Source organism: Paenarthrobacter sp. YIM B13468 (assembly GCF_042788025.1).
GTDB classification, from domain to species: domain Bacteria; phylum Actinomycetota; class Actinomycetes; order Actinomycetales; family Micrococcaceae; genus Arthrobacter; species Arthrobacter aromaticivorans.
In genome coordinates this window covers 115344-172066 of sequence record NZ_JBHZPI010000007.1, presented here as the reverse complement: position 1 = coordinate 172066, position 56723 = coordinate 115344, and the positions used below count along the sequence as shown (strand labels likewise).

The 56723-nt window shown below is 62.6% G+C and carries 52 protein-coding genes and 1 riboswitch (2 of these 53 cut by a window edge); of the genes, 11 read left to right on the top strand and 41 right to left on the bottom strand.

Features of this window, described 5'->3' with window-relative positions; translation table 11 throughout:
* The 6 genes from dusB to ACFX4T_RS09110 form a co-directional block, all read right to left on the bottom strand.
* A protein-coding gene (gene dusB, locus ACFX4T_RS09135; protein WP_377651537.1) for a tRNA dihydrouridine synthase DusB crosses the window boundary here: on the bottom strand, positions 1 to 887 show its 5' portion. 295 nt of this gene lie to the left of the window's left edge; 887 of the gene's 1182 nt are visible here — the first part of the coding sequence; its start codon is at positions 885 to 887; its stop codon lies off the left edge, out of view.
* 66 nt (positions 888 to 953) lie between these two features.
* Positions 954 to 2450 (bottom strand): YibE/F family protein, encoded by a 1497-nt coding sequence (locus ACFX4T_RS09130; RefSeq protein ID WP_377651536.1) that lies wholly within the window; start codon positions 2448 to 2450, stop codon positions 954 to 956.
* A 55-nt stretch (positions 2451 to 2505) separates the two neighbouring features.
* The gene (locus ACFX4T_RS09125) at positions 2506 to 3879 is read right to left on the bottom strand and encodes an FAD-binding oxidoreductase (RefSeq protein WP_377651535.1); all 1374 of its coding nucleotides are present in this window, start codon (positions 3877 to 3879) and stop codon (positions 2506 to 2508) included.
* Between the two features lie 215 nt (positions 3880 to 4094).
* Positions 4095 to 5057 (bottom strand): GNAT family N-acetyltransferase, encoded by a 963-nt coding sequence (locus ACFX4T_RS09120; RefSeq protein ID WP_216925354.1) that lies wholly within the window; start codon positions 5055 to 5057, stop codon positions 4095 to 4097.
* Positions 5058 to 5059: 2 nt separating this feature from the next.
* On the bottom strand, positions 5060 to 6445 hold the full coding sequence (locus ACFX4T_RS09115; protein WP_216925355.1) for a glycine--tRNA ligase: 1386 nt from the start codon (positions 6443 to 6445) through the stop codon (positions 5060 to 5062).
* A gap of 149 nt (positions 6446 to 6594) precedes the next feature.
* Entirely contained in the window at positions 6595 to 7599 is a 1005-nt protein-coding gene (locus tag ACFX4T_RS09110; protein ID WP_377651533.1) for a DMT family transporter, read from the bottom strand.
* A 23-nt stretch (positions 7600 to 7622) separates the two neighbouring features.
* On the opposite strand from ACFX4T_RS09110, the gene ACFX4T_RS09105 reads away from it, so the two are divergent.
* A complete protein-coding gene (locus tag ACFX4T_RS09105; protein WP_216925357.1) occupies positions 7623 to 7850 on the top strand; it encodes an RNA-binding S4 domain-containing protein in 228 nt (75 codons plus the stop codon).
* 67 nt (positions 7851 to 7917) lie between these two features.
* On the opposite strand, the gene ACFX4T_RS09100 is transcribed toward ACFX4T_RS09105, so the two are convergent.
* On the bottom strand, positions 7918 to 8568 hold the full coding sequence (locus ACFX4T_RS09100) for an alpha/beta hydrolase (protein WP_377651532.1): 651 nt from the start codon (positions 8566 to 8568) through the stop codon (positions 7918 to 7920).
* A gap of 68 nt (positions 8569 to 8636) precedes the next feature.
* Between ACFX4T_RS09100 and ACFX4T_RS09095 the strand changes: the two genes are divergently transcribed.
* From ACFX4T_RS09095 to ACFX4T_RS09085, 3 genes are read left to right on the top strand one after another with little or no spacing between them, the layout of a single operon-like run.
* A complete protein-coding gene (locus ACFX4T_RS09095; protein ID WP_377651531.1) occupies positions 8637 to 9482 on the top strand; it encodes an SGNH/GDSL hydrolase family protein in 846 nt (281 codons plus the stop codon).
* Positions 9483 to 9526: 44 nt separating this feature from the next.
* Positions 9527 to 10684 (top strand): winged helix DNA-binding domain-containing protein, encoded by a 1158-nt coding sequence (locus ACFX4T_RS09090; protein ID WP_377651530.1) that lies wholly within the window; start codon positions 9527 to 9529, stop codon positions 10682 to 10684.
* A gap of 43 nt (positions 10685 to 10727) precedes the next feature.
* Complete coding sequence (locus ACFX4T_RS09085) at positions 10728 to 11159, top strand: hypothetical protein (RefSeq protein ID WP_216925361.1); 432 nt, start codon at positions 10728 to 10730, stop codon at positions 11157 to 11159.
* Positions 11160 to 11165: 6 nt separating this feature from the next.
* Here ACFX4T_RS09085 and ACFX4T_RS09080 read toward each other — a convergent pair whose 3' ends face one another.
* Together ACFX4T_RS09080 and ACFX4T_RS09075 are read right to left on the bottom strand one after the other, a co-directional pair.
* Positions 11166 to 12287 (bottom strand): homoserine O-acetyltransferase, encoded by a 1122-nt coding sequence (locus tag ACFX4T_RS09080; protein WP_377651529.1) that lies wholly within the window; start codon positions 12285 to 12287, stop codon positions 11166 to 11168.
* Positions 12288 to 12301: 14 nt separating this feature from the next.
* Positions 12302 to 12416, bottom strand: a riboswitch (SAM riboswitch).
* A gap of 197 nt (positions 12417 to 12613) precedes the next feature.
* A complete protein-coding gene (locus ACFX4T_RS09075; RefSeq protein ID WP_216925363.1) occupies positions 12614 to 13930 on the bottom strand; it encodes a bifunctional o-acetylhomoserine/o-acetylserine sulfhydrylase in 1317 nt (438 codons plus the stop codon).
* A gap of 226 nt (positions 13931 to 14156) precedes the next feature.
* On the opposite strand from ACFX4T_RS09075, the gene ACFX4T_RS09070 reads away from it, so the two are divergent.
* The gene (locus tag ACFX4T_RS09070) at positions 14157 to 14795 is read left to right on the top strand and encodes a VOC family protein (protein WP_216925364.1); all 639 of its coding nucleotides are present in this window, start codon (positions 14157 to 14159) and stop codon (positions 14793 to 14795) included.
* Between the two features lie 101 nt (positions 14796 to 14896).
* Here ACFX4T_RS09070 and ACFX4T_RS09065 read toward each other — a convergent pair whose 3' ends face one another.
* Positions 14897 to 15664, bottom strand: coding sequence for a CPBP family intramembrane glutamic endopeptidase (locus ACFX4T_RS09065; protein WP_216925365.1), 768 nt, complete (start codon positions 15662 to 15664; stop codon positions 14897 to 14899).
* A gap of 113 nt (positions 15665 to 15777) precedes the next feature.
* Here ACFX4T_RS09065 and ACFX4T_RS09060 point away from each other — a divergent pair, with 113 nt between their 5' ends.
* Complete coding sequence (locus ACFX4T_RS09060; protein ID WP_216925366.1) at positions 15778 to 16434, top strand: histidine phosphatase family protein; 657 nt, start codon at positions 15778 to 15780, stop codon at positions 16432 to 16434.
* 26 nt (positions 16435 to 16460) lie between these two features.
* Here ACFX4T_RS09060 and ACFX4T_RS09055 read toward each other — a convergent pair whose 3' ends face one another.
* The 14 genes from ACFX4T_RS09055 to tdh form a co-directional block, all read right to left on the bottom strand.
* On the bottom strand, positions 16461 to 17252 hold the full coding sequence (locus ACFX4T_RS09055; RefSeq protein ID WP_216925367.1) for a DeoR/GlpR family DNA-binding transcription regulator: 792 nt from the start codon (positions 17250 to 17252) through the stop codon (positions 16461 to 16463).
* A 23-nt stretch (positions 17253 to 17275) separates the two neighbouring features.
* Entirely contained in the window at positions 17276 to 18130 is an 855-nt protein-coding gene (locus tag ACFX4T_RS09050) for a class II fructose-bisphosphate aldolase (protein ID WP_223948493.1), read from the bottom strand.
* Positions 18112 to 19083, bottom strand: a complete 972-nt coding sequence (locus ACFX4T_RS09045) for a 1-phosphofructokinase family hexose kinase (RefSeq protein WP_377651527.1) — start codon at positions 19081 to 19083, stop codon at positions 18112 to 18114. The genes ACFX4T_RS09050 and ACFX4T_RS09045 overlap by 19 nt, the downstream gene beginning before the upstream one ends.
* Positions 19080 to 20015, bottom strand: a complete 936-nt coding sequence (locus tag ACFX4T_RS09040) for an ROK family protein (protein WP_377651526.1) — start codon at positions 20013 to 20015, stop codon at positions 19080 to 19082. The genes ACFX4T_RS09045 and ACFX4T_RS09040 overlap by 4 nt, the downstream gene beginning before the upstream one ends.
* A gap of 9 nt (positions 20016 to 20024) precedes the next feature.
* Positions 20025 to 20942, bottom strand: a complete 918-nt coding sequence (locus ACFX4T_RS09035) for an SIS domain-containing protein (RefSeq protein ID WP_377651525.1) — start codon at positions 20940 to 20942, stop codon at positions 20025 to 20027.
* A 122-nt stretch (positions 20943 to 21064) separates the two neighbouring features.
* Positions 21065 to 22384, bottom strand: coding sequence for a TrkH family potassium uptake protein (locus ACFX4T_RS09030; protein ID WP_377651561.1), 1320 nt, complete (start codon positions 22382 to 22384; stop codon positions 21065 to 21067).
* 264 nt (positions 22385 to 22648) lie between these two features.
* A complete protein-coding gene (locus ACFX4T_RS09025; protein ID WP_223948488.1) occupies positions 22649 to 23020 on the bottom strand; it encodes a hypothetical protein in 372 nt (123 codons plus the stop codon).
* An 18-nt stretch (positions 23021 to 23038) separates the two neighbouring features.
* A complete protein-coding gene (locus ACFX4T_RS09020; protein WP_216925373.1) occupies positions 23039 to 25015 on the bottom strand; it encodes an amino acid transporter in 1977 nt (658 codons plus the stop codon).
* 155 nt (positions 25016 to 25170) lie between these two features.
* Positions 25171 to 25854, bottom strand: coding sequence for a response regulator (locus tag ACFX4T_RS09015; protein ID WP_223948487.1), 684 nt, complete (start codon positions 25852 to 25854; stop codon positions 25171 to 25173).
* A complete protein-coding gene (locus ACFX4T_RS09010; RefSeq protein WP_377651523.1) occupies positions 25851 to 27353 on the bottom strand; it encodes a DUF4118 domain-containing protein in 1503 nt (500 codons plus the stop codon). The genes ACFX4T_RS09015 and ACFX4T_RS09010 overlap by 4 nt, the downstream gene beginning before the upstream one ends.
* 34 nt (positions 27354 to 27387) lie before the next feature.
* Entirely contained in the window at positions 27388 to 28626 is a 1239-nt protein-coding gene (gene hutI, locus ACFX4T_RS09005; RefSeq protein ID WP_377651522.1) for an imidazolonepropionase, read from the bottom strand.
* A gap of 11 nt (positions 28627 to 28637) precedes the next feature.
* Positions 28638 to 29735 (bottom strand): NAD(P)/FAD-dependent oxidoreductase, encoded by a 1098-nt coding sequence (locus tag ACFX4T_RS09000; protein ID WP_377651520.1) that lies wholly within the window; start codon positions 29733 to 29735, stop codon positions 28638 to 28640.
* Between the two features lie 183 nt (positions 29736 to 29918).
* Positions 29919 to 31112 carry a glycine C-acetyltransferase gene (locus tag ACFX4T_RS08995; protein WP_377651519.1) on the bottom strand — a complete coding sequence of 398 codons (1194 nt, stop codon included), beginning with the start codon at positions 31110 to 31112 and terminating at the stop codon, positions 29919 to 29921.
* Positions 31113 to 31160: 48 nt separating this feature from the next.
* Positions 31161 to 32207: an L-threonine 3-dehydrogenase gene (gene tdh, locus ACFX4T_RS08990; RefSeq protein ID WP_216925379.1), complete on the bottom strand. Its 1047-nt coding sequence runs from the start codon at positions 32205 to 32207 to the stop codon at positions 31161 to 31163.
* Between the two features lie 107 nt (positions 32208 to 32314).
* Between tdh and ACFX4T_RS08985 the strand changes: the two genes are divergently transcribed.
* Positions 32315 to 33241, top strand: coding sequence for a LysR family transcriptional regulator (locus tag ACFX4T_RS08985; protein ID WP_223948482.1), 927 nt, complete (start codon positions 32315 to 32317; stop codon positions 33239 to 33241).
* Here the strand turns inward: ACFX4T_RS08985 and ACFX4T_RS08980 are convergent.
* The 5 genes from ACFX4T_RS08980 to ACFX4T_RS08960 all read right to left on the bottom strand — a co-directional run bounded on the left by ACFX4T_RS08980 (position 33238) and on the right by ACFX4T_RS08960 (position 39270).
* The gene (locus ACFX4T_RS08980) at positions 33238 to 34422 is read right to left on the bottom strand and encodes a Gfo/Idh/MocA family protein (protein WP_377651518.1); all 1185 of its coding nucleotides are present in this window, start codon (positions 34420 to 34422) and stop codon (positions 33238 to 33240) included. The genes ACFX4T_RS08985 and ACFX4T_RS08980 overlap by 4 nt on opposite strands.
* Before the next feature lie 28 nt (positions 34423 to 34450).
* A complete protein-coding gene (locus ACFX4T_RS08975) occupies positions 34451 to 35503 on the bottom strand; it encodes a LacI family DNA-binding transcriptional regulator (RefSeq protein WP_377651517.1) in 1053 nt (350 codons plus the stop codon).
* A 55-nt stretch (positions 35504 to 35558) separates the two neighbouring features.
* Entirely contained in the window at positions 35559 to 37220 is a 1662-nt protein-coding gene (locus ACFX4T_RS08970) for a sugar ABC transporter substrate-binding protein (protein ID WP_377651516.1), read from the bottom strand.
* 69 nt (positions 37221 to 37289) lie between these two features.
* The gene (locus ACFX4T_RS08965; protein ID WP_377651515.1) at positions 37290 to 38213 is read right to left on the bottom strand and encodes a carbohydrate ABC transporter permease; all 924 of its coding nucleotides are present in this window, start codon (positions 38211 to 38213) and stop codon (positions 37290 to 37292) included.
* Positions 38214 to 38244: 31 nt separating this feature from the next.
* Positions 38245 to 39270, bottom strand: a complete 1026-nt coding sequence (locus tag ACFX4T_RS08960) for a sugar ABC transporter permease (RefSeq protein WP_223948477.1) — start codon at positions 39268 to 39270, stop codon at positions 38245 to 38247.
* 214 nt (positions 39271 to 39484) lie between these two features.
* Between ACFX4T_RS08960 and ACFX4T_RS08955 the strand changes: the two genes are divergently transcribed.
* Positions 39485 to 40498 (top strand): formylglycine-generating enzyme family protein, encoded by a 1014-nt coding sequence (locus ACFX4T_RS08955; RefSeq protein ID WP_377651514.1) that lies wholly within the window; start codon positions 39485 to 39487, stop codon positions 40496 to 40498.
* Between the two features lie 27 nt (positions 40499 to 40525).
* Here ACFX4T_RS08955 and arr read toward each other — a convergent pair whose 3' ends face one another.
* The 6 genes from arr to ACFX4T_RS08925 all read right to left on the bottom strand — a co-directional run bounded on the left by arr (position 40526) and on the right by ACFX4T_RS08925 (position 46701).
* A complete protein-coding gene (arr, locus tag ACFX4T_RS08950) occupies positions 40526 to 40936 on the bottom strand; it encodes an NAD(+)--rifampin ADP-ribosyltransferase (RefSeq protein WP_377651513.1) in 411 nt (136 codons plus the stop codon).
* Positions 40937 to 41001: 65 nt separating this feature from the next.
* Entirely contained in the window at positions 41002 to 41559 is a 558-nt protein-coding gene (locus ACFX4T_RS08945; protein ID WP_377651512.1) for a hypothetical protein, read from the bottom strand.
* 95 nt (positions 41560 to 41654) lie between these two features.
* On the bottom strand, positions 41655 to 43163 hold the full coding sequence (gene gatB / locus ACFX4T_RS08940; protein WP_223948473.1) for an Asp-tRNA(Asn)/Glu-tRNA(Gln) amidotransferase subunit GatB: 1509 nt from the start codon (positions 43161 to 43163) through the stop codon (positions 41655 to 41657).
* Positions 43163 to 44731, bottom strand: coding sequence for an Asp-tRNA(Asn)/Glu-tRNA(Gln) amidotransferase subunit GatA (gene gatA, locus ACFX4T_RS08935; RefSeq protein WP_377651510.1), 1569 nt, complete (start codon positions 44729 to 44731; stop codon positions 43163 to 43165). Before gatA ends, gatB begins: the two co-directional genes overlap by 1 nt.
* A 5-nt stretch (positions 44732 to 44736) precedes the next feature.
* The gene (gene gatC / locus ACFX4T_RS08930; protein WP_017199363.1) at positions 44737 to 45033 is read right to left on the bottom strand and encodes an Asp-tRNA(Asn)/Glu-tRNA(Gln) amidotransferase subunit GatC; all 297 of its coding nucleotides are present in this window, start codon (positions 45031 to 45033) and stop codon (positions 44737 to 44739) included.
* 156 nt (positions 45034 to 45189) lie between these two features.
* On the bottom strand, positions 45190 to 46701 hold the full coding sequence (locus ACFX4T_RS08925) for a CitMHS family transporter (protein WP_377651509.1): 1512 nt from the start codon (positions 46699 to 46701) through the stop codon (positions 45190 to 45192).
* Between the two features lie 198 nt (positions 46702 to 46899).
* Here ACFX4T_RS08925 and ACFX4T_RS08920 point away from each other — a divergent pair, with 198 nt between their 5' ends.
* The gene (locus tag ACFX4T_RS08920; RefSeq protein WP_377651560.1) at positions 46900 to 48657 is read left to right on the top strand and encodes an ATP-binding protein; all 1758 of its coding nucleotides are present in this window, start codon (positions 46900 to 46902) and stop codon (positions 48655 to 48657) included.
* Positions 48650 to 49309 (top strand): response regulator, encoded by a 660-nt coding sequence (locus ACFX4T_RS08915; RefSeq protein WP_377651508.1) that lies wholly within the window; start codon positions 48650 to 48652, stop codon positions 49307 to 49309. Before ACFX4T_RS08920 ends, ACFX4T_RS08915 begins: the two co-directional genes overlap by 8 nt.
* A 26-nt stretch (positions 49310 to 49335) precedes the next feature.
* Here ACFX4T_RS08915 and ACFX4T_RS08910 read toward each other — a convergent pair whose 3' ends face one another.
* The gene (locus ACFX4T_RS08910) at positions 49336 to 49716 is read right to left on the bottom strand and encodes a RidA family protein (protein ID WP_223948469.1); all 381 of its coding nucleotides are present in this window, start codon (positions 49714 to 49716) and stop codon (positions 49336 to 49338) included.
* 68 nt (positions 49717 to 49784) lie between these two features.
* Positions 49785 to 50297, bottom strand: a complete 513-nt coding sequence (locus ACFX4T_RS08905) for a GNAT family N-acetyltransferase (RefSeq protein ID WP_216925394.1) — start codon at positions 50295 to 50297, stop codon at positions 49785 to 49787.
* 288 nt (positions 50298 to 50585) lie between these two features.
* On the opposite strand from ACFX4T_RS08905, the gene ACFX4T_RS08900 reads away from it, so the two are divergent.
* A complete protein-coding gene (locus tag ACFX4T_RS08900; RefSeq protein ID WP_377651507.1) occupies positions 50586 to 51953 on the top strand; it encodes an LLM class flavin-dependent oxidoreductase in 1368 nt (455 codons plus the stop codon).
* Between the two features lie 22 nt (positions 51954 to 51975).
* Here the strand turns inward: ACFX4T_RS08900 and ACFX4T_RS08895 are convergent, their stop codons facing one another.
* The 4 genes from ACFX4T_RS08895 to ACFX4T_RS08880 form a co-directional block, all read right to left on the bottom strand.
* Positions 51976 to 53184, bottom strand: coding sequence for an AAA family ATPase (locus tag ACFX4T_RS08895; RefSeq protein ID WP_377651506.1), 1209 nt, complete (start codon positions 53182 to 53184; stop codon positions 51976 to 51978).
* Positions 53185 to 53200: 16 nt separating this feature from the next.
* Positions 53201 to 54025 carry an inositol monophosphatase family protein gene (locus ACFX4T_RS08890; protein ID WP_377651505.1) on the bottom strand — a complete coding sequence of 275 codons (825 nt, stop codon included), beginning with the start codon at positions 54023 to 54025 and terminating at the stop codon, positions 53201 to 53203.
* Positions 54022 to 56355 carry an NAD-dependent DNA ligase LigA gene (gene ligA / locus ACFX4T_RS08885; protein WP_377651504.1) on the bottom strand — a complete coding sequence of 778 codons (2334 nt, stop codon included), beginning with the start codon at positions 56353 to 56355 and terminating at the stop codon, positions 54022 to 54024. The genes ACFX4T_RS08890 and ligA overlap by 4 nt, the downstream gene beginning before the upstream one ends.
* Positions 56356 to 56423: 68 nt before the next feature.
* Positions 56424 to 56723, bottom strand: the end of a protein-coding gene (locus ACFX4T_RS08880) for an FtsK/SpoIIIE domain-containing protein (RefSeq protein ID WP_377651503.1). Its footprint extends 4161 nt past the window's final position; only the last 300 of its 4461 coding nucleotides appear in the window; its start codon lies off the right edge, out of view — the gene reads right to left on this strand; its stop codon occupies positions 56424 to 56426.

Below are 56723 nucleotides of genomic sequence, written 5' to 3'. Positions count from 1 at the left end.
TACTCATCGTTGCCGAAGGTCTCCACCATGAGCTCCGCGTGACGGTAGACGCCTTCGGCGACCTCCCGCAGGCCCGGACGGTGCCGCTGCTCGCTGCCTTCGAACGCAGCCTGCAGATCACCGAACAGCCACGGACGGCCCTGGCAACCACGGCCTACCACAACGCCGTCCACACCGGTTTCCCGGACCATACGGACAGCATCCTCTGCTGACCAGATGTCACCGTTTCCCAGCACCGGAATGTCAGGCAGCGCCTCACGAAGGCGGGCGATGGCGGACCAGTCAGCGTGGCCGGAATAGAACTGGGCTGCGGTGCGGCCGTGAAGGGCGACGGCGGCCACTCCCGCATCGCGGGCGATCCGTCCGGCGTCGAGGTACGTCAGGTGGTCCTCGTCAATGCCCTTGCGCATCTTGATGGTGAGCGGGATGCCACCCTTGGAGGCTTCCTTCACTGCGGTCTGCACGATCGACGTGAAGAGATCGATTTTCCATGGCAGCGCGGAACCGCCACCGCGGCGGGTGACCTTTGGCACCGGGCAGCCGAAGTTGAGGTCGATGTGGTCAGCCCGGTCTTCCTCGACGAGCATGCGGACTGCCGCGCCGACCGTTACGGGGTCAACACCGTAGAGCTGCACGGACCGCACTTTCTCATCCTCGTCGTGCGAGATGATACGCAACGATTCCGGAGTCCGTTCCACCAGCGCACGCGAGGTAACCATCTCGGCCACGTACAGGCCACCACCGTATTCACGGCAGAGCCTGCGGAAGGCTGAGTTGGTGATGCCCGCCATGGGGGCAAGGATCACGGGAGTGTCCACGGTGATGCCACCGAGCTGCAAAGGCGGAAGCTCAAGCTTTGGGGCAGGGGGCGTTGCTACTACAGTCACCCATCCATTGTTGCAAATCAGGGCAAATCGGCCCCTCCTGCCGCCACGGACCGTGCTCCTCCGGCGTTACGAGGCGGGATTTTCCCCATCGCCGCGGCGCTCCGCCTCACGCTGGGCACGGCGGCTCCCCGGGCGGGCAGGCTTGCCGACGGCGCGCGGAGACCGACCGCCGTCGAGCGTTTCTACCCGGCCGGAACCCACGACGGCGGCCGCGGCTGCGAGCGTACCGGTATCGTCCACGTCGTCCGGATTCACGGACAGAGCGGGCGCCGGGACTGCACCCTTCACGCCTGTGGCCTTGACCACCAGGACGGCTATCAGCGTGGTAACCGGGATGGCGAGCACCAGGCCGATGGAGCCCACCAGTGTCCGGATGACTTCTTCGGACAACTCCGCACTGGTCAAGGCCTCGGCAAGCGGGCGGTCGTAAAGCATCACGATGATGAGGATCGGAAGGGCGGCACCAGCGTACGCGAAGGCAATGGTGTAAACGGTGGAGGCGATGTGGTCCCGGCCAATCCGCATCGCCGAGGAGAACAGCTTCCGTGCACTGGTGTTCGGGGCCAGTTCGTAAAGTTCCCACACAGCAGAGGATTGCGTGATGGTGACATCGTTGAGGACGCCGAGGCCTGAGATGATCAGGCCGCACAGGATGATGCCGGAGATTGAAATCTTGTCCGACATGTTTATCAGCGTGGCAGCGTCATGGTCACCGACGCCTGCAAGGTTGGCAGCATCCGTGGCCCACGCCGCCAACAACGCTGTAATGCCTAACCCGAAGATGGTTCCGAGCAGTGCCGTGGACGTCCTCGCCGAGAAACCGTGGGCGAAGTACAGGACCCCGATCATGATCACCGTGGAACCCACCAAAGCCAGCATGAGTGGAGGCTTCCCTTCCACCAGTCCCGGCAGGATGAAGCTGACCAGCACGGCATAAGCGCCAACCAGTCCAAGGAGGGCCCGGAAGCCACGCCAGCGCGCCACAGCGATCACTACTACCGCGTAGAGCACAGCCAGCAGGGCAATCGGCAGGCTGCGCACGAAATCCACAAAAACGTACGACGGCGAGCCGTTGCCCTGCGATGCGCCCTGGACACCGGAGAGGTTCAGATAGCGGATCGAGTCCCCCACATCCACGCCGTGGGACTTGGCGACGTCGGGATTGATCACTACCTTGACGGCTTCCCCGCCCTTGTCCGGCTGGGTGTAGGCAAAGGTGCAGTCGGATCCGCCGGACTGGCCTGCACCGGTTTGACCCGTGTCAGTCTGGCCAGTATCTGTTTGTCCTTGCGTGGATTGTCCGGTTTGTGTGCAGCTTTCCTGCACCACGCTCTGGATCTTTCCGGTATCGAACGTCACGCCAGGGGCAGCCTGGTAGGGACTCGCAAAGGAGATTCCGTCCCGGCTGCCCGAGGGCCACATGACCATCATGGCGATGACAGTGAGCACTCCAAGTGGAACCAGCACCGCAGCCAGGAGCCAGTTGGCGCGCTTCCGGGATGCAATCGCCTGCGGAGTTGGCTCGGAACTTTCAGAATGACCGTGGGAGTGTCCGTGACCCATCAGCTGCAAAACCTCATGGTTTCAAGCCTAGCCGGATCACCCGCAAAGCCTTCCCTCAGGCGGGCTTGATGTTCTGGTTCACGTGGAAAAGGTTGCCGGGATCGTACTTGCTCTTGACCTGCACCAGACGATCCCAGTTGGGGCCGTAATTGTCCGTGACCCTGTTCTGGTCCTCGGTGTCCATGAAGTTGATATACCCACCCAGCGCCGAGTGCGGTGCAAGAGCCGCCGCATACGCACGCGTCCAGGCAATGTTGGCTTCGTTGTCGGTCGGTTCCATCCATTGCGCGGCAATGACCGGCGCGAACTTCATGTCCCTGTGCGCAAAAGCTGTGGCGTTGGCGCCAACGCGTGAGACGGCGCCGTCGATGGGGTAAATGTGGACAGACGTATTGACGCTGGTGACCGTCGCGCCATGCTCAGCGTGAGCTTGGATGGCGCCATCACTGAGCTCGGGCAGGAAGTTCGCCTTCCAGTAGCCCTGCATTCCTTTCTGGTTGAGCGCGTCGAAGGCAACGTTCAGGGCTGGGTAGGGCATGGGAGCTACCAGCGAGCCGGCAACCGGTGCAGCATCCAGGAAGGGCTGCCACCGTGCTTCGCCTTCTCCCATATCCCCCGTCCACATCCCCACCACCACACAGACAGGCTTGCCATGCCACTCCTCGGGAAGGAACGGAACGGGCGGACCTTGGTGGAATCCCAGGAAGGCGCCAAATTCTTCCGGCGCATTCGCGATGTATTCGCGGTAGAACCGCGCAACGGTGTCCGTATGCTCGGCGCTGTAGAGAATGACTCCGGCATGGACCATATCAACGGGGTGGAGCTTGAACTCGAACGAGGTCACCACGCCAAAGTTGCCGCCACCGCCCCGGAGAGCCCAGAACAGGTCCTCGTTTTGGTCTTCGCTGGCCACCAGGAACTTTCCATCCGCCGTGACCACATCGGCCGAAATGAGGTTGTCGCAGGAGAGCCCGTACTTACGGGCCAAATATCCTATGCCACCGCCCAGGGTCAGTCCGGCCACTCCCGTGGAACCGACGATCCCGCCAGTGGTCGCCAGTCCGAAGGCGTGGGTTGCGTGGTTGAAGTCAGCCCATGTCGTTCCGCCTTCGGCCCTCGCAGTCGAGCTCTCCGGATCCACGCGGACCCCCGTCCGGTTCACGAAGTCAAGGACCAGGGCGTCGTCCCACGTTCCAAAGCCTGGCGCACTGTGTCCGCCACCCCGGATGGCCAGGGGCATGGAATTCTCCCGGGCAAAGTTCACCCCCGCGATCACATCCGCCACCTGGGCAACCCGGACGATGCCCGCGGGCCGCTTGTCCACCATGGCGTTGAAGACTGCACGTGCCGAATCGTATTCAGGGTCTTCGGGAGTGATGAGCTGCCCACGCAGCTGGTCCCGCAGCCCGTCCAAGGACGTTCCATTCATTGTTGTTACCGCCGCTTCAGAGCAGAGACCGGAGCTGTTCCACAAACGCCGCTTCCCTCCGAGTGTGCCGGCGCGTGGCTTACGTCGCCTTCCTACTCCTGCGCCGTGGCCGCGTCAAGACCCTTTCACCATGAATGCGAGCTGGGCTTAAAGCGAGGATCCCGCCCTGCCCATCGGCGATGGGCAAAGCGGGATCCGGACCTGCAGATACGTGGTCAGTCGCTCACGATCAGCGTGTCAGCGCCACGAACGTGGGCCTTGCCCGACTCCAGCAAGGGCGCCAGGACGCTGCGCAGTGCCGTCATGGATTCGTCCACTTCCAACAGCACGGGGTGCTGGTACGCAATAAGGGCCAGAAGATCCCGGACGGCAGACTCTGCGTCGTCGGCGGACAGCTTCGGATCGTGACCCAGGAAGACATCCGAGGGCTCCTCGGAGTTGCCCTGGGCGTAGCTGATGGCGAAGGCCTGGATCTTGCCTTTTCGGCTGGCCGGCACTCCCTCACCAAAGGCACTTGCCTTCGGTGCACGAAGCACAATGGCCCCGTGCGCCCCCGTGAGATCGTGAAGGAAGAGCCGCTGCACAGTAGCAACGCTGAGCTCACCCGGGCTGTCCCAGTGATGGACGGCTGAGTAGTAGCTGCCCACTACTTCGCTGAGTTCCACGGATCCGGTGGCCAGGTCCTCCACCCGTTCAGAGGCAGCTTCTTCAGAACCATCGCCGAACCGCGGCAGCTTCAGCGGCTCAGGCTCCACCACAACCAACTGTGAACGCTGGATGGGTCCAAGACCTGCAGCCTCGGCGAAAGCGGCCCCGGGCGTGCCCGGCTCAACTTTGGTGCGGAGCTTGGAAACGCCCGACGGCGAGTTCCCGGCTTCGCGGCGCAGCATGGTCAGCAGGGTGGCTCCGACGCCGTTCCTGCGATGGTCCTTGGCAACCTCGATATAGGCCCACAGACGTTCAGGGTGCAGCGAAGCCTCGTGGACCACGCCGGCGGCAACGGGGATGCGAACGCCGTCAACGACATCCTCGGCAACGATGCAGCGACGCCAAGGCTGGTTGCTCGACGGCGCCAAAGCAGCACGGAACTGTTCTGCAGGCAGGGTCTCCGGCCCGCCCCAGATTTCCAGGAGGGCGAGGTCGTCGCCTTCCTTCCACTCGCGGTATTCCAAAGCCACGGTTAGGCGCCGATCAGACGTGCTGCCAGATAAGCCTCAACCTTGTCCAGGGACACGCGTTCCTGGCTCATGGTGTCGCGCTCACGGATGGTCACGGCCTGGTCTTCGAGGGTATCGAAGTCCACCGTGATGCAGAACGGAGTTCCGATCTCATCCTGGCGACGGTAACGGCGGCCGATGGCGCCGGCGTCGTCGAAGTCGATGTTCCAGTTCTTGCGCAATTGGGTGCCCAGCGCCTTTGCCTTCGGAGACAGGTCCTCGTTGCGGCTCAGGGGCAGGACGGCTGCCTTGACCGGCGCAAGCCGCGGATCCAGCTTCAGGACCGTACGGACGTCGACGCCGCCCTTGGCGTTGGGAGCCTCGTCTTCGGTGTAGGCGTCAATCAGGAAGGCCATGAAGGAACGTGTCAGGCCCGCCGCGGGCTCGATCACGTAGGGGGTGTAGCGCTCGTTGGTGGCCTGGTTGAAGTAGCTCAGGTCCGTACCGGAGGCCTTGGCATGCGTGGAGAGGTCGAAGTCCGTACGGTTGGCGATGCCCTCGAGTTCGCCCCACTCGGAGCCTTGGAAGCCGAAGCGGTACTCGATGTCCGTGGTGCCCTTGGAGTAGTGGCTCAGCTTCTCAAGCGGGTGCTCGAAGAAGCGGAGGTTTTCTTCACGGATGCCCAGGCTGGTGTACCAGGACATGCGCTCCTTCATCCAGTACTGGTGCCATTCCTCATCCGTGCCGGGCTCGACGAAGAATTCCATTTCCATTTGTTCGAACTCGCGGGTACGGAAGATGAAGTTGCCCGGCGTGATCTCGTTGCGGAAGGACTTTCCGATCTGGCCAATGCCGAACGGCGGCTTCTTCCGGGAGGTGGTCAGGACGTTGTTGAAGTTCACGAAGATGCCCTGTGCCGTTTCCGGGCGCAGGTAGTGCATGCCTTCATCGTTGGCCACCGGGCCAAGGAAGGTCTTCAGGAGGCCGGAGAACTCCTGCGGCTCCGTCCACTGGCCGCGGGTGCCGCAGTTGGCGCAGGCAATGTCCTTCAATCCGTTCTCGGCGGGACGGCCCTTCTTTTCCTCGTACTCTTCCTCGAGGTGGTCAGCACGGTAGCGCTTGTGGCAGGAAAGGCATTCCACCAGGGGGTCAGAGAACACCTCTACGTGGCCGGATGCTTCCCAGACCTGGCGGGGAAGGATGACTGAGGAGTCCAAGCCTACGACGTCTTCGCGGCCGCGGACCATGCTCTGCCACCACTGGCGCTTGATGTTCTCCTTCAGTTCCGCACCAAGGGGTCCGTAATCCCACGCCGAACGCGAGCCACCATAGATTTCACCGGCCTGGAAGACAAAGCCCCTCCGCTTGGAGAGGGAAATGACCTGGTCAAGAACGGATTTTGCTGCCATGGGTACTCCATTTGTTCTACAGGGCCGCTGGGTGCGGTCCGCGGTGGTTTGGCCCCGGGTTCCGGACGAGGTTGTCCGGGCGGGGTGCTTGGGATGTGATGCTGTTGGATACTTGGTTCTACTGCGTCAACTAATGCGTTCTACTTACCCTACCGGCCTTTGGCACCTGGCCTTCGTGCGAAGGATCCCTTTGGCCAGGGAAGGCTGGCCACGACGATCGCCGCGAGGGTCAAGAGCGTGCCCAGCACCGTGGGCAAGGCGACCACCGTCCCGGCAGTGGGGATCACGACGTCGAGCACCAGGGAGCCCACCAGCTGCCCGGCAATCATGCCAAGACCGGTAATCAGCACACCAAGGCTCCGCACCAGGAGGGCTGCCAGGCCGATGGCGATGCATCCCAACGGTCCGGCGACGTAATACCACCACTCGGAGGGAAGGGGATTCCCGGCCCCGGCTACCGCAAGCTTGACCAGCAAGGCCGCCCAGAGGACGGCGGAACCGGCCAGGAAATTGACGAGCGTGGCCGCGATGGGGGTGCCGTAATGGACGGTGGCGGTCCCGTTCATGGCCTGTTGGAAGCTCATGAGGAAACCCGCCACCAGAGGCAGGATGACCGGCAGCACCAAAGCTCCGACGTCGTCCGTTCCCCCAAAGCGCGGGGACACGGCCCAGGCGACCGCGGCCACGGTGAGCACGCTTCCCACGACCCGCACGGCGGTGATGGAGCGTTTGCCGCCGGGAGCGATGCCCATCCGATCCACCAGCAGGCCGCTGAGGGTCTGTCCGGTGACGGTGGCGACGGTGAACAGCGCGACGCCCAGCAGGCCGACCGTGAAGGACTGCGCAATGACGAAAAGGGCGCCAACAGCCCCGGCCATGACGTAGAAGGGCGGGAAGCTGCGATTGCGGACCGCCGGAAGGATGCTCTGCAGACCCGACCTGCCTTTGGGCGTAAGGACCGATATCGCCGCGATCACCAACAGGCCTGTGGTGAAGCTCACCACAGAAGCGGTAATGCCGTCCTCCAGCTTGATGGCGAGCGCCCCGTTGATGCGTCCTTGGAGCGGCAAGACCAGGCCTGTGACCAAGGCAAGCGGGAGCCCGAGGGCAAGCGGAATGGTGGGACGGTGGGAAGGATTCGGCACCGTCACCACACTACTTCAGGCATCATTGCTCTATGAGCAACCCGGAAATCGAAGAGATCCCCATCCGCGACGACATGATCCGCCTCGGCCAGCTGCTGAAGCTCGCCAACCTCGTGGAGGACGGCGTTGAAGCAACGGAGCTCATCAAGAACGGCTTGGTCAAGGTCAACGACGAAATCGAAGACCGCCGCGGCCGCCAGCTGCACGCCGGAGACACCGTTACCGTCAACGGCCAGACTGTCCGGATCACCACCGCCTGAAGCAACGCGGGGTCACTTAGGGCCCATGGTGAGGCCATCTATGGGCCGTAAGTGACCCCGCGTTGCTTTAAGACGCGAGGACTTTGTGCGTCAGGAATTCTCCTACATGGCCGATTTCCTGCTGATTAATGCCATGCCACATGCCCGTGTAGAGCACCTTGGTGAGGTCCACGTGCTTGCGCACCCATCCCATGGTGTATTCGATCTTGTCCGGAGTGATGACGGGGTCCTGCTGGTCGCGGCCCCAGAACATCGGCAAGGTGCCGTCCAGTTCGGCATCGCGGAAGGCGGGGTCGTCGCCGGCGTCCACCACAAAACCCGAAAGCCCGACGACGGCAGCGAAGTCCGTGGGACGGTACCGGAGCATGGTGGTCGCCATGGCCATGCCCATGGAGAAGCCGAGGAGCGTCACTGAAGAATGATTGGCTTTGACCGTATCCAACCATTCAAGGGCATACTCCGCGGCAAGCTTTACTGCTTCCAAGGAATAGTCGATTGACGCGGTGAGCGGGAACCAGGTGAAGCCGGGGCCCATGGGCATCGGCGCGCGCAGGGAAGCCACCACAAAGCCCTCGGGAAGCAGGCCGGCGAGGCTGAAGAGATCGTCCTCATTGGAGCCGTAGCCATGCAGCAGCACCAGAAGCGGTTTGCCCTCCCGTTCAGCTTCGTCATGGGACCACAGGACAACGGGCGTGGGGAATGCAACGGCTTCAGTCATGGGTCTATTCTTGCAGTTACTGATGGGTAACAACCTACGGTGGCGTAGGTTCGCAGGTTCAAGGCAGGATGGAAAGCGTGAGTGACGTCAATTCATTGGTGAAGCCGGGCGAACCGGTTCAACCACACCCTTGGAGCCGTTACGTGGCACTGGGGGATTCGTTTACGGAAGGCATCGGTGATCCCGAGCCGCAGAACCCCGGCGGCTTCCGCGGATGGGCTGACCGTGTAGCGGAAGAACTGGGCCGCGGTCATGAGGATTTCGCTTACGCCAATCTTGCTATCCGTGGGCGGCTGCTGCAGCAGATCGTGGATGAACAAATTGCTCCTTGCCTGGAACTCCAGCCGGACCTTGTCTCGATTTCGGCTGGCGGCAACGACCTCATCCGGCCCGGTGGCGACCCGGACCTGTTGGCGGAGAAGCTGGATGCCGCAGTCCAGGAACTGGGCTCCGGTGGTGCCACTGTGGTGTTGTTCAACGGACCGGACACTGCGTCCTCGGTGTTGGGCCGCATCCGCGGCAAGGTGGCCATTTACAACGAAAACCTTAGGACTGTGGCGGCACGGCACGACGCAATCATCGCGGATATGTGGTCCCTGAGGCAGTTGGCCGATCCCCGGATGTGGGACGAAGACCGCCTGCACTTCTCACCGCTGGGACACCACACCATCGCGATGATGGTGCTGGAAGCCCTGAACGTCCAGCACACCCTCGAACCCCTGGTGCCGAAGCCCTTGCCGGTCCGCACCTGGCGTGAGGCCCGTTCCTCGGATCTGGTGTGGGCCCGTGAGTACTTTGTTCCCTGGGTTATCCGCAGGTTGCGGCATCGATCCTCCGGCGACGGTATTACCCCCAAACGCCCGACGCCGGGACCGGTCTTTGGTCCCAACGGCACCATGCTGCCGCGTGGCTAGGGTGAGGGTCGCTTGCAGTGTTGACGCGCGGAAAGAGCTCCGCGATGCACGCTGACATTTCGCTGGCGCCGGACGATATTGTGCGCCTTCGGCTCCGGCGGCAGCAGTTGCGGAATCCCTACGGCGAAACCATTGATGACGTGCTGCGAAACCTCCTTGCGGTGCAGTCGCAGGAATTTCCCTATGCCAGGTGGAGCGTTGCCCAGCGTGCGCCCGGGGTCACCGCCGATGAGGTTGAGCAGGCGGTGGCTGAGGGCGGGATCCTCCGGACGCATATCCTGCGGCCGACGTGGCATTTTGTGCACCGCGACGATCTCGGCTGGTTGATGGGGTTGTCTGCGGAGCGCCTTCATCAAGGCAACAAGGGCATGTACAGGCAGACGGGAGTTGATGAGCACGCCGCCGCCCGCAGCGGGCACATCCTTGCCGAGGCGGTGGCCGGTGGAGCCCACAAAACGCGCGAAGAATTAGCCGGGGTACTGGAACAGGCAGGCTTTCCTGGCAAAGGGCTTGGCTTCGTTTACCACCTCATGCACGCGGAGATCAGCAAAATCCTGGTGAGCGGCGCCCCGGTCCGTTCTGCAGGGGGTGCACTGAAACAGACGTACGCCTTGTTCGACGAACGTGTGCCCGATAATGGCAGTGCATCGTTGACGGGCGACGACCGGGAATGGGCTTTGGGCCAGCTGGCCCTGCGGTACTTCACCAGCCGGGGTCCTGCCACCATCAAGGACTGTGCCGCGTGGTCGGGACTGACCATGAAAGATGTACGGCTTGGCTTACAGATAGCTGAAGAGTCCATGCCTGGCGCCTTGGCGACTGTGGCAATTGACGGCCTGGATTTCTACTTGCCAGCCGAAGACGTGGAAGCACTTGCAGTGACTCCCCCGCCAACTGATGATGGGCCGCTCCTCCCCCGCGCCGATCTCATCCAGTGCTACGACGAGTACGTGATGGGCTATTCCCAATCGAGGCATTACCTCGGTGGAAGGGCGCCCTATTTGCCGGAGGGTGATGCTCCCATTCACGTGGTGTTGCTGGATGGCAGGTTGGCCGGATGGTGGCGCCACGGCTTCTCCGGCGGGATCTGCGAACTCGACATCAGGATGAACAGGCCGGTCACAACAGCCGAACAACAAGCCCTGGATGCAGAAGTGGAACGCTACGGGAGGTTCCTGGGCATGGAGACAAAGCTCGTGTGAAAGTGCGGGACTAAGCTGGGTTAAGACCTAGGAGGCTTGCACCGTGAACAATCTGATCTTCTGGATCATCGTCTGCTCGTGGCTGATTCCCATGGGGATCCGCCTTTACAACCGGTCCCGGGCCCGCCGGCTTCAGGACCGTAATTTCCCGGGCCCAAACTATCCGGGCCCCGGCTATCCTCCGCAGAATCTTCCCGGACCGGGTTACCCGCAGCAGAATTATCCGGCACCGCCATATCCCACCCAGAACTACCCGGGCTATCCCGGGGAACCCACCACCATCCGCCCTGCCGATGCCCCACCGCCGCCAGGACCGGCGTCGAACGCTTCTTCACCTACGTTTCCGAGCCACAGCGGCTCTGAGCAGCAAGGATTCCGCGCGCGAAAGCTCGCCGAACTGGACCTCAAGTTCAGCAACGGCGAGATCGCGATGGAGGACTACATGAAGCAGCGCGGCGACATCATGAACGGATGAGCCGGCTTAGGCGAAGAAAGCCTCGCGTAGTTGGGCTGACAGCTGCCCGATTTCGGTGAGGAAGCCATCGTGTCCGATGGGGGCTTCGATCACGTGGACGGGCACATTGCCTGGCAGATTTTTTGCCAGTTCCAATGACTGGGCCGGAAAATAAAGGCGGTCGGAGTCGACGGCTGCCACAAAGAATTCAGCAGTGGCGCTGGCCAGGGCTTCCTGCAACGTGCCCCGGCCCCGGCTGATGTCGTGGGACATGAGTGCCTCGGTGATGGCGATGTAACTGTTCGCATCGAACCGGCGCACCAGCTTGGTGCCTTGGTGGTCGAGGTAGCTTTCCACCTGGTAGCGGCCACGCTCCCCGAGGACCGGAGCGGCCAGGGGCGTCTCTTGGTGCTGGGCTTCCCGGCCGAAACGGAAATCAAGCTCCAGCGCTGACCGGTACGTGATGTGCGCTATGCGTCGGGCCAGGGCAAGGCCCGCCTCCGGTGTTGGTCCGCCGTAGTAATCGCCGTTGTTGAAGTTCGGGTCCTGGCGGATGGCGAGCGTCTGCGACTGGGCGAAAGCGATTTGCTCGGCCGTGCTGTAGGCGCCGACAGAAATAACCGCGCACCGCTGTACACGCTCAGGGAAGGTCACCGCCCATTCAAGTGCCCGCGCCCCACCCATGGAACCACCAAGGACGGCGTGCCATGCCTTGATCCCCAACGCATCCGCGAGACGGGCTTCAGCCACCGTGCTGTCGCGCAAAGTTATCAGCGGGAACCGGGATCCCCAAGGCCGCCCGTCCGGCGCCTCGGACGACGGGCCCGTACTGCCGTAACAGCCGCCCACAATGTTGATGGAGATGACGAAGAACCGGTTGGTGTCGATCGTCGCACCGGGGCCAACGAGTTGCTCCCACCAGCCTTCCTCATCGGTGGCACCGCGGGCCACGTGTGTGCTTCCCGTCAATGCGTGCTGAACCAGGACGGCGTTGGACGCATCCTCGTTCAACTGACCCCAGGTTTCGTAGGCAAGCACAACGTCCGGGAGAAAACCGCCGGCTTCAAGTTCCAGCGAACCTACACCGGCGTACTTGACCGTCCCGTCTTCTTTGCCTGGTTTGGGGGGTGCTGTAGCAGTAATGGTCATTCCTTTGACACCTAACCTCGCGCTTGCCTGCCGCCTTGCGTGCGACAGGCCAGGTCTTCACCCGGGGCACCCCACCGCGGAGGAGGGTTGCCGGCCAGCAAGCCGGGGCTGTCACTGGCACTCATGACCTAATACGTAGAGTCTAGGAAAAATACCGCTGTTTTGGCGAAGAATGTGACAGCTGTGTGACGGTTTGGGGCCGCTTCGTTCAGGAACACGCACTGCGGAGGGCCGCCCGGCGAATTTTCGTCGACGGGCGGCCAGGCCGCGCACCGGCTGTCTTAACGGCTCAAACGCGAGGTTCAGCTGCCGTAATCGGACGCCCCCTAAGCGCCTTTGGCAGCCCGGAAACCGGCCTCAAGATCAGCAATAATGTCGTCCACGTGCTCTATTCCCACGGACAGGCGGACAAGGCCTGGATTCACGCCCGCAACCAACTGCTGTTCGGCCGTGAGCTGGCTGTGGGTAGTCGACGCCGGGTGGATAACCAGCGAGCGGACGTCACCAATGTTGGCAACATGGGAGTGCAACTCCAGGCCATCGACGAATCGCTTGCCGGCCTCGACGCCACCCTTGATGTTGAATGCCACCACTGCACCGGTACCCCTGGGCCCGTACTTGCGGCCACGGTCGTACCAAGGGCTGGACGGCAGACCCGCGAAGGCGACTGACTCGACGTCGTCGTGGGCTTCCAACCACTCAGCTACTTTGGTGGCGTTCGAGACGTGGCGCTCGACCCGCAGGCTCAGGGTTTCCAGCCCCTGGGCGATGAGGAAGGCGTTGAACGGGGAAACCGCCGAACCCAGATCGCGCAGCAATTGCACGCGCGCCTTGAGAATGTAGGAGAGGTTGGCTCCGAGCGCGCCGTCCTTGCCGAGGTCGCGGGCGTAAACGAGTCCGTTGTAGCTGGGGTCGGGAGTATTGAATCCAGGGAAGCGCTCCGGGTCCTTGCCGAAGTCAAAGTTTCCGGAGTCCACGATCACGCCGGCGATCGCTGCGCCGTGGCCGCCCAGATACTTGGTAGCCGAGTGCACCACGATGTCCGCACCCCACTCGATGGGACGGATGAGGTAGGGGGTGGCGAGCGTGTTATCCACGATGAGCGGCACACCAGCCTCATGCGCGGTGCGCGAAATGCCCTCGATGTCCAGCACGTCTTGGCGCGGATTGGACACCACCTCGCCGAAGAACAGCTTGGTGTTGGGCTGCACGGCGTCCCGCCACTGGTCCAGGTTGTCCGGATCCTCCACGAACGTCACGGAGATGCCGAACTTCTTCAGCGTGTGCGCCAGCAGGTTGTAGGTGCCGCCATAAAGGCTGGGACTGGCGACGACGTGGTCTCCGGCCTCGGCAATGTTCAGGATGGCGAAGGTTTCCGCGGCCTGTCCTGAGCTAAGGAGCAACGCGCCCAGCCCGCCTTCGAGGCTGGCGATCCGTTGCTCCACGGCATCCTGTGTTGGGTTGCCGATACGAGTGTAGATCGGGGCGAGCTCGGCCAGTGCAAAGCGGTTGGCTGCGCTCTCTGCGCTCGGGAAAACGAAGGACGTGGTCTGGTAGATCGGAAGCGACCGCGCTCCCGTGGCAGAGTCAGGCTCCTGGCCTGCGTGGATCTGGCGGGTTTCGAAAGACCATCCTTGGGACATTGAATTCTCCTCTTAGTGGCGCGCGGATTTGCCGTTGATCGCTGTAGGCGTGGGCTGGGGCCAGTCTAGGAAGCGCCCGGGGACTTGGACAGTTTTGTGACGAAGACAGTATTTTTCAGTCTTTACGCGACCCGGCGTGACGCGTTCCGGTAGCGCGGAATAACGTCCCATGTTAGTTAGGCTCGCCTTAGCTGAGACCCCGATCACAAAGTGCCAAGATGAAGCCATGCGCATGGATCACGTCTCTTACGCTTGTGAACGAGATGGCCTTTTGGCCACTACCGAACGAATTTCCGCAGCTCTGGGAGTGGACGCAGTCCGGGGCGGAGTGCACCCGCGCTTCGGCACCCGGAACATGATCATTCCCTTGGCGGATAACAAATACCTGGAAGTCGTAGAGGTCCTGGACCACCCTGCTTCTGACAAGGCACCCTTTGGCCAGGCAGTCCGCGCACGCTCGGCGGCTGGCGGCGGTTGGATGGGCTGGTGCGTCGCCGTTGACGACCTCGCCCCCTTCGAGGAACGCCTCGGCCGCTCCGCTGTTCCGGGCAACCGCAAGTTCCCGGATGGCCGCGAACTCGTGTGGCAGCAGATCGGCATTCTCGGCTTGATCGCCGATCCCCAGGTGCCGTACCTGCTCAAGTGGGAGGGCGATCCCTCACTGCACCCGTCCAAGGTCTACGAGAGTGACGTCAAGATGTCTAGCCTCACGATTGCGGGCTCGGCGGAACGCGTTACCGAATGGCTGGGCGAACCCGTGGAGAAGCCACTCGAGGACGTCGCTGTCCAGTGGATGGCCCCGCACGGTACGCCTGGCATCATGTCCGTCACTTTCGAAACCGCATCCGGCGCCGTCACCATCTGACGCACGCCTTCAAGCTTCGGCCGCCATCAGCGGGTGCCAACGACGTCACCCACCGATGGCGGCCGAATTTCTCTTTAAGGGTCCACTAGCTTCAAGGATCCCTACCCCAGGCCTATCGCCTTGCCGAAGAGGCTAAAGCCAACGAACGCGACGATGTCCAGCAGCGCATGTGCAATGACTAAAGGCATCACCCGCTTCGTCTTTGTATAGATCCAGGCGAAGACCAAGCCCATGGCGAAGTTGCCGATGAACGGCCCGAAGCCTTGATACAAGTGGTAGCTGCCACGAAGGGCCGCGCTCACGACAATGGCCAGCGGCGTACTCCAGCCGAATTTTCCGAAGCGGTCCATGAGGTATCCCACGACGATCACTTCCTCAACGATCGCGTGGCGAATCGCGGAGAGAATCAACACAGGTACTGTCCACCAGTAAGCCTCCAGGCCGCTGGGCACAATGGCGGTGGTGATTCCGAGGGCGCGACCGGCCGCGTACAGGCCAAGTGAAGGAATGCCAATGGCGGCTGCGAGTCCCAGTCCGTGCAAGAGGTCCTTGCCGGGGCGTGCGAAGTTGAACCCCAACCGGGCAAAGCCACTCGCACTTTCCCGGCCACCTTGGGCATGCGATGACAGGAAATAGAACACCAGGACCACCGGCACCAAAGCGAAGATAATGTCCAGCAGTTGGTACGTGAGGTCGAAGTACTCGCGGGTGCTTTGGGACCTGTTAAGCGTCGACGTTGCCTCGGACAGCGGCGCGCGCGTCATCTTGTCCAGTAGCTGCACCACGGAGTACACAGCGGACTGGCCCAAAGACAGGCCCAGTACGATGAGTACTTCGGCGCGCAGGCGGCGGCGGGAAGCAAGGAGCATGTACCTATCTTGCCTGTAGTTCCTGCCACTTTGCCGTGAACTGCGCACGTTCCCGTTCCACCCTTAGGCAGCCCCCTATGCTTGGTGGGATGAGTGCCCCAGGGAGAATCTTCATGATCCGGCACGGCCAGTCAGCCGCGAATGCCGACACGTCAATCTACAACCGTGTGCCGGACTACCGCATTCCGCTGACCGAACCCGGAATTGAACAGGCCCGGATAGCGGGCGAAGCCCTTCGGCGGAAGCTCGACGGCGAGCAGGTCTGCGTTTATGTCTCCCCCTATTTGCGGGCGTACCAGACTCTTGAAGCGTTGGACCTGGGACCGCTGATCGAGCGCGTGATCGAAGAACCCAGGCTCCGTGAGCAGGACTGGGCCAACTTTCAGATTGCCGGGGAGATCGAGGACCAGAAGGAACTGCGCAACCTTTACGGCCACTTCTTCTACAGGTTCCGCGAGGGCGAGTCAGGCTCGGATGTCTACGACCGCGTGTCCTCGTTCATGGAGACCCTTTACCGCCATTGGGAAAAGCCGACGTATGCCCCAAACACCCTGTTGGTCACTCATGGACTGACCATGAGGCTGTTCTGCATGCGCTGGTTCCACTGGACTGTTGAGTATTTCGAATCGCTGAACAACCCTGACAACGCCGAACTCCGAACGCTGATAAGGACCGACGACGGCCAGTACAGTCTGGACAAACCGTTCAGCCAGTGGGTGCCAAGGGATGTTGACGATTCAGTGCTTCACGCGCCGAGAATGCGTTTCTAGCACTTGTCACGTAGTTGCAGGATCGCTTAGGTGGCAGGTGCGACGATGACTTCCGTGCCCTTGGCTTCAAATGCGGCCTTGTCCTCGGCGCTGATCCCGGCGTCCGTGATGAGGTGCCGGAAGTCGTACCCGGACATGGCCGCAAAGGAGCGGCGGCCCACCTTGGAAGAGTCCGCCACCACGTAGGACTCGGTGGCCCGGCGCGCCATGACGGTGTTCACCATGGCTTCGCCTTCATCGGTGATGGTGGGGCCGAGGTCCGGGTCAACGCCGTTGACCCCGATGAACGCAATATCCAGGGCAACCTTCTGCATGATGACGTCGGTGTAGGGCCCCACGAGCTCATAGGAGCGCGGATTCAGGATGCCCCCGGTAACCATGATCTTGATGTTCGGACGAACGGCGAGCTGCGAGGCAATGTTGATCGCGTTGGTCACCACCGTGAGGGTGGGCCTGTTGGACGGCGCGTTGAGGTCCTCGCGGGTGGACAACAGCTGCGCCAGCGCCGTGTTGGTGGTTCCCCCGCTCAAGCCGATCACCGCGCCGGGGCGGATCAGGGCCGATGCCGCCTGGGCGATCTCCTGCTTGGCCACGGCGTGGTCATCACGGTTATAGCGGCCCGGGAGATCATAGGCTACGGATCCGGTGGTGGCGCCACCGCGGGTACGGCTGAGCAGTCGTTGTTTCGCAAGGCTGTCCAAGTCCCGGCGTGCCGTGGCCGGTGACACGCCAAGCCGCGTCACGATGTCCTCGACTTCCACATGGCCGGATTCGGCCAGGAGGTCAAGGATGGCGGTCAGCCGATCGGTGCGGGTCATGACGAGCCTTTCGCGGGGTCTGGCTATTTCGCTTTGGCGAACAGCGTGAGCAAACGTGCGGATTCCTGCACCAGTGCGTCCCGGCCGGCCTTGATGTACTTCCGGGAATCCACCACTGCAGGGTTGGCATCGAGGTACTCACGGACGGCGCGGGTGAAGAACCCGTTCAAATGTGTGGATACGTTGATCTTAGTCATACCTGCGCCGATCGCAGCTACGAGCATCTCGTCTGTGACGCCGGAAGAGCCGTGCAGGACCAGCGGTTTTCCGACCGCAGACTTCAGCCGCGTGATCAGGTGCAGGTCCAGTGCGGCGCTGCGTTCGGTCATGGCATGGGAGGAACCAACGGCCACCGCGAGCGCATCTACACCCGTTGCTTCAACAAACGCCTGCGCCTCCGCAGGGTCGGTCCGGACACCGGGTGCATGGGCGCCGTCCTTGCCTCCAACTTTGCCGAGTTCAGCCTCCACGTAAACGCCTCGCTCATGGGCGTAGCGGGCTACCCGTTGCGTGGCTTCCACGTTCAAGTCATAGGGCAAGTGCGCGCCGTCGAACATCACGGAGCCAAAGCCCAGGTCCACGGCCGCGATGGCGAGGTCCTCGGATTCAGCATGGTCCAGGTGAACCGCAACGGGCACTGATGCGTCGCGGGCGATCGCCAAAGCCGCCACCGCGATCGGTTCGAGTCCACCGTGGTACTTGGCGCAGTTCTCCGAAATCTGCAGGATCAGTGGAACTCCCGCCGTCTCGGCACCCGCCACCAGCCCCTCCGCTGTTTCCACATGGATGACGTTGAACGCACCTTGGCCCGTACCGTTGGCCGCGGCCCTGTCCATCAATTCCCGCGTGCTGACAAGGGTCACCGGGTCTCCTTCCATGTCACGATCAGTTGTGCTTCAAGTTCCTGGTACCTCGGCGAAATTTCGCCCGCTGCAGGCATGAGCACTGCCGCGGCGGACCAGGCGGTGGCCCGGCGAAGAATCTCGCGGGGTTCGGTAATGCCTTGGGCGAGGGCGACGGCGGCAGCCGCCACACCGGCGTCGCCCGCCCCTGTGGGGTTGCCGCTCAGCGGCCCAGGGAGGCTAGCGCTCCAGTACCCGCCGGGTGCTGCGTGGTCGAAGGCGAGCATTCCGTCCGCACCGGCGCTGACGAGGACCGTGCGGGCGCCCATGGCAATCAGCGAGAGCGCAGCTGCTTCCACGCTGGACTCCCCCGTGGCTTCCGCGAGCTCGTGGTGATTGGGTTTCAGGACATCGGCCCCGGCCTGGGCAGCGGCGATGATTCCGGGTCCTGAGGTGTCAATAATGGCCGGGATGCCGGCGTCGTGTGCCAGCTTCACCAGGGACGGGTAGAAATCGGCGGGCGCATCCGGCGGGAGGCTGCCGGACCCCACCAGCACAGCGGCGGGAGCTTCTCCGTCGTCGCCGCGTATGGCTTTAACGACGGCGGCGGTCAGCGAGCGCCAATCGTCCGGCAGGAGCGCCTGGCCTTCCTCGTTGAAGATGGAGGTCTCGCCGGCGAGGGTGTCTACGAGCGCGATACTGCGGCGTGTTTCGGCGGCGACGGACACCAGCGTGTGGGGCACCCCGCTCGTCCAAAGTTCAGCAGCCAGGGTCTGTCCCGCGGCTCCTCCGGTAGGAGCAATGGCCAGCACGGGATGGCCTACTTGGTGAACCACTCTGGCGACGTTGAGCCCTTTGCCTCCGGCGCGGCTGATGGGTGTGGGAACCCTGTGGCTGGCGCCCTCGGTGATTCCGTGGACGGTATAGGTCATGTCGATGGCTGGGTTCGGGGTGACGGTGACGATGCGGGTTGCGGCGGAGCCGGTCATCGCGCACCATCCAGGAGTGCGCGTGCGTTCAACGCTGCGCCAAGGAGCCCGGCGTCCTGGCCAAGCTGGGCTTGGATGAGGCGTGGGCGTCGTTGGAAGTCCAGGATCTGGTCCACCCGCGCCCGGAGCGGTTCGAGGAGGTCCTCGCCTGCTTCGGCCAGGCCTCCCCCAATCACTACCGCTTCAGTGCCGATGATGTTTACGCACTGGCAGATGGTGAAGGCCAGGGCGTCCACGGCGTCTGCCCAAACACGGGCGGCCACGGCATCTCCCTTTTGGGAGCGGAGCAGGACGTCCCGGGCACCGTCTACGGTATTCGCCGACTTCCTGCTGTATCGCTTGGCGATGGCGCCTGCCGAACCCACGGCCTCTAGGATGGTGGCCCCTGTTGCTGCAGGTCCGGCGTCGGGGTCCGGTACCTGGGCGTGGCCGAGCTCGCCGGCGAAACCACCGGCCGTGACGGGCACGCCACCGGAGAAGACTGCGGCGGCAATTCCAGTGCCCACCACCATGACCACGACGTCGTTGAACTCCTTGGATCCGCCAAAAGCGTGTTCCACGGCAGCGGCGGAGCGGACATCGTGATCGAACGCCACGGGAAGCCCCAGCCTCTTTTCGGCTTCAGCAGTGAACGGGAAGTTACGCCACCCGAGATTTGCGGAGTAGATCCCGATTCCTCCCACGGAATCCACGATGCCGGGGACGATGACCCCCGCTGCTTTGGCCGGGATGTCCGGGAACTCGGATGCGAGCTCATCAGCAAGCCCTGCGAGCCTGTCCAGCACGGCTCCCCCTGGATTCAATGAATCCAGGGGCGTGGGGACGCGACGCATGCCAAGGACGTTTCCGGATGGATCCACGAGTCCGGCCTTCACATCGGTACCGCCAACGTCGAAGGCCAGGACTGCTGATTCTGCGTGCCCGAGAACCATGGCGGGCGCCTAGGCGGAGGGGTCAAGGATGACGGAGCGCGTCAGGTTCCGGGGCAGGTCCGGGTTGAGGCCGCGGACGCGCGCACGTTCCAGGGTCACTTTGTGGACGCGGGCCAGTTCAGCCAGCGGGTGCTTGTCCGTGTGGAGGTAAAGGGCACCCGTGGCCGCCATGTCCTTGTCAAGGCCCTCGGGCTGTGCGCCAAACAACCAGGTTACGCGTCCTGGCGCCGCGATGGAGATGGGACCATGGCGGTATTCCATTGCAGGATAGGACTCGGTCCAGCCCTGCACGGCTTCGCGCATCTTCAGTCCTGCCTCGTGGGCCAGGCCAACAGTCCATCCGGTACCGAGGAAGGTGAATTGCTCAGCATCCAGGAGTTCCTGGGCCACGGGACCTGAGACTGCATCCCTTGCGTCTTCGACCGCTTGCTTCAGGTCAATCCCAAGGCTGGCGAGCAAGTAAACCAGTGCCGAGGTTGCGAAGCGGGTCTGCACCACGGATCGCTCATCTGCGTACGGGAGGCCGATCACGGCGTCCGCCAGGTGAACGATTGGAGACGCCGTATCGCCAATGATGGCAACAGTGGGGACGATGCCCTTCAACCCGGCCAGAATCTCCAGCACCTCAGTGGTGGTGCCGGACCGCGTAATAGCCACAACGGCGTCGTACTGGCGCTCCGGGCTGTTGCTGTTCAGGAAAGCCTCCGACGCCGCAAAGGCATCCGTCACGCCTTTGCCCGCCGATTCACGGGCGGCAGCATAGCTCTGGGCCATGAACCAGGAGGTGCCACAGCCGATGACGGCGATCCGCTGGCCGTCGGCGGGAAGCATCTGCTCAGCAGCGGCCTGCTCGATGGCCCGCTGCCAGACTTCGGGCTGTGATACCAGCTCTTCTTCCATGAAGGCGCCCAGTGTGTTCTCGCTCATCGTGTGTTTCGCTCCTGCTCAGTCAATGACGTTTTATGATCTATAGAAACACTAAACGATCAGTTTCGATCTCACAAGGATCATCTACAGGAGTGGAACGGGCAATTGGGCACTTGTTCCCTTTAGCCGATGATGGGCCGTTCTTCGGGCAGGTTGAACAGGCGGGGGCGGGAGGATAGGGCCAGTGCCGAAGCTACCGTGACGCTCCCGATGCGGCCGGTAAACATCAGAACCATGAGTACCCACTCAGCCGATGGAGGGAGGTTGTACGTGATTCCTGTGCTCATCCCGACTGTGCCGAAAGCCGAGATGGATTCGAACAGGACCTTCTCGAGGCTGTAGTCGGTGAACACGAGCAGCAGCATGGTTCCAGTAATGACTGCGCCTATGCCGAGCAGGGCTACCGAAAGGGCCTGCCGTACCGAGGCAGGGCTAATGGATCGGTGGGCTATGGTCACATCGTCCCGGCCGCGGACTTCATTCCAGATGGCGAATGCCAGGAGGAGGAAAGTGGTGATCTTGATTCCCCCTGCAGTTCCAGCGCTTCCCCCTCCGATGAACATCAGAATGTCGCTGACCATCAGCGTCTCCGGTGCAGCCACCCCGTAGTCGATGCTGTTGAATCCCGCGGTGCGCGGGAACACGCTTCCAGCGAGGGACCCGACGATCTTTCCGGAGACGGACAGCGGCCCCAGGGTTTCGGCCCGGTTCCATTCGAACGCGGCGAACAACACGAAGCCGGCTATGAGCAGGAAGACCGTCCCGAACACTGTGAGCCGCAAATGTACCGTCCAGTTCCGGACCCGCAGTCCCCCGCCGTTGAGCAAATGGATGAGTACGGGGAATCCGAGGCCACCGGCAATGATGGCCAGGCAGATCGGTACCAGGATGTAAGGGTCCTCGCGGAAACTGATGAGGTTGTCGCTGTAGAGCGCGAACCCGGCATTATTGAAGGCGGACACTGCATGGAAGACTCCATGCCACAGGGCAACGGCTGGGTTTGGGTCGTAGGCGAGCCAGAACCTGACAGCCAGGATTGCTGCCGTTACCGCTTCAAAAACGACCATGATCCTGGCAACCCGAAACAGCACGGAGCGGACATCCCCGAGGTTGAGGGTGTGCGTTTCCGACTGCACAACAAGCTGCCCGCGCAGGCCGATGCTTTTACGCACGAGCAGGGCAAGCAGGGTCGCAAGGGTCATGATGCCGAATCCGCCAACCTGGATGAGCGCCAGAATCACGACCTGCCCGAAGGGTGTCCAGTAGGTTGCCGTGTCGACGGTAATCAGGCCCGTGACACACGTCGCGGACACGGCGGTGAACAGGGCCGTCATGAACGTCTCTGGATCACTGCCATTGTGGGAGATGGGCAGCATCAGCAGGCCTGCGCCGAGGAGGATGACCGCCAGGAAAGCGATGGGTACTGAGCGGACTGGATGCAAGAGGGCGCGACTGAGGACGTTCTCACGGCGCGTCTGTGGGTCACGGTGCTTCCAGAACGTGCGTGCGTGGCCGCGGCCCAGCAGGTGTTCAGGGTTTGGGATGCTGTCCGGAATGTCCTTCCGGGCCGAAGTTGTCACTGCCTCGTCTCTCTGTTTGCTCACGTGATCTCCGGGAGCGTAGCACCGGAGAAAATGTGGAAACAGGAAAATCGGGAATCCTTAACGGTTCCTTTACGCTGGCCCAGGTTCATGCCAGGAACGGAACTACACGCCAACACGGGGAATGCCCGCGGCAACGTTTGCAGCCTCTTCGTAGCTGGAGGGCAACTTTTTGCGGAAGGCGGCATCAGCGTCCGCACGGAGTACATCGGTGGCCAGCACCCGTACGTGAACGAGCTCGTCGTAGGATTCGCTGCAGCCCAGGACATCTCCACGAACTTTGGGTCCGTGAGAAAGCGGGTCGGGAGATACCTGGAAAATGATCCACCAGGTGTCGCCGGCTTTATCCCTGAAGAGGTAACCCCCCGGAGGGCGATACGCTGCGCCGTCTACACCGCGGCCTCCGTAACCCTCCACTGAGTCCGGCGGCGCAGCGAACCTCAATCCGCCGTCGAAATCGTCTCGATGCGGGCCCATGCGCGAACACCTCCTTGGTCAGCCGACGTGGACCCACGGGCGTTGGGTGACATCGGGCACTGCCTCACGCAGCACCTCCCTGGTGACGGGAGCGATTTCGCCCTCGCCCAGGAACAGGAAGCGCAGGAGATTGGTGAAAGGATTTCCTTCGGTCCACCGGAAGTAGATATGTGGCATGAGCCCGGTGACGTCCCGGATGTGGAGCAGGACGGACGCGATCGTGTTGGGTACCACGGGTCCGTGGACCTCCAGGATCCGGTAACCGTGCCGCGTCACACCGTGTACTTGTAGTTCCGTTTCGAAGTCCGATGAATCGTCGACTATCACTTCGAGGAAGATGGCTTGCTGTTCCAGCGGCAGATGGCTGACCTCGATCGCTGAGGTGAGCTTGTCCCGGTACGCTGCGGCGGTGAGCCGGAGCGGTTCGTGGGCAATGATCGCGATGGGGCCTTCGAGGGTGTCGGACATGAACTCCAGGGCTTGGCGGTCCAGATGGACGCGTGTGGCGTGGAGTTCGAAGGAGCGGCGGATGCGGGAGAGGAGGGAAATCACGATGATGCCCAGAATGAAGACTGCTGCAATCCTGATGCCCTCGGGCCGTTCGAAGATATTGGCGATCGTGGTGTATGTGAACACCAAGGAGATGATGCCAAAGCCCATGGTACGTTTTCGCTGCCTGCGCCGGCGTGCAGAGAGCGTGACGGCAACGGCTGCCGAGGTCATGAGCACAAGAACGCCGGTGGCGTAGGCACCGCCCTGGGCGTCGACGTCGGCTTCAAAGAGGAAGGTGATGAGGAAACCGACGAGGGTGAAGACGAGCACAAGGGGGCGGACAGCCTTGGCCCAGCCGGGGGCCATCCCGTAGCGGGGCAGGTATCGCGGGACGAGGTTGAGCAGTCCTGCCATGGCGGACGCCCCGGCGAACCACAGAATGGCGATGGTACTGATGTCGTAGATACTGCCGAACCCCACGCCGATGTACTCGTGGGCGAGGAACGCCAGGGCGCGGCCGTTCGCCTGTCCACCGGGTTGAAATTCCTGCTCCGGGATCAGCACGACGGTGATGAAACTGGTGGTGATGAGGAATCCACTCATGATGACAGCTGCGGTAGTGAGCATTCTGCGGGTTCCGCGGATGCGGCCCTCCGGGTTTTCCACCGTATCGGCCTCGTCTCCACGGACCTGGGGCATGACGGCGACACCTGTTTCGAACCCTGACAGACCGAGGGCAAGTTTGGGAAACACGAGCAGGGCGATTCCCACCACCATGATCGGGTCCCCGTGCGAGGTCCAGAGCGCGTTCCACCAGCCGCCCATGGCCACCGGGTGCATGAACACCTGGGTAAGGGTCACCACTACGACCACGGCGTTCAGGCCTAGGTAAAGAACGACGAGGACGACGGCCACTCCGATGGCTTCCTTGAAGCCGCGGAGGAAGACGGCAGCCAGCAGCGCCAAAAGGAAGAGTGTGACGAGGATGTTCTGGCCCTGCAACCAACCCGGGGCCACCGGGTTCTGAATCAGGTGCGCGCTTGCGTCCGCGGCGGAGAGGGTCATGGTGATCATGAAATCCGTTGCGGCGAATCCAAGCAGGATGAGGACGAAGAGCTTGCCGCCCCAGCGTGGCAGGAGCCGTTCAAGCATCGCGATGGAGCCTTCGCCGCGATGGCTTTCCCGGGCCACGCGACGGTAGACCGGCAGGGCACCGAACAGCGTGACGGCGATGAGGACCAGGGTCGCCAATGGCGAGATCACACCGGCGGCCAGAGCGGCGATGGCCGGCTGGTAACCCAAGGTGGAGAAGTAGTCGACGCCGGTTAGGCACATGACCTGCCACCATGGATGCTTCTTCTCGTTGGCGGCGGTTATCCCGCCGGGACCCTGGTGGGTGCCTTTGCTGTCCTGTAGCCCGAACAGCAGCCAGTTTTTCAGCGCTGCTTTGCCGGCCGGCTTGGGGGCCGATGGGTCGGCCGGGGGCCTGCTCAACGTGGTCATTGTTTCCTTTCCGCGCGGAACAACGCACCGCGGTCACAGCCGAAGCTAACACCCACGGAACGCATCAAACCGGGAAAGGCGTTTCTATTTACGAATCATTTACGCCGCGTCCGTACACTCCGACTGTCCCCTAAGGACATGCGCGACGCGGCCGGTTATGGCTCGAACCGGTACCCCATTCCGGCTTCTGTGAGCAGATGCTTGGGACGGGCAGGGTCGGCTTCAAGTTTGCGACGCAACTGTCCCATGTAGACGCGGAGGTAATGCGTTTCTCCGTCGTAACCAGGACCCCAGATCCTGGCCAGCATCTGCTGCTGGGTAATGAGTCGCCCCGGGTTACAGACCAGCAGTTGCAGGATGGCCCATTCGCGCGGGGTGAGCCGCACTGGAGAGCCGTCGCGTGTCACTTTCTTCTTTTCGAGGTCCACTGCGAAGTCCCCGACGTCGACAACCACGACTTGTTCGCCGACGTCGGACGAGCCCAGACGGCGTTCGGCGACGCGCAACCGCGCCAGTAGTTCATCCAGGCCAAAAGGTTTCGTAACGTAGTCATCCGCCCCGGCGTCCAAGGCACGGACTTTGTCCACGGACCCTTGCCTGGCGGACAAGACAATGATCGGCGTGCTGCTGGAACGACGGATCGCGGTGATGACGTCAACGCCGTTAATATCCGGCAGTCCAAGATCCAAAACGATAAGGTCCGGATGGCTGCCCGAGGCATGCTGCAGAGCCGTGGTGCCGTCCAGTGCCGTGAGCACCGTGTATCCCTCAGCGCGCAGATTTACCTGTAAAGCACGCAGCAGTTGTGGTTCGTCGTCTACGACGAGTACGGTCCTCATGGCTCACTTCGTTCTTCACTGCCGGGTGCGTGATGCGGGTTCCCGTCGCCGGTGGAAAGAGGCAGTCGGATGACAACCGTCAATCCCCCTCCCGGTGTCGGTTCAGCACTTAGCTGGCCGCCCATCGCTTCGGTAAAGCCCTTCGCAACGGCCAGTCCCAGTCCTATGCCCAGGCCAGCCGGCGCGTCGTCCAGCCTCTGGAACGGCTCAAACATGGCAATCACGTCCGCGGCGGCCACACCTTGGCCGTGGTCTACGATCCTCAGTTCTCCGCAGCGGCGCCCTTCAATCGTGGCCACCCCTGCTCCATTGGCCGGTCCCACGATGGCGATATCCGAGCCCGCCGCGTATTTCAGCGCATTCTCGACGATATTGGCAATGACGCGTTCCAGCATGCCCAGGTCGGCATCAATGGCTGGCATATCAGGAGCCAGATCGATGCGGATGGCTCCTTCCGGCAGTCCCCGCAGCGCGTCTTCGATGGCATCGCGCCATGTCACCGAGGATGTGAGCGGGGCGGTGGACCCGCTGGAGATCCGTGACATGTCCAACAGATTGCCCACCAAGGAGTCAAGGCGGTCCGCGTAGGAGTCGATGGTATGGAGCATCTCGTCCCGTATATCTTCGGGAAGCCGCCGTTTCTGGCGCTGCAAGGCGGTCACAGCCAGCTTGATTCCGGCCAACGGTGTCCGTAAGTCATGGCTGACGGCATTCAGAATGGACGTCCGGATGCTGTTGCCCTCAGCCAGTTTCGCGGTCGCCTTCAGCTTGAGCTGGAGTGCATGACGTTGCCGGAGTAAAAGCAGGTGGGTCGCGTGGGCCGCCAGCAGCCGCCGCTCGCCGGCCGTGAGGGTCCTGCCGGAAACCACAAGAGCCGTCCGGGTATCTGCCATCTCGTACGCACCGTCGCCTGATTCAGCCGAGCCCGGAGGCTGTGGCGGCGATTCACCTGACTGGACCTGGAGCTCCCAGTCGTCGCCTGTGCGGGAAGTTCTGGTAAATAATCCCACCGTGCGGACCTGGAAGGTCTCACGGACCTTATCCAGAAATGCCGCAATGGTGTCGTCCTGCACCAGGGCGTTCCTGGCCAGGTCCAAGAGTGTCGCAGCCTCGGCACGGGCATAACTAGCCTCCTGGGCCCGCTTGGCCGAGAGGCCTACGACCAAGGACACAGCAATCCCCGCCCCCAGGAACACGAGCACGGCAAACAAAATCTGTGGGTCATTGATTCTGAAAGTCCCAACGGGTTCGGTCTCGAAATAATTCAGCAGCAAAGAGTCCAGAATCGCGGCCAACACAGCAGGCCAGAGACCACCGATGAACGCCACCGCCATCACCCCGGTCAAATGCACCAGGACATGGGTAGCAAAGTTCAGATCCGGGGCAAACGACATCACCGTCGTGGTCAGCACAGGGATGAAGACCGCTAAAACAAAACCCACCGCGGTCCTGGCCCGGCCCAGCCCTCCTGAGCGTGTGCGAAGAATTCCCCTTGCCATGTCCCCCAGTCTGTCAGCTATTTTCAACCTGTCTCTAGACGGCGCGCACGCCCGCCCGCCACACCGAATGCGTCAGAGGAATCCCAGGCCGGTACGCCAAGTGCGTGGCCGAGGGCGCCTTCAGCATGTGAAGGTCCGCGCGATGACCGACGGCGAGCGAACCCACCGCGCGTTCGCCGTCGCCGTCGTTCCCGGACTCCCGACCCAACGCCAGAGCACCGCCGTACGTCGCCGCCCGAACCGCCTCGTGGACGCTGAGGTGCATCTGCAGGACCGCCGTGGTCACGCAGAATGCGATGGAACTCGTGTACGACGTACCGGGGTTGCAGTTGGCGGCCAGGGCGATCTGGACGCCGGCATCGATCAGCTCCCGGCCCGGCGCGAGCGGCTGTCGAGTGGACAAGTCACAGGCAGGCAGGCAGGTTGCCACGGTTCCACGGACGCCACTGCCCGTAGCCGGGTCCCAGCCCGCCCAGGTTCCCGCGAGCGCGTCAATGTCCTTCTCCGACAGATAGTTCACGTGGTCCACGCTGGCGGCCGCGAACTCCACGGCCAACGCAACGCCTGGCCCCTCGCCCAGCTGGTTGCCATGCACGCGCAGTCCCAGCCCGGCATCCCGGGCAGCCGTCAAGACCCGGCGCGACTGCTCTTCCGTGAAGGCACCGCGCTCGCAGAACACGTCCGCCCAGCGCACGTGAGGCAGAACGGCGTCGAGCATTTCACCGCAGACCAGGTCCGTGTACTCCTCCGGATCGGACCCGGCCGGCACTAGGTGCGCGCCGAGGTAGGTGACCTCGTCCACCAGGGCAGCGGCGATGCGTGCACTGCGGGCCTCGTTCTCCACGTCCAAGCCGTAGCCGGTTTTGCTCTCAAGGTAGGTAGTTCCCTGCGAGACGGCTTCAGTGACGCGATCCCTCACCAGCCTCGTCAGTTCATCGTCACTCACCCTTCGCGTGGCACCAGTGGTGACGGCAATCCCGCCAGCGCTGTAGCTCTGCCCGGCCATCCGGGCCTCAAACTCGGCTGTGCGGTCTCCGGCGAAAACGAGGTGGGAGTGCGAGTCGACCCAGCCAGGAAGGACGGCGCGGCCCTCGGCGTCGATCTTTGTATCGGCCACGGGAGCGTCGTTGCTAGACCCGATCCAGGCAATGCGCTCGCCTTCGAACACGATCGCGGCGTCCTTGAGGACACGATGCTCCAGGTCCTGGGTCATCAGCTCGCCGATGTTGGTGATGAGAGTGCTGTTTTGTCCTGGACTGGTGATTCCGCTCATGTCCCTATTGTTCAGCGCCGGATGGACCAACGAACGGCTGCAAGCTGCTCAGCTGTCCGGGATTCCGGACTGTCTGCCTCTACATTCCCCAGGATGAGGTCTGCGGCAAGTTCGGCAATGGCCGAGGACGTCTGGAATCCGTAGCCGCCCTGTCCGGCCAGCCAGAAGAAGCCCTTCGCTTCGGCGTCGAAACCAACCACCGGGATTCCGTCCGCAGCTTCTGTGCGCAACCCCGTCCACGCCCGGTCCACTGAACGGATGCCCAAGGATGTCAGGGAGTTGAGCCTGCTGATGAGTTTGTCCACATCGCCGGCATACGGTTTGGCGTCTTCTGCCCCGCTGGGCACTGTTTCCGACGGAGAGATGAGCACTTGGTCGCCCTCGGCGCGGAAGTAGAACGAGTGGTCGGCCGCAGCCACCATGGGCGTTTGCCGCGTCAGCGAGTGCTCGACGTTCACAATCGCCGCAGTCCGGCGATACGGCTGCAGTCCGAGCTTCTCCACGCCGCTGATGACGGCCAGCTCGTCCGCCCACGCGCCCGCGGCGTTAACCACGACGGCGGACTGGAAACCTTCCGTTCCGGCACCCACCTGCCAGCCGCTTCCGAGGCGCTGGGCGGAGTGGACACGCGCACCGGTGATGATGTCGGCTCCTGCGGCCTCGGCCCTGATCCGGTGATCTTCCAACAAGGCAGGTGCGTTGCAACCAAACGAGCCATTATCCAACCCTGCCGCCGTGAACGACTCCGGCTTCAGGACCGGGCAGAGCTGCATGGCTTCTGCGTGGGTGATTGTCTGCATGTTGCCGCTGGCCTCTGCCCGGACTGTTTCCTCATCGCCAACCAGCATGAAGCCGCGCGGTGTAAGGACCGGCTCAGGAAGTTCAGCGTCGCGCGCCCTCATCATTTCCAAGGTCCGGACGGTGAGTTCCTGCACCACGGGCGGCCCGTAACTCGGAATCAACTGGCGGGCTGAGCGCGAGGAGGTGTGGAAGGCCAACGATTGCTCGGCCTCTACCAGTGCCACCGTGCACTTCCCTGCGAGCGCGGACGCCAGGGAAAGCCCCGCAATGCCGCCGCCAACGATTACCACGTCATAATTCGAAGCCATGGCTCCATCCTGTCAGAAGGCACGAGGGGTGCACAGATCGATGCTCTCTCACATCCAACCCCCAACGGCCCGATCTTCTCTCACATCCACCCCCCCAACGGCCCGATCTTCTCTCCCTTGCGTCAAGAAAGTGAGAGAACGTCCGGTGAAAAGCCGCAGGATGTGAGAGAAGATCGGGGACGGTTAGACGACCGCTGCGCGACTCTTCACGAACGCCTGAACGCAAGCTTCGACGTCGTCGCTGCTGTGCGCGGCTGAAAGCTGGACGCGGATGCGGGCTGCTCCCTTCGGCACCACGGGGTAGCTGAAGGCGGTGACAAACACGCCGTGGCCGAGCATCTCGTCAGCAACCTTTGCGGCTATGACGGCGTCACCGAACATCACGGGAATGATGGCGTGCTCACCCTCAAGGAGCTCGAAGCCTTCCTCGCTCATGCGGCGGCGGAACAGGGCTGCGTTCTCGAAGAGGCGGGTGCGGAGCTCGCCGGATTCCTGGACGAGCTCGATCGCCTTGATGGTAGCGGCCACGATGGCAGGCGCCAGGGAGTTGGAGAAGAGGTAGGGGCGGGCCTTCTGGCGCAGCATCGCGACGATTTCGCCGCGGCCTGAAACGTAGCCGCCGGAGGCGCCACCCAGGGCCTTGCCGAACGTGCCCGTGTAGATGTCCACGCGGTCAGAAACTCCGGCGTGCTCAGGAGTACCGGCACCGGTGGGTCCCATGAAGCCGACGGCGTGCGAATCGTCCACCATCACCAGGGCGTCGTGTTTCTCGGCGAGATCGCAGATGGCTTCCAGCGGCGCGAGGTATCCGTCCATGGAGAACACACCGTCCGTGACGATGATCTTGCGGCGGGATCCCTCGGCCTCAACCAGCTTGGCCTCAAGGTCAGCCATGTCCTGGTTGGCATAGCGGAAGCGCTTGGCCTTGCTCAGGCGGATGCCGTCGATGATGGATGCGTGGTTGAGGGAGTCCGAGATGATGGCGTCTTCAGGGCCGAAGAGGGACTCGAACACGCCGCCGTTGGCGTCGAAGCAGCTGGAAAACAGAATCGTGTCCTCAGTGCCCAAAAACCCCGAGACACGCGCTTCGAGTTCCAGGTGAAGATCCTGGGTGCCGCAAATGAAGCGCACCGAAGCCATGCCAAAGCCGCGCTCGTCCATCGCGGACTTGGCTGCGGCAATGATGTCCGGGTGGTCAGCAAGGCCAAGGTAGTTGTTGGCGCAGAAGTTCAGCACGTTGTTGGCTGGCTGGCCGAGCTGGCCTGCGGCGATGTGGCTGGCCTGAGGGGAATCGATGTGGCGTTCGGTCTTGAAGAGGCCTGCGCTGCGGATCTCGTCGAGTTCGCCTTGGAGTTGGTCTTTGATTGCTGAGTACATGGTGTGCTCCTGAATACTTCGGGAATGGTTCGGTGGCGGCAGCGGGGGTTAAAGTTCGGTCCAGTCGAGGACTACTTTGCCGCCGGTTCCGGCGCGGGCGATCTCGAAGCCCTTCTCCCAATCGGCCGCAGACAGCTTGTCTGTGACCACTGCGGAGATGTTCCGGTGCAACACGGGGTTGGAAGAAAGCATGGCGCTCATCGCGTACCACGTCTCGAACATTTCGCGGCCATAAATGCCCTTGAGCGTGAGCATGTGGGTGACCACCTTGCCCCAGTCGATATCGATGGACTGGCTGGGAAGTCCCAGCATGGCGATCCGCCCGCCGTGATTCATGTTGTCGATCATCTCAGGCAACGCCGTGGGGTGTCCGGACATTTCCAGGCCGATATCGAATCCTTCACGCATACCCAGCTCCCGCTGTGCGTCGCGGACGCGCATTTTGGAAACGTCGACGGCGAGGTCAACGCCCATTTGACGGGCCAGTTCCAGCCGAGGAGCAGATACGTCAGTGATGGCGATCTTGCGGGCGCCGGCGTGGCGGGCGACGGCAATGGCCATCAGCCCGATGGGTCCTGCGCCGGTGATGAGGACGTCTTCGCCCACCAAGGGGAAGCTCAGGGCTGTATGGACGGCGTTGCCGAAGGGATCGAAGATGGCACCGAGTTCCGGCGTCACGGATTCGTCATGGTGGACCCAGACGTTGGTCTCCGGAATAACCACATATTCAGCGAACGCGCCATCGCGCTGCACCCCAACGGATACGGTGTGGATGCACATCTGGCGGCGTCCTGCACGGCAGTTGCGGCAGATTCCGCAGACCACGTGGCCTTCGCCGGAGACCCGGTCTCCCACTTTGACGTCGCGGACATCCTCGCCGACTTCCACCACTTCACCGTAGAACTCGTGGCCCGCAATGAGTGGCGTTTCGATGATGCTTTGGGCCCAGGCATCCCAGCTCTGGATGTGGAGGTCGGTACCGCAGATGCCCGTGGTCATGACACGGATCTTGACGTCGCTGGGTCCCGCCTCGGGCTCGGGACGGTCAACGAGTTCGAACCCTGCGTGGGGTCCGGATTTGTAGAGAGCCTTCATGGGATTCCTCACTGCTGGGGCTGCTTCGCTGCTGCTGACTCCATTACAGCGCCGCTAACGATTTAGCACAACTAGATTCTTCTCAATCAACGATTTAGGATTTGCTAATGGAAATCCACCAGTTGCAGATGCTCCGTGAACTCGGTGACCTCGGGAGTGTCAAAGCTGTGGCCGAGACTCTTATGGTCACCCCATCGGCCGTTTCGCAACAGCTCGCGCTCCTGCAGAAATCGGTGGACGTCCCGCTGACGCGCAAGGAAGGCCGCGCCCTGGTGCTGACCGACGCCGGAAAGGTGCTCGCCGAAGCCGGCGCCGCCGTCGTGAACGCCATGGCGGATGCGCGCGCAGCGATCGGTGCCTTTCACGACGCTCCCGATGCGCCTGTGAGCGTCAGCGCCTTCCACAGTGCGGGGCAAGCGCTGTTCGCGCCGTTGGCAGCGCTGCTGGCGTCCGACGGCGGAAAGTCGCCAAGGCTTCGACTCTCGGATGAGGATGTGGCCCAGGAAGATTTCCCGGGCTTGGTTGCCCGCTACGACCTCGTCCTGGCACACAGGATGGATAACAGCCCGCCGTGGCCCGAGGACAAAGTGGCTGTGGTCCCGCTGGCGGACGAACCCCTGGACGTCGCCCTGCCCGCGGACCACCCACTGGCATCCCGGCGCGAACTGAAGCCGTCCGACGTCGTGGGCGAAACCTGGGTGACCAGCCGCGACGGCTACTCCCCCGCGGATGTGCTCGCCGCCGTCGTTGCCGTGAGTGGACGGCCCGCCGAAGTGCTGCACCGGATCAACGACTACTCAACTGTTGCCGCGCTAGTGGCGGCGGGCGGCGCGATCGGACTCCTGCCAAGGTTCACGGCACGGCGCGTCCTGGACGCGGGCGTTGTGCTGCGGCCCCTTTCCGGAGTGAACTCGGTGCGCAAGATCGACATCCTCGCCCGCCCGGAAACGTTGAAACGGAAATCGGTCATGACGGTTTGCGAGTCACTTCAAACCGTCATGACCGAGCTTATCGAGCTATCCAGCAGGGCCTAATCCCGGATCAGGGCGGGTTGACCGGCGTCGAAGTATGCCACGAGCCCGGCGGGCAGGGCAGGGACTTCCCGCGCGCACCCGTCGCCGCGCAGCGATTCGGCGGCGAGGATACCGGCCACCACTGCCTGCCGTGCAGCCACCGGGCTGGTTTGCGTCGGGCCACCCTGGGCGGCGAAGCGCAGGAATTCCTCGATCAGGCGCGGGTCTGCGCCCCCATGGCCTCCGTCACCGTCCTGGATGGTATGCACCTCGTCCGGTGCCGCGTAGCCGGAAGTCCGGCTGGTCCAGACGTTGATGGTGTTCCCGGGGCCGTCGCCGAAGTTCTCGATTCTGCCCTTGGTGCCGATGATCGTGTAGTTGCGCCAGTAATCGGGTGTGAAGTGGCACTGCTGGTAGGAGGCCAGCACGCCGTTGTCCAAGACCATGTTCATCATGGAAATGTCCTCGACGTCGATCACCTCGGCCAGGTCTTTCTGCTCCGTGGGGGGCCAGTTGTCCACCGAGAACCATTCGCCCATGCGCTTGCCGGCGTTATTGCCGCGGTTGGTGACGTTACCGTAGACGGCAAGATCGCCGACGGCGGCAACCCGCTTGGTGTACGCGCCGGCAAGCCAGTGGATCACATCGATGTCGTGAGCACCCTTTTGGAGGAGCAACGAGGTGACATTGGCGCGCTGGGCATGCCAGTCCTTGAAGTAGTAGTCCCCACCATCGCCAACAAAGTGCCGGCACCAGATGGCCTTGACCTCACCGATCCTGCCCTCCTGAATGATTTGGCGCATCTGTACTACAACCGGCATGTGCCGCATGTTGTGCCCAACATACAAGCGCGTTCCAGTCTCGTACGCCGTCTTCAGGATCAGGTCCGCTGCCTCCACGGTGATATCCAGCGGCTTTTCGCAGAAGGTCGCAATACCAGCCTTGAGCGTACGGACTGCGACGGCGGCATGCTGGTTATCGGGGGTTAACACCAGGACTGCGTCAAGGCCGCTGGCGAGCAATTCCTCAAGATCGTCCGTTATGCGGGCTGACGGAATGCTCGCCGCGGCGTCCGCCCGTCCCCTCTCGCTCACGTCACAGACGATTGTGACTTCAGAGCCCTGGCCCGGCTTATGGGCGTGCCTCCACAACCCGGAGCGCAGACCGAAACCCACGATGCCGACCTTCAAATCCTTTTCCATGAGGTGCAATTTCCTTCTGCTGGTTCGTTTAATAAAGTCTGGTTGCGGAGCTGCGGTGGGGTGCCGATTCACGCACGAACAGGTGCCACGGGAAGTCCAGGACCGCAGGCTCGCTCTTGGCGTCAGGCGTAGTGGGCGACGTGGCCCGCTGCAAAAGAAGCCGGGCAAGCTTGCCGAAGAAATCCACGGGGCCCACCGTGCTGAGCGACGGCGACATCCGCTCCCCCTCCACCGTGTTGCCCACACCGATGATGTCCACGTCCACACCAACGGCGAGCCCGATCCGTTGAGCCGCATTGATGGCTGCGACGGCGGCGAAATCAGTGGTGGCGTAGATGGCAGTAGGCCGTTCCGGCAGGCTGAGCAGCCGTGTTGTGGCAGCATATGCACCGGCAGACGTGCCATCGAAGAGGCCCACATAGTCTTCGTTTTCCGGAATGCCGGCTTCCATCAAGGCCTCTGAGTAGGCCCGGTAGCGGGTGCCGCCAGAGGCACCGGCAGCCGTGGCCGGAGTGAGGCAAGCGATCCTCCGATGGCCGTGGAGGAGGTGCTCCACGGCCATGCGGCAACCCGGTCCCGCAATTGACCTGATGACGTCAAAGCCCTCGGGTTCCAGCCCTTCGTCGAAAACCACCAGCGTGGTCCCGTGCTCCGCGAGCTTCCGCAAGGCATCGCGTTGCCCGGCGCGGACTGCATCCACGAAGACGGCATCGGCGCTATGAGTGCCAAGGACCTTCACCCAGTCGGCGTCGCCGAGGATCATCGGCGTAATTCCCAAGGGAGCAGCCGCCTTTTGCACCGCCTCGATGACGGACAACGACCAAGGATCGGACAGCATCGTTAAAGACAGGATGACGGTGTTCGTCCGCCCTGTCCGGATAGCCCGGGCTGCCTGGTTGGGGCGGTAGCCAAGCCGCTCCGCAACAGCCTTGACCTTCTCCGCCGTCGGGTCCGAAACTCCCGGTCCCGCATCGCCCCGGCGACCGGACAACACATAGGAAACCGTGGCCGTGGAAACACCCGCGAGTTCGGCCACCATACGGATGGTGGGCCGGACTCCAGTGTTACTCGCTTTTGCCATGATTTCCCCCTGCTTGTGATGCCGTCTGATATCTGATTTCGTCTTATTTTTGAGGCTAGCTCCTGAACACCGGAGCGGCGGGATCCAACGCGGCCTGGTATTCGTCGCGCATCTTGTCGCCACCTTCGCTCTTCCAGCGTTTGACCGCGTCCTTGAGTTCATCGATCTTGGCCCGTCCGGTGATGATGTCCACCACCTTGTCGCGCAGCTGTTTGGTGATCTTCGCCCCCACCTTGGCGTTCGTATCCGAGTAGGAACCATTCGTGGGGTTGCGCCATGCGAGCTCCAGCAATTTTTCTTCCTGTTGGCTGACATAGCGGGTGTCGTCGTCGAATCCTGGATTGAAGATGACGTTTTCCGGGCTGGACATGATGTTCAACGCCGAAACCAAACCAGGCGCATTGGTGGTTCCAGTTTCCGTACGCACCGGGTTGCCCGAGCCATCCAAGGTGTAGTCCTGGCCGAGCTCGCCGAAGTTCTTCTGCATGTACTCCACGGTGCCGAACGGTGCAGACAGGTAGTTGAGGAGGGCCAGAAGTTCGAGGACCTTGCCTTCCCCAGCCTTCTTGAACGGTGTGAAACCCACCGTTCCATAGCCCATGTCGTACGTTGGCTTGACCTTGCCGTCCGCGCTGAACGGAATGAGGATGTCGAACTTGGCGGTCTTGTTCAGTGCCCGGTAGCTGCGGAGGTCATGGGGACCCACCACAACCTGCGCCGCAACGCTGCCATTGGCAACGCGGGAACGAATGTCCGTGGCCTTGGAGTCCGGATAGAAAACGCCCGCTGCAAACATCTTGGCCGTGAATTCAACGCCGGCCATGTACTCGTCCGTTTCGTATAAATGCGTCAGGGTACGGTCCTTATTGACGGCCCAACTGTTCGGAGCGCCAAACCACTCGGTGACCATGTGCAGAGCATTAATATAGGCGGGCTCAAGGGCATACTTCTGATCGCCCGGACGCGTCAATTCCTTGGCCTTGTCCAGGAACTCGTCCGCGCTCGCGGCCTCGAAACCGCCTACTTGGGCCCATACATCATGGTTGCCCAGGTACACCTGGCCGAACGGGGTGCTCGGGATGGGCGCACCCCAGATCTTGCCGTTTACGACGGCGGTCTTCCAGGAATCGGGCTTCAGCGCGGCGAGGTTGGGGTACTCAAGCACTGCGTCACCGGAGAGGTAGGGCGTCAGGTCCTGGAACTTCGCCTCGAGCATGGGGCCGACATTGGGAATTCCCTGGTTCGGCGGCACCCACATCATGTCCGGCAGGTCATTGCTGGCCAGGACAGTGGCGAACTTGGCCGGATAGCCGTCTCCGATGTCCTCGGCGATCTGCAGTTCGAGGTCGCCGCCGAGCTTGGTGTTGAGGCGTTGCCAGAAGGGGTTGTCCTTCAGCCCCGGACTCATGGTGTCGAAGGTTTCGGTCAGACCGGTCACCTTGCCCTTAAGCGGCGGTGTCTTCACTGACTGCACAGCGGTGGGCAGCTTGAAGTAGCCGGCCTGCAGGCCTTTGGCGTTACCGGCAAGATCCGGAGTGACGCCTGTGAATTCCTTGTAGGTGGGCAGCTTGACCGAAGCGGAGGCAGCTGCGCCTCCGCTGTTCGAAGCTCCGCCACCCCCGCAAGCAGACAGGCCGACGGCGGTGACGGCCAGGCCCGCGAGGCCAAGGAAGCCGCGACGGCTGAATCCAGCCTGTCCTGAGGTAGTGCTCGTCATGGCATAACCCTTTCTGGTTATTTACTGGTAATTGATGCTGTGCTTGTTGCCGCTATGCCGTGGCAGCGGCTAACCCTTCACTGCGCCGGTGATGACGCCCTTTGCAAAGTGCTTTTGAAGGAACGGATAAACCATCAGGATGGGAACCAGCGCCACCACAACTACAGCCATCTGGATGGATTGCGGGGGCGGAGTGGTGGTAATTCCGAGCTGGTCTGCCGCCCCGCTGCCCTGGACCACGAAGTTGCGGAGCAGCAACTGGATGGGCCATTTGCTGTGGTCATTGATGTAGAGCAGTGCGTTGAAGAACGAGTTCCAGAAACCAACGGCATAGAACAAACCGACGACGGCGATGACCGCTTTGGACAGTGGCATGACGATCCGCCACAGGATCTGCCAGTCGTTGGCGCCATCGATGCGGGCGCTTTCGATCAGTTCGCCCGGGATGTTCATGAAGAACGAGCGCATCACCACAAAGTTGAAGGCGCCGAATATGCCCGGGAGGATCAGCGACCACAGGGAATCCAGCAGCCCGAGCTGTCGAATCATGAGGAAGGACGGGATGAGGCCCGGGGCGAACAAGAGTGTGAACAACACCGCGAGTACCACAGGGCGGCCGAAGAGGACTGACCGGCTGGTGGCGTACGCCATGGTGATGGTGACGAACAGCGCAAGGATGGTGCCCACACCAGTGATGAGCATGCTCACACCGAGGGACTGCAGGACCATGGGCCCCTTGAAGATCGTGGCGTAAGCCTCCAAGGTGGGCCGCTCAGGCCAGAGCACGAATCCACCGGCCTGCACGAGTTGTTCAGTGTCCGCCAGGGACGTGGACACCACCAGGAGGATCGGCGTCAGGATGGACAGGCTGAAAAGGACGAGGACCACAGCCTTTAGCGTTTGGTACAGAGGTGAAGGGCGTTCCTTCCATACGGGTCGTTTGGGGTTGTAGCTCAATTCCCGCGGTTTCCTCGTGAAAAGTGTTGTTGCCATGGGGTTCTCCTTGTGCAGCAGCCGCGGGGGCTCAGCGTGCTTGCTTAGCAAAAATTCCGTCTTCGCCGAAGCGGTGGGCGAGTTTGTTGGCGCCGTAGATCAGCAGGGCACTGACCACACCCTTCGCCAGGCCCGCTGCGGCACCTGAACTCCAGCCGCCACCAACCACACCCGTGTAGTAGGTAAAGGTGTCCAGCACTTCCGCTGCCCCTGCGCCCACGGCGTCGCGTTGGAGGATGAACTGCTCAAAACCGACGGAGAGGATGTCGCCAATGCGCAGGATCAGGAGGAGTACGATCACGGGCCTTAGCCCAGGCAGGGTGATGTGCCACATCCGGCGCCAACGTCCCGCGCCGTCAGCAGCCGCTGCTTCATACAAGGAGGCATCGATGCTTGCCAGGGCGGCGAGGAAAATGATCATGGCCCAGCCGGCGTCCTTCCAGATCATCTGGATGACCACCATGACGGGGAAGGTTTCCGGATTGGTCATGAACGGAATCGGATCCATGCCCATATCGCGGAGCAGGTTGTTCACGAAGCCCGCACCGCCCAACATCTGCTGGAAGAATGCGATCACCAGGACCCAGGACAGGAAGTGCGGCAGATAGGCGATGCTCTGGAAAATCCTGCGGACCCGCGTGCTGATCAGTGAGTCCACAATCAGTGCAAGCACTAGCGGCACCGGGAAAAGGAAAACCAGCTGCCACGCCGCAAGGTAGAGCGTGTTCCAGAACGCATGGATGAAGTCGGGGTTGCCGAACAGGTCCACGAAGTTCTGCCAGCCAACAAAGAGGCTATCCCCGATGCCGAGGTAGGGCTGGTAGTCCTGGAACGCGATGACGTTGCCCAGGATCGGGATGTAGAAGAAGAGCAGCAGGAAAGCAACACCCGGGAGCATCATCAGGAGCATCTGCTTATCGCGCCTCAGCCTTGAGCGGAAGCTTTGCTGCGGTGCCCTGTTGCCCTTGCGCCTCGCCCTGCCGGATTTACCGGGCAATGGCTCCGGGACGCGGTGCGCTTCCGGCAAAGCCGGAGCTTGTTGCGTCGTCGAGTTCATGCTGTCTCCTCAGTGCTGGGGCAAGGGCCATCAATGTTTGCTTGAAGAGTGTGATTCAAAACACCCTCGTTAACCGTTTAACAAACCATAAACGACCACGTTCATGTTTGCAAGATCATGATTGAAACTGACGATAGAAATCAGTTTTGATCATTGCCGGGCAGTGTGGCCGACGCCACTAAGATTGATGGAGAACCGCAGAGGGAAGGTTGAAATGGCAGATTGCTGCAGCCCGGGCGCCGGCGCCCGGGAACACACCAAACCCGGACTGACGCTCCCCCTACGCGCGGCGGGCGGACACCGGAACCCGAGCACCGGCGTCGTACATTCGGGCAACGACGCCGCGACAGCGGGTCATAACGACGTCCGGATCCCGTCCGGGACCTTCGCCATGGGCGATCCTTTCGGTGAAGGCTACGACGGAGATGGCGAGACGCCAGTCCACGAGGTGTCCGTTTCCGGATTCACCATCAGCGCCACCACCGTCACCAACGCCGAGTTCGCGGCGTTCGTGGATGCCACAGCGCACCGCACGGAATCGGAAGAGTTCGGGACCTCTGCGGTGTTCCATCTTGCCGTCAAGGCCGAGCCACGCGACATCCTGAACCGGGTCAACAACGTCCCTTGGTGGCTCAATGTCCGTGGCGCCGACTGGGCCCATCCGGCCGGACCCCTCTCCCACTGGACGGACATCCCGGACCATCCAGTGACGCACGTGTCCTTCAATGACGCCATGGCCTACTGCGCGTGGGCGGGCCGACGACTGCCCACCGAAGCGGAATGGGAGTACGCAGCACGGGGCGGTGCGGCCGGGCAGCGCTATCCATGGGGCAGCGAGCTTCACAATGACAGCGCTGAAGGCAGCGCCCGGCACAACTGCAACATCTGGCAGGGCGAGTTCCCCGTGCGTAACGACGTCGAGGACGGCTACCTCACTACGGCACCGGCCAGGTCCTTCGCCCCCAACGGTTATGGGCTCTACCAGACCAGCGGCAACGTCTGGGAGTGGTGCAGCGATTGGTTCCTGCCCAAGTACTACAAGACGTGCCTGACCGCCGGAACCGTAGAAGACCCCCAAGGCCCAACGATTGGCCGCGGACGGGTTATGCGCGGCGGCTCATACCTGTGCCACGACTCCTACTGCAACCGTTACCGGCTGGCCGCACGGAGTTCCAACACGCCTGACTCGGCCAGCGCCAACCTCGGATTCAGGACAGTGGCGCTCTAAAGGTTCCGGCTCCGACGAGGAGAAACGTCAGTTGATGATTTCGCCGCGCTCGTCAGCAAGTATTGCTGCCAGGCGTTCCTTCCACTCTCGCAGCGCCTCGGGCTCCAGGCGCGTCCAATCGGTGACTTCGCTGAGGACCCTGAGCGGCGCCGTGCTGCGGTATGACCGGGTGGGGTTGCCGGGGAATTTCTTATCGGTCACGTTCGGATCGTCCTCGAAGGCGCCGGTCGGCTCGACGACGTAAACGCGCGGCTCAGTTTCACCGGCCGCGAGTTCGGCAGCCAGTCCTGCGCCATCCCGCAGAGCTGTGAAGTAGATGTGGTTCATCACGACCTCGGGCCGGTAGTTCGACCTGAAGCCCGCGCTCAGGAGATCCCCTTCCCGAAGGTCGGCTTTTGTGCCATGGAAGAACGGACCTTCGTCCAACGGTTGATTCACAGTTACACCCTAATCGCAGAACTCACCGAATCACTGGTTAGGGTCTGGTGCTGTGCGAACTCCAGTCAAAGCACCTTATGTCCGTGCCCCTTGAGATGCCCTTTGAGGATAGCCGGAAGCTCACCGGCCACAATGCGCTGTGCCGTCACGGCGTCGCCGTCCTTGGTCCCGGCAATCCTAACGGTGTCGCCGGCCTTGAGATCCGCCGCGGTAGCTGAAGGCAGCGTGGGCTTGCCCTTGCCGTTGCGCAGTTCTGAGACCGCGGTGGGCATGCGTGAGATGCGGGTCCCGGAGTTGATCGCGTACCTCTGCGTGAAGCCATCTTCGCTCTTGACGGTGATGGCAGAATCACTCACGGACTCGATCTTGCCTGTCTGTGTGACCACAGTGCGGAAGGTGCCGTCCTGCTGTTTCACAACGTGCTCGCCATGGATCCCCTGGGCTCGCCCCTCTGGGCGCTTGGCGCCGTCAGATGCGGAGGGACTTGGTGAGGCAGTAGCGCTCGACGGCGATGGGCTGGGTTGGGTGCCTGCCCACACTGCGGCTGCCCCGCCGCCGGTCAGGGCGACGGCGATGCCGCTGGCAATGAGGGCCTTGCGAAGGCCCGGCGTGATGGTGGCCATGAATCAATTGTGCGCCCGGCCGGACAAAAAAGTAGCTGGCAGTTGGGGTTGTTCTGAGCGCTCAAAACAACAACAACCGCCAGCTACTTGGGTGCTTAGGCCTGGACGCCGAGCTTCTCCAGGATGAGCTCCTTGACACGGCCGGCATCGGCTTGGCCGCGTGTGGCCTTCATGACTCCACCCACGATTGCGCCGATGGCTTGGAGCTTGCCGCTACGGATCTTCTCCGCAACGTCAGGCTGCGCAGCAAGTGCGGCGTCGATGGCTTCCAGCAGCGGACCGTCGTCGGAAACCACCGCAAGGCCGCGCTTTTCAACGATCTCGGCCGGTGTACCTTCGCCGGCAAGAACGCCGTCCAGGACCTGGGTGGCCATCTTGTTGTTGATCTTGCCGTCCTCGACCAGCTTGTTCAGCTCGACGATGACCTGCGGTGTGACACCGAGGGCCGAAGGATCGACGTCGGCAACCTTGGCGCGGCCAACGATCTCACCCATCCACCACTTCCGGGCAACATCTGCGCTGGCACCAGCCGCGATCGTTTCCTCGATCGAGTCCATGACGCCGGCGTTGACCACGTCGCGGAACTCCAAATCCGAGTAGCCCCAGGCTTCCTTGAGCCGCTTGCGGCGTTCGGCCGGCGGCTCCGGAAGGGTGGCACGAAGCTCCTCCACCCACTCACGGGAGGCGACGACAGGAACCAGGTCCGGCTCGGGGAAGTAACGGTAATCGTCGGCGTCGGACTTGGCGCGGCCCGACGTCGTCGAACGCGTGTCCTCGTGCCAGTGGCGCGTCTCCTGGATCACCGGCTGGCCGGAGTCCAGGACGGCAGCGTGGCGCTGGATCTCGTAACGAACGGCGTGCTCGACGGCGCGCAGCGAGTTAACGTTCTTCGTCTCCGAGCGGATGCCGAAACGTTCCTGGCCGTGCGGGCGCAGGGAAACGTTGGCGTCGCACCGGACGTTGCCGCGTTCCATCTTGGCATCCGAAACACCAAGGTTCTTCACGATTTCGCGGACCGCGGCAACGTAGGCCTTGGCCAGCTCCGGAGCACGGCTTCCCGCACCCTGGATCGGCTTGGTGACGATTTCCACCAGGGGAACACCCGAACGGTTGTAGTCCACCAGCGAGTAGTCGGCGCCCTGGATGCGGCCCGCGGAACCACCCATGTGGGTGAGCTTTCCGGCGTCCTCTTCCATGTGGGCACGCTCGATCTCGACGCGGAAGACCGTGCCGTCCTCAAGCTCGATGTCCAGGTAACCGTCGTACGCGATCGGCTCGTCATACTGTGAGGTCTGGAAGTTCTTCGGGGTGTCCGGGTAGAAGTAGTTCTTCCGGGCGAACCGGCAGTACTCGGCGATCTTGCAGTTCAGGGCAAGGCCGATCTTGATGGAGGACTCCACAGCCGTCTTGTTCACCACCGGGAGGACGCCGGGCATGCCGAGATCCACCTCGTTGACGTTGGTGTTCGGCTCATCGCCGAAGACGTTCGGGGCGGAAGAGAACATCTTGGTCTTGGTATTGAGTTCCACGTGGACCTCGAAACCCAGAACAGGATCGTACTTCTCCATGGCCTCTTCGAAGCTCAGGGTTGCGTCGACGGACATTAGTTTGAACCTCCGGCGGAGTTGGATGCGGCACCGAGAGCAGGTGTCTTCAATTCAGGAGCCTGGGCAAGGAGCGGGCCGCCCCACTTTTCTTCCAGAATGGATTCAAGCACAGCACCCACACGGTACAGGCGGGCGTCCTGGCGGGCAGGGGCCAGCAACTGCACGCCAACAGGCAAGCCGTCCTCATCAGCAAGGCCGCCGGGCAGCGACAAGCCCGGGATACCAGCCATATTGGCGGGTATGGTGGCGACGTCATTCAGGTACATGGCCAGAGGATCGTTCGCCTTCTCCCCCAATTTGAACGCTGTGGTGGGAGCCGTAGGCGAAATGAGGACATCCGCCTTGGAGAACGCGGCGTCGAAGTCGCGCTGAATGAGTGTGCGGACCTTCTGCGCCGAACCGTAGTAGGCGTCGTAATAACCAGCGCTCAGGGCATAGGTGCCCAGGATGATGCGGCGCTTGACCTCATCACCAAAGCCGGCGGCGCGGGTTGCACCCATGACGCGCTCGATCGTCATTGGGCCGTCCTGGGGCAGGGCACGCAAGCCATACCGAACGCCGTCGAACTTGGCCAGGTTGCTGGACGCCTCGGACGGCATGATCAGGTAGTACGCGCCCAGGGCGTACTTCAGGTTGGGGCAGGAAACCTCAACGATTTCCGCTCCGGCATCCTTAAGCAGCTGAAGGGACTCGTTGAAGCGGTTCTCGACGCCGGCCTGGTAGCCCTCGCCGTGCAGCTCCTTGATGATGCCGATCTTCATTCCAGCAACGTTGCCCACGCGGGCAGCAGCAGCGAGGTTGTCGAACGGATCGGTCAGGGATGTCGAATCGAACGGGTCATGGCCACCGATGACTTCCTGCAACAGTGCCGAGTCCAGCACCGTGCGGGACACCGGGCCAATTTGGTCCAGTGAGGATGCCATGGCAATCGCGCCGTAGCGGGAAACTGCACCGTACGTCGGCTTGACGCCGACGGTTCCGGTGACAGCACCGGGCTGGCGGATCGATCCACCGGTGTCAGTGCCCAACGCCAGCGGGGCTTCAAAAGCAGCGACGGCGGCAGCTGAGCCGCCCCCTGAACCACCAGGAATACGGTCCAGGTCCCAGGGGTTGCGCGTGGGCCCATACGCCGAATGCTCCGTAGAGGAACCCATGGCGAACTCGTCAAGGTTGGTCTTGCCAAGGATCGGCATCTTCGCAGCACGGAGCTTCTTGATCACCGTGGCGTCGTACGGGCTGTGCCAGCCCTCAAGGATCTTGGAACCAGCCGTCGTCGGCTGGCCAATCGTCACGATCAAGTCCTTAACCGCGATCGGCACACCGGCCAGGGCATGAAGTTCTTCGGCCGCGGCGCCACCAGCGGCGCGCGCAGCGTCAACCTCGGCCGCAACAGCCAGGGCTTCTTCGGTATTAACGTGCAGGAAGGCGTTAATTTGGCCGTCCACGTCAGCAATACGGTCAAGGTGCGCCTGCGTCACTTCAACAGCGGAAACCTCGCGGGCGGCAAGCTTCGCAGCAAGATCGGCAGCGGAGTGGCGAATGAGTTCGTTCTTCAGCTCAGTCATAGTAATTAGTCCTCATCCAGGATTGCCGGGACCTTGAAACGGTTCTCGTAAGCATCCGGAGCACCGGACAACGCCTGCTCAGCCGTAAACGTGTGGCCCACGACGTCCTCACGGAACACGTTGGTCAACGGAATCGGGTGGGACGTGGCCGGAACATCCTCCCCGGCGGCTTCGCTGACGGACTTCACCGAATCCACGATGACGGCAAGCTCAACCGCCATCCTGTCCAGCTCTTCGGCACTCATTTCAATGTGAGCCAGACGCGCAAGATGCGCGACGTCGTCACGGTTGATCGCAGCCATGGATCTCCCCTGCAAAGTTCAAATGGTTTTCCGAACCAGTCTACTTGGCTTGGGTGGGCCGTCGTACGCCGCAGCACAACAACGCGGGGTCACTTAGGGCCCATCCAAGGTGTGTGGATGGGCCGCAAGTGACCCCGCGTTGCTTGATGGGGTTGTTTAGCCGATGCCGATTGCTCCGGTCAGGACTCCGACAGCCAACATGACGATCGAGATGACTGCCGTGCGCCAGAGGACCTTCTTGTGGTGGTCACCCAGGTCTACCTTGGCCAGCGACACCAGCAGCAGGATCGCGGGGACCAGCGGGCTCTGGAGGTGGAACGGCTGGCCGGTGATGGAAGCCCGGGCCATGTCCGCTGCGCCAACACCATAGTGGGCTGCGGTTTCACTGAGGACCGGCAGTACACCGAAGTAGAAGGCGTCGTTGCTCATGAAGAACGTCATCGGGATGCTCAGCACACCGGTGATGACTGCCATGAAGGGACCCATGTCCGCGGGGATGATCTGGACGAGCCACTCGGACATTGCTTTGACCATGCCGGTGCCGTTGAGGACACCGGTGAGGACTGCAGCGGCCATGACCATGCTGACGACGGCGACGATCGACGGTGCGTGGGCGATCAGCTGGGCGCCCTGGTCCTTGACCTTGGGGAAGTTGACCAGCAGTGCGATGGCAGCGCCCACCATGAAGACGAACGGGAGCGGGACGATGTTCGCTACCAGGGTGACCATGACCGCGACAGTGAGCCCAAGGTTGAACCAGAACAGTTTGGGGCGCAGCGTGGTGCGGTTGGGATCCAGTGCGGTGTCAGCCATGGCGGTGTCGTGATCGTCCACCAGCTCTTCAGTACGTTCGAGAACCGCGACGCCGGCGCCTCCGCCGGTTACCGGCTTGGGTGCGGTTGTGGTTGAGCCGGTGCGGCCAAAGCCGAAGCGGCCCTTGCTGGCGCCCGAACTACCAGTACCAGCATCACCGGCGCCGGAACCGCCGCGGCCATTGCCGCCGTCGAACGCGTCAGAAGGATCTGCGACGTCGCCCCAGATCTCGGGAGCGGAGGTGCGGAGGCGGTTACGTTCCTGCAGGCCGAGCAGCCAGGAGAAGACGAGTACAACGATGAGGCCAACGATGAGGGACGGGACCATGGGGACGAAGACGTCATTGACGTCCAGCTTCAGTGCTGTAGCGGCGCGGGCTGTGGGCCCACCCCACGGGAGGATGTTCATGGTGCCGTTGGCGAGGCCAGCCACACAGGTGAGGACAACGGGGCTCATCTTGAGGCGCAGGTAGACCGGAAGCATGGCTGCGGTGGTGAGGATGAAGGTGGTTGAGCCGTCGCCATCGAGGGAGACTGCTGCAGCGAGGATCGCCGTGCCCAGGACTACCTTGGCGGGGTCGTTGCCGAGCTTGCGCAGGATGAACTTCACCAGGGGGTCGAACAGCCCGACGTCGATCATCAGGCCGAAGTAGATGATGGCGAACATGAGGAGCGCGGCCGTGGAGGTCATGGACTTCATCGAGTCCATGACCATAGGGCCAATGCCCAAGCCTGCCCCTGCGAAGAGACCAAAGATGGTGGGGACGATGATCAGCGCCAAGACGGGCGTCAACTTTTTGGTCATGATCAGGACCATGAATACCGCAATCATTGCGAATCCAAGCAAAACCAGCACGGCCGGCTCCTTACTACTGTGAATGGCACCACTTCGATGTGATGCGCACTACAGACGTTATAGTGGCGCCCGTCACGGGCTGGGGTTTCCGGGAATTGTTGGGAATACTGATCATTGCGAGCGTTTTGCGCATTGTGCTCAGTGCTTCAATGGAGCTGGAGGAAAGGAGTAACGGTGCCGCGCTTTACCAAGGTCAGTATGCGTTTCTCCACCCAGACGCTCCTCCTCCAACTGGGGGTAGTTCTTCTTGTAGTGCTCCTGAGCGGGGCAGTCCATGCATGGCTGGTCTATGAACGGATCGGCGACGAAGCCGAAAACCAGGCACTCACGCTCGCCCGCACAGTTGCGGCTGATCCCAATATCCGGGAAGACGTGCAGGCCATCAGCAAAGAAGAAGGAACGCCGCCAGCGAGCGTCCTGGCCGCCGGTCCGTTGCAGGCAGCAGCAGAAGCCGCCCGGATCCGTACTGGCGCACTCTTCGTGGTCATCACGGATGAAACCGGACTTCGGCTTGCCCACCCGGAAATTGCACGCCTCGGCGAACGCGTCAGTACCGATCCCTCGGTGGCGTTGGCCGGCCAGGAGATCACCACCCGCAACACCGGAACTTTGGGTCCCTCTGCGGGGGCCAAGGTCCCCGTGTACGCGCCCGCATCCGCACCTTCACCCGCGTCTGCATCTGACGCTGCGGCCACCCCGGGACCCATCGTGGGCGAGGTGAGCGTCGGCTACTCCATGGAGTCCCTCAGCAAGAGCCTGGCACAGGACATTGTGCCCATTGCCCTCACTGCCGGCGGCGCACTCCTGGCGGGCGTCCTCGCTTCATTCCTGCTTCGGGCCCGCCTGCAACGCCTCACGTTGGGCTTGGAACCAGAGGAGATCAGCACCCTCGTCCACGACCAAGTGGCAGTGCTCCAAGGCGTGGACGAGGGCGTGATCGGGATCGCCGCCGATGGACGCATCTCCGTGTTCAACGCCGCTGCGGCCAGGCTCCTGGACCTGCCCGACGCCACCGGCCAGGACTGGGCTACAGCCAACGTTCCCGGGCAACTTAAACAGCTCACCCAACCGGCAGCCCGCGACGCCGAAGCCGTGGAACTGGTAGCCGGCGGACGAGTCCTGGTGGCCAGCGCCCGAAAAGCGTGGCACCGCAAGGAAGACCTCGGCTGGGTGGTCATGCTCCGCGACCGCACCGAACTGCAACAACTGACCCGCCAGTTGGACGCGGTGGGAACCATGTCCACCGCCCTGCGCGCCCAGCGCCATGAATTCGCCAACCAACTCCACACCATTGCAGGCTTCATGAGCATCGGCCAACACGAGCAAGCCAAGGAATATCTGGCAAGGATCTCCGCCACTGGCCCCCTGAAATTCCCTGTAGAGCAGGCCGAGCTCCTTCAGGACGCATACTTGCAGGCATTCGTGGGCGCCAAGAGCGTGGAGGCGTCCGAACGCGGAGTGGCGCTCCGGATCGGGCCTGAAACGTTGGTCCGGGGGCACGTGGCCGATCCGCAGGACGTCACCACAGTGCTCGGCAACCTGATCGACAACGCCGTGAGTGCCGCCGTCGCCGGTTCCGGTTCGGAGCGGTGGGTAGAACTTGAGTTGCTTGACGATGCAAGCCAGGACAGCGGCACCCTGCATATCGTCGTTGGCGATTCCGGAGACGGTTTGGGGAACCTGGAACCCGAGGAAGTCTTCGCCGAAGGATTCACGACGTCGGAACAACCGGTACGCCCGGGGGCCGGACAAGGTTTGGGCTTGGCTTTAGTGCGGCAGTTGGCCCGGCGCAGGGGTGGGGACGTCCGCGTCCTGGAGGCCGGCAGGCAAGGCGGGCCCGGAGCTGTCTTCATGGCGACGATACCTGGCGTGATGGGGCGAGCGTCCGACGGCGGCGCTGAAGCCCCAACGGACACAGAAGCCGGTACGACAATGCGGGAGGACAGCAGTGGCTGAGGATTTGAGGGTGCTCATTGTGGACGATGACTTCCACGTTGCCAGACTGCATGCGGCCTACGTGGACTCGGTGGCCGGATTCATGGCGCTCGCTCCGGCCGGTTCCGTGTCCCTGGCTCTGCAGGCGATCCACAGCCTGCGTCCTGACCTGGTGTTGCTGGACGTCTACCTGCCGGATGGTTCAGGGCTTGATTTGCTGGGCCAGCTGGACATCGATGCCATCATGCTGACAGCGGCCTCTGACGCCCCGTCCATCAGGGTAGCGATGCGCCGCGGCGCCCTGGGTTACTTGTTGAAGCCCTTCACCGCGGAATCCTTGTCCCAGCAGCTGAGGTCCTATGCACGCTATCGCCGGATCCTTGGGCAGCAAACGGGTGTTGATCAGACAACGATTGAGCGTGCCAAGCGGGCACTGATCCCAGGTGACGTGACGCCCGCTCAAAAACCAAGGTCAGCAACCGAAGCCGCAGTCCTGGAATCGCTGCTTCCCGGCGAACAGTACTCAGCCGCCGAAGTCGCAGACCGGGTGGGCGTTTCCCGGGCGACCGCGCAGAGGTACCTGTCCTCGCTGGCCGACGATGGCGCCGTCGAAATCCAATTACGCTACGGAAGCACGGGCCGCCCGGAACACCGCTACGGCATTCCGGGCTAACCCGGCCAGGTAGTTAAGCGTCCGGGTTACGCGGACTTCTGCGCGACGAGCTCGATCTCCACGAGCATCTTGGAATCCAGGAATGGCAGCACGTGCACCAAGGCCAGGGTGGGACGGATCTCGCCGAAAACCTCACCGTGGGCGCGGCCGGCGTCTTCCCATTTGCTGATATCCGTCAGGTACAGCTTGGACTGTACGACGTCCTCGTAGGAGAACCCTGCTTCTTCGAGGACCGCTCCGAGCTTCTCAAGGATGTATTTGGTTTGCGAGTAGAAGTCATCGCCCACTATCCCATCAGGTCCGGAAGCCGCCGTAGCAGAAATGAAGAGTGTGTTGTCCACCTGGACCGCGCGGGAGTATCCAAGGGTCTGTTCCCAAACGGAACCCGTGCCATATGTCTTGCGCATGCCGCGCCTTCCTGATCGCTGTGCCCGTTGCGGTTGTACAAACCTAGCGGGGTTTACGAAAGGAAACTTTATGGCTGCGGGAGGTCCAGCCTGTAAACGAACAGCTTTATGTCGGTGCCGGGGACGAACCAGTCGCGGTGCGGAGCGCGGGCAAAACCGGTCCGGGCGTAGAGGGCGTTGGCACTCTCCCACGTGGCTCCCGTGGTGAGGGAGACAGCACCGATGCCGTCCATCGCTTTGGCTTGCTCGACGACGGCCTGCACCAAAGCGCGTCCGGCGCCGGAACGCTGCACCGCGGGATCTACCACGAGGGTGCGCAGTTCCAGTTCGTCGTCCAGGCCGATGTCGGAGAAACCGCCACCCGCTGGTGCTGCCGTGACGGAACCGATCACCTGGCCGTTCCGTTCCGCGACGAAGATATCGGCGTGCTCCGCCCGCGCTGCCACGTCTTGGAGTTGCTGCAGGTACGGATGGTCCGCGCTGCCGTAGTACCCCGCCGTGACGTATGAATCCTGCGTGATGCGGGCAACGTCGTCGTAGTCTTCGGGCAGGGCTGGGCGGACAGTAATCGACGAATGCACTTATCAATGGTAGTGGCGGGCTCGCCGCACCACGCGCCAAACAGCCCTTTCCGTGACGGAACTATCAGTCCGGCGTTGAATTCCCGACGGCGGATTGTTGCGTCACGTTGATCCCTGGCCCGCCGTTGGGCTGCTTTTTGTGTTGCTTTCCGTGGCTCTGGATTGAGTCCTGTGGCTCGCCATTAAGCCCGGTTTCGCGCTGTTGCGGCCGCATGTCGAGGAGCTGGCGAGGGGTGTTGTGGCCGTGCTTGAGTTGCCACACCCTCACCTGGATCAAAGGAGAAACCCATGTCCACGCCACAGCGCCAACTCCACCTCAACGCTTTCCTCATGAGCACAGGCCACCACGAGGCCTCCTGGCGCCTGCCTGAAAGCGACCCCCTTTCCTCCACCAAAGTGGAGCATTACCAGCACCTGGCCCGCACGGCCGAGCGCGGAAAGCTAGACTCGATCTTCTTTGCCGACTCCCCTGTGCTGTTCGGGGAGGTCGGGCGCCGTCCAGCGGGCAAGCTTGAGCCAACCGTGCTACTGACCGCTCTCGCTGCAGCCACAGAAAAGATCGGCCTGATCGCCACTGCCTCCACCACCTACAACGACCCCTTCAACCTGGCACGCCGCTTCGCGTCGGTGGACTGGGTCAGCGGTGGCCGGGCAGGCTGGAATGTGGTGACGACGGCGGGACCTGACGCTGCGCGCAACTTCGGCGTGGATGACCAGCCCGCCCACGCTGTCCGCTACGAGCGGGCTGCCGAATTCATCGAAGTGGCGCAGAAGCTCTGGGACAGTTGGGAAGACGACGCCGTGCTCGCCGACAAGGCCGAGGGAGTCTGGGGTGATGACACCAAGATCCGCGCAATCGAGCACGAAGGCACGCATTTCCGTGTCCGTGGCCCGCTCAACGTACCCCGTTCACCACAGGGCCACCCGCTGATCGTTCAGGCCGGGTCCTCGGAAGACGGTAAGAAGCTTGCTGCACAGTACGCGGAGGCTGTTTTCACCGCCCATCAAACCCTGGAGGATGCACAAGCTTTCTACGCCGATTTGAAGGCCCGTACCTTGGCCGTGGGGCGCGATCCGGAGGGCATCAAGATCCTGCCGGGCATCGTCCCCGTCATCGGCTCAACGGAAGCAGAGGCGCTGAAGCTCGAGCGTGAACTCGATGAACTGATCAAGCCGGAATATGCCCGTGAGCAGCTGGCAAAGACCTTGCGCCTGGCACCGGAGGACTTGCCACTGGACCAGCAGCTGCCTGCGGACCTCCCCTCCGAGGACGAGATTGAGGGAGCCAAGAGCCGGTACACGCTGATCGTGGAGCTGGCCCGCCGTGAACAGCTTACTGTCCGGCAACTGATCGGCCGTTTGGGCGGCGGACGCGGGCACCGCACCTTCTCCGGCACACCGGAGCAAGTGGCCGACGCCATCCAGGACTGGTTCCAGGCAGGCGCTGCCGATGGTTTCAACATCATGCCGCCCGTCCTGCCCTCGGGCCTGGAAGTCTTCGTGGACCACGTGGTGCCGATCCTTCAGCAGCGGGGCCTGTTCCGGACCGAATACACGGCGTCTACGCTGCGAGGACATTACGGGCTGGCCCGGCCTGGAAACCGTTTCTCCGGCTCCGCGGTGCAGCAACTCACATCCATCGGCTCGGCTTTCTGACAACCGGCTAGCCTCCGCGTGCTCAGCGCTTAGGCCAACTCCACAACGGGCCTTCGAGGGAACCGAGTCCCTTGATCCGGGTTTCGCCGAGGTCCTTGTAGAGCTCGTGCTCGTGGGCCGCTCCACTTTCCCGGAGCGCCCTGAGCAGTGCTTCGGAGTGCGTCACCACGATCATCTGGCTGTTGGCACTGGCTTGGACGATGAGTCCAGCCAGTGCCGGCATCAGATCGACATGGAGGCTCGTTTCGGGTTCGTTGAGGACCATCAACTCCGGTGGCCGCGGAGTGAGCAGGGCAGCGGTCAGCAGCAGGAACCGCAACGTTCCATCAGAGAGTTCTGCCGCCTTCATGGGCCGCAGCATGCCAGGTTGCCGCAACTCCACACTGAAGCGGCCGTCGCTCACGGCAATCTCCAGGCGGCTCCCCGGAAAAGCGTGATCGACGGCGGCATCGAGCTGCCGCTCAAATCCCACTTCACGCAGGGTCTGTAGCGCCGCCGCCAGGTCCTTCCCGCTATGGTGCAGCACAGGGGTTCTGGTGCCAAGCTGTGCTTGCCTGGCGGGCGCTTCCGCATCTGTCCGGAAGTGATCGTAGAACCGCCAGGAACGCACAGAGTCCCGGACCCGGAGAACTTCGGGAGCCCTGTCCTGGTCCGATACTTCGGTCAACATGCTCTGGAAAGTGTCCAGCCGCCGCGAAAGCTCAGTCCAGTCCCCATCAGCTCCCCGCAGCTTCGCCAGGCTTCCTTTACGATCCACCAACAGGGAACCTGGCCTTGCCACCGGTCCGGAAAAGATCTGCTCGCGCTTGATCTCAGGATCCAGGCTAAAAGCCGAAGGGCGGGGCCTGCCTGTTTCCTGATCGAATCCGGCGCCACTGGACACGGGCATGCCCAAGTCCACGAGGTAGCCGAAGTCGTCCCCGGAATACCCCAGTTTCAGGTTGACGGAGTCCCTGCGGACCGTGCCTTGAACAGGTACTTCACCACGCCGCATCGCCTCGCTGATCGACTCAGGGCCGGCCCAGAGCGTGGACGCCAGCCCGCCATCCCTGGCCAAGGATCCCACCACGTTTCCGGAGTCACCCCCGGCGCATTCGGCCAGCAGGCGCAGCGCACGGTAGAGGGAGGATTTCCCGCTGCCATTCGCCCCCGTGACCACGTCCAGGCCATGGAGCTCAACCGCCAGGTCCCGGATGGAGCGGTAGTTGGCGATGGCGAGGGTCTTGATCACGGGAACAGGGCGTTGATCAAAGGGGGAATTTCCCGGAGAGTTCCAGGGCGCCTGCGCACGTCCACGCGGCCAAGCGATCCTCGATGGCTGGGCCGCCGTCGAGCGGGCTCTCAAGCCGTGGCCTGCGCACCCAACAGCCCGCTTCCTCGGCGATCAGGGCGCCGGCGGAGAAATCATGCTCGTTCAATCCGCGCTCCCCGAAGGCGTCGTAGGTGCCGTCTGCCACCAGGCACAGATCCAAGGCTGCGGAACCCAGCCGCCGAACGTCCGCGAAGCCGTTCATCAGTTCGGCGAGGCCTTCCGCCTGATTGGCGCGGGTATCGGGATCGTAACTGAATCCTGTGGCAAGGATGAGGCCGGTGCGTCCGGGAACGGGGCCCGCCAAGCGGGTAGTCTCCCCCGCGACTTCCAACCAGGCGCCCTCGCCCCGGGCGGCCGAATAGACCCGCCCCAGGGCCGGCGCATGAACTACTCCCGCCAACCAGACGCCGTCGGCATCTGCGACGGCCACTGATGTGGCGTAATAGACGATGTTGCGGATGAAGTTGGTGGTGCCATCAAGGGGATCAATGGACCAGCGGTAACCCGAGGGTTGCTCGGGCCTCGTGGTCCCGTGCTCCTCGCCCGTAATGGTGTCATTGGGCCGTTCGGCCAGGATTGCCTCGCGGACTGCGTTCTCTGCTGCGACGTCGAACTCGGTCACCCAGTCGCCGGCGTCGCCCTTGTTGGATATTCCCAACCCGGCGCCGCCTGTGCCCGCGGCAGATCTCCGGGACAGGACAGCCGCGCCCGCAGCAGCAGCGCGTTTCGCCACGGCGAGCAACTCGATGGCGTCGGTCATTCTGCGTCTGCTTTCACTGTCTCTGCAGCGTCGGCTTCGGATTCAAACTCGGCCCCTGTCTCGGAGTCAGCATCGGCCTCGGAGTCAGCGTCGGCATCCGCCTTTGCCGGGCCGTTCGCCAACAGCTCGCGGAAGCCGTCCTCATCCAAGATCGGAACGCCGAGCTGCTCGGCTTTATCCAGCTTGGTCCCAGCACTTTCACCAGCAACGAGGTAGCTGGTGTTCTTGGACACCGAGCCGGAGGCCTTCCCGCCACGGATGATGATGGCTTCCTTGGCCTCGTCCCGGCTGAAGTTGGGCAGCGTCCCCGTGACCACGATGGTGAGTCCCTCCAGGGTTCGCGGCATGCTGGTATCGCGTTCGTCTTCCATCCGCACGCCGGCAGCGGCCCAGCTGTCCACGATCTCGTTGTGCCAGTCCACAGCGAACCATTCCTTTAGGGCTTCGGCGATGGTGGGTCCAACTCCGTCAACATGCGCAAGCTGATCTTCAGTGGCGTTCCGGATCGCGTCCATGCTGCCAAAGGCCGTCGCCAGGGCACGGGAGGCAGTGGGTCCCACATGGCGAATGGACAAGGCCACGAGGACGCGCCACAGGGGCTGCTTCTTCGCTTTCTCCAACTCGGCAAAGAGTTTTTCCGTGGTTGCCGTTGGCTTCGATGGCGACTTTGCCGTCCCACGTGAGTAGAAGTACGGAACAAGCTCGTACTGGCCCGTGCCTACGCCCTTGGACCTCTTCTCCCGGCGGATCATGACATTCGCCAGATCCTCACGCTTCAAATTGAACAGCCCGGCTTCGCTGGTCAACGGCGGAGTCTCCGGCTCTGCCGGCTGCGTCAAGGCGATCGCCGCTTCCCAGCCCAGGGCCTCGATATCGAACGCACCGCGGCCAGCCAGATGGAAAACACGCTCACGCAGCTGTGACGGGCAGGACTTGGCATTGGGGCAACGGATGTCCACGTCGCCTTCTTTTGCCGGTGCCAGCGGGGTGCCGCAAGACGGGCACTCGGTGGGCATCACGAATTCGCGCACGGGTGGATCCTGTTGGTCGCGCAGCGCCAGTACAGGTCCAACGATCTCGGGAATCACATCACCGGCCTTGCGGAGAATCACGATGTCGCCGATCATGACGCCCTTGGCCTTGACCACATCCTGGTTATGCAGAGTGGCCATTCCTACGGTGGAACCCGCCACCTTCACCGGCTCCATCATGCCAAACGGCGTGACGCGCCCCGTGCGGCCCACGTTGACGAGAATGTCCAAAAGTTTGGTGTGGACTTCCTCCGGCGGGTACTTGTAGGCGGCGGCCCATCTGGGGACGCGGGAGGTGTAGCCGAGGGCACGTTGTGTGGCGAAATCGTCAATCTTGACCACGATGCCGTCGATTTCGTGGAGGAGATCATGCCGGTGCTCGCCATAATGGGCGATAAATTCCAGGACGCCTTCAAAGGAATCCAGAACTTTGAAGTAGGGGCTGACAGGCAGCCCCCAGTCAGCCAGCAACTTATAGGTTTCGGATTGGCTCATGGCATTAAGGCCCTCCCGGGCGCCGATACCGTGAACGAACATGCTCAAGGGACGCTTTGCTGTTTCTGCCGGGTCCTTTTGGCGGAGCGAGCCCGCAGCCGCATTGCGTGGATTGGCGAGGGGGGCTTTGCCTGCGGCAACCAGGGCTTCGTTGAACTCCACGAACGCCTTGGAGGGAATGAACACTTCCCCACGAATTTCAACTTCCGAGGGATAACCCGAGCCGCTGAGCTGACGCGGGATCTCCTTGATGGTGAGGACGTTATGGGTGATGTCCTCACCTGTTGTGCCGTCACCTCGGGTGGCCGCCCGCACCAATTTTCCGTCCCGGTACAGCAGGTTCACGGCGAGCCCATCGATTTTCAGTTCAGTCAGCCAGGCGATCGGCGGGACGCTGTCCCCGAGCCTCGCTACTGAAGATTCAGCCTTGCGAACCCAGGCTTCGAGCTCCTCGAGGGAAAAGACGTCGTCGAGGCTGTACATCCGCTGCAGATGCGCGACGGCGGTGAAGGCAGCCGAGACTTCGCCGCCAACTTCCTGCGTGGGCGAGTCGTTGGAGACGAGTTCCGGGTGCAGCGCCTCGATTTCTTCCAGGCGACGGTACAGTTCATCGAACTCGGCGTCGGAAACCGTGGGCGCGTCCTCTTGGTAATAGGCATAGCGATACTTGCGAACGAGGTCGGCAAGTTGCTCATACTCGTCCCGCAGGCTCTCCGAAGGAGGTGTTCCCTCTTCTGCGACTAAGGCCGCAGCGCCAACCTGGGTTGTGGTGTCGACCGGATCTGGATTCTCTGGTGTGCTCACAGGTCTATCTTGCCGCAACCCACGGACATTATTGACCCATCGGGATGTGAGCCAACGCCCATCGATTCCTAGCTGCGGTTCTCCGGCGGCATGGCGATCTGCAGCTTGCGTACCTTTCCACGTCCCACGATGTACCCACGGCCCGGGATGAAGTCCTTGCTGATCCTGCCCAGCGATGTGTTCAAGAGGGTATCCCCTTCCACATCACCAGGGTTAAGCAACAGTCCACGCCTGCCCGACTTGAAGGGTTGGGCCAGGGACCACGCCTGGGACCATGTGGACGTTTCGGACTCACCGACCACCCACTGATCGGCCTTGATGGCAGCCGTGACCAACCGTCCCACGCCCGATTCCGCCAACGTGTCCGT

Bases quoted from the DNA above. Each gene is read 5' to 3' on its own strand.
- ACFX4T_RS08980 (WP_377651518.1), bottom strand. From the start codon at position 34,422: ATGGAAAAGGATTTGAAGGTCGGCATCGTGGGTTTCGGTCTGCGCTCC.
- ACFX4T_RS09010 (WP_377651523.1), bottom strand. From the start codon at position 27,353: ATGGCAAGGGGAATTCTTCGCACACGCTCAGGAGGGCTGGGCCGGGCC.
- ACFX4T_RS08965 (WP_377651515.1), bottom strand. From the start codon at position 38,213: ATGGCAACAACACTTTTCACGAGGAAACCGCGGGAATTGAGCTACAAC.
- ACFX4T_RS08900 (WP_377651507.1), top strand. From the start codon at position 50,586: ATGTCCACGCCACAGCGCCAACTCCACCTCAACGCTTTCCTCATGAGC.
- ACFX4T_RS08920 (WP_377651560.1), top strand. From the start codon at position 46,900: ATGCGTTTCTCCACCCAGACGCTCCTCCTCCAACTGGGGGTAGTTCTT.
- gatB (WP_223948473.1), bottom strand. From the start codon at position 43,163: ATGTCCGTCGACGCAACCCTGAGCTTCGAAGAGGCCATGGAGAAGTAC.
- gatC (WP_017199363.1), bottom strand. From the start codon at position 45,033: ATGGCTGCGATCAACCGTGACGACGTCGCGCATCTTGCGCGTCTGGCT.
- ACFX4T_RS09080 (WP_377651529.1), bottom strand. From the start codon at position 12,287: ATGACCATTACTGCTACAGCACCCCCCAAACCAGGCAAAGAAGACGGG.
- ACFX4T_RS08945 (WP_377651512.1), bottom strand. From the start codon at position 41,559: ATGGCCACCATCACGCCGGGCCTTCGCAAGGCCCTCATTGCCAGCGGC.
- gatA (WP_377651510.1), bottom strand. From the start codon at position 44,731: ATGACTGAGCTGAAGAACGAACTCATTCGCCACTCCGCTGCCGATCTT.
- ACFX4T_RS09115 (WP_216925355.1), bottom strand. From the start codon at position 6,445: ATGGCAGCAAAATCCGTTCTTGACCAGGTCATTTCCCTCTCCAAGCGG.
- ACFX4T_RS09000 (WP_377651520.1), bottom strand. From the start codon at position 29,735: ATGGCTTCGAATTATGACGTGGTAATCGTTGGCGGCGGCATTGCGGGG.
- ACFX4T_RS09065 (WP_216925365.1), bottom strand. From the start codon at position 15,664: ATGCTCCTTGCTTCCCGCCGCCGCCTGCGCGCCGAAGTACTCATCGTA.
- ACFX4T_RS08960 (WP_223948477.1), bottom strand. From the start codon at position 39,270: ATGAACTCGACGACGCAACAAGCTCCGGCTTTGCCGGAAGCGCACCGC.
- ACFX4T_RS09035 (WP_377651525.1), bottom strand. From the start codon at position 20,942: ATGAGCGAGAACACACTGGGCGCCTTCATGGAAGAAGAGCTGGTATCA.
- ACFX4T_RS09130 (WP_377651536.1), bottom strand. From the start codon at position 2,450: ATGGGTCACGGACACTCCCACGGTCATTCTGAAAGTTCCGAGCCAACT.
- ACFX4T_RS09100 (WP_377651532.1), bottom strand. From the start codon at position 8,568: ATGACTGAAGCCGTTGCATTCCCCACGCCCGTTGTCCTGTGGTCCCAT.
- hutI (WP_377651522.1), bottom strand. From the start codon at position 28,626: ATGAGCGGAATCACCAGTCCAGGACAAAACAGCACTCTCATCACCAAC.
- ACFX4T_RS09095 (WP_377651531.1), top strand. From the start codon at position 8,637: ATGGAAAGCGTGAGTGACGTCAATTCATTGGTGAAGCCGGGCGAACCG.
- ACFX4T_RS09055 (WP_216925367.1), bottom strand. From the start codon at position 17,252: ATGACCCGCACCGATCGGCTGACCGCCATCCTTGACCTCCTGGCCGAA.
- ACFX4T_RS09045 (WP_377651527.1), bottom strand. From the start codon at position 19,083: ATGACCGGCTCCGCCGCAACCCGCATCGTCACCGTCACCCCGAACCCA.
- ACFX4T_RS08890 (WP_377651505.1), bottom strand. From the start codon at position 54,025: ATGACCGACGCCATCGAGTTGCTCGCCGTGGCGAAACGCGCTGCTGCT.
- ACFX4T_RS09040 (WP_377651526.1), bottom strand. From the start codon at position 20,015: ATGGTTCTCGGGCACGCAGAATCAGCAGTCCTGGCCTTCGACGTTGGC.
- ACFX4T_RS09050 (WP_223948493.1), bottom strand. From the start codon at position 18,130: ATGGAAGGAGACCCGGTGACCCTTGTCAGCACGCGGGAATTGATGGAC.
- ACFX4T_RS08970 (WP_377651516.1), bottom strand. From the start codon at position 37,220: ATGACGAGCACTACCTCAGGACAGGCTGGATTCAGCCGTCGCGGCTTC.
- ACFX4T_RS09020 (WP_216925373.1), bottom strand. From the start codon at position 25,015: ATGACCACGTTGAGCAGGCCCCCGGCCGACCCATCGGCCCCCAAGCCG.
- ACFX4T_RS08995 (WP_377651519.1), bottom strand. From the start codon at position 31,112: ATGTACTCAGCAATCAAAGACCAACTCCAAGGCGAACTCGACGAGATC.
- ACFX4T_RS09075 (WP_216925363.1), bottom strand. From the start codon at position 13,930: ATGTCCCAAGGATGGTCTTTCGAAACCCGCCAGATCCACGCAGGCCAG.
- ACFX4T_RS08910 (WP_223948469.1), bottom strand. From the start codon at position 49,716: ATGCGCAAGACATATGGCACGGGTTCCGTTTGGGAACAGACCCTTGGA.
- ACFX4T_RS09025 (WP_223948488.1), bottom strand. From the start codon at position 23,020: ATGGGCCCGCATCGAGACGATTTCGACGGCGGATTGAGGTTCGCTGCG.
- ACFX4T_RS09070 (WP_216925364.1), top strand. From the start codon at position 14,157: ATGCGCATGGATCACGTCTCTTACGCTTGTGAACGAGATGGCCTTTTG.
- tdh (WP_216925379.1), bottom strand. From the start codon at position 32,207: ATGAAGGCTCTCTACAAATCCGGACCCCACGCAGGGTTCGAACTCGTT.
- ACFX4T_RS09125 (WP_377651535.1), bottom strand. From the start codon at position 3,879: ATGAATGGAACGTCCTTGGACGGGCTGCGGGACCAGCTGCGTGGGCAG.
- ACFX4T_RS08955 (WP_377651514.1), top strand. From the start codon at position 39,485: ATGGCAGATTGCTGCAGCCCGGGCGCCGGCGCCCGGGAACACACCAAA.
- ACFX4T_RS09090 (WP_377651530.1), top strand. From the start codon at position 9,527: ATGCACGCTGACATTTCGCTGGCGCCGGACGATATTGTGCGCCTTCGG.
- ACFX4T_RS09015 (WP_223948487.1), bottom strand. From the start codon at position 25,854: ATGAGGACCGTACTCGTCGTAGACGACGAACCACAACTGCTGCGTGCT.
- ACFX4T_RS08975 (WP_377651517.1), bottom strand. From the start codon at position 35,503: ATGGCAAAAGCGAGTAACACTGGAGTCCGGCCCACCATCCGTATGGTG.
- ACFX4T_RS09060 (WP_216925366.1), top strand. From the start codon at position 15,778: ATGATCCGGCACGGCCAGTCAGCCGCGAATGCCGACACGTCAATCTAC.
- ACFX4T_RS09105 (WP_216925357.1), top strand. From the start codon at position 7,623: ATGAGCAACCCGGAAATCGAAGAGATCCCCATCCGCGACGACATGATC.
- ACFX4T_RS08985 (WP_223948482.1), top strand. From the start codon at position 32,315: ATGGAAATCCACCAGTTGCAGATGCTCCGTGAACTCGGTGACCTCGGG.